Below are 55,316 nucleotides of genomic sequence, written 5' to 3' on the forward strand. Positions count from 1 at the left end.
CCGCCTGGCCCCGCGCCCCGCCACGAACACCGGCCGCCGCGCCTCCCGCAGCAACCGCGCGAACTCCTCCACCCTCGCGCGAAGGTCCCCCTGGCCGGTGGCAGGCCCCTCAAGGGCGGCGCCCCCTGCCACCCCACGGTCCGGGACTCCTTCGACGCGGGAGGACTCCGTACTGGCTGCGGTGTCGGCGGTCTGGAGGTCCAGGGGAAGGTTGAGCAGGACGGTGCGGCGGTCGTCGCGGGCCAGGCGGAACGCCTCCAGGGCCTCGGCGACGGCCGTGGCCGGGGAGGTGACGCGCAGGGCGACGGCGCCCACGGAGCGGGCCAGGGCGTCCTGGTCGATGTGGAAGTTGGAGCGCGCGTCGGTGGCCTCGCCGGCCAGCACGACGAGCGGGGTGCGGCTCTTGGCGGCCTCGGCGATGCCGGTGACCGCGTTGGTGAGCCCGGGCCCCTGATGGACGGTGACGACGCCGACGTGGCCGCTCGTGCGGGCATAGGCGTCGGCCATGGTGGCGGCGCCGCCTTCGTGGCGGGCCGCGACGAAACGCGCGCCGTGCCGTACGAGGGCGTTGGTGACGTGGAAGTTGCCGCTGCCGACCACCCCGAACGCGACGCGGGCCCCGGCGGCGGCCAGAGCCCGCCCGACGGCCTCGGCGACGGTCACCGCGCCTGCCCGGCCTCGCCGCCGCCGCGCTCGACGAGGGCGAGCACGCGTACGGGGCTGCCGGAGCCGCCGAGGATGGGCAGCGGCGGCGCGACGACGACGGCGCCGGTCACCGGGAGCCGGTCGAGGTTGCGGAGCTGGGTGAGGCCGTACTTGCCGGCTCCGAGCAGGTAGGAGTGGCACGGGAAGGCGGGGTCGAAGGAGTGGGCGGCGCCCGCGTCGGTGCCGACGGTCTCGACGCCGAGCCCGAGCACGGGCGTCTCCTCGGCCAGCCAGCGGGCGCACTCGACGGAGATGCCGGGCGTGTGCGGGCCGGTCTCGTCGGCGTTGAGGAACGCGGCCTGGTCGCCGGAGCGGGAGTCCCAGCCGGTGCGGTAGAGGAGCCAGCCGCCGTCGGGGAGCGGGCCGTTGGCGCGTTCCCATTCCTTGACGTGGTCGACCTGGAGGAGGAAGTCCGGGTCCTTGGCGGCCTCGGCGGCGAAGTCGAGGACGACGGCGGGGGCGAGCAGGCTCGTCACGGGCACCTGGGACACGTCCTGGCCGTCGCGGGCGGTGACCCAGTGGACGGGGGCGTCGAAGTGGGTGCCGGTGTGCTCACCCGTGTGGATGTCGTTCCAGTACCAGGCGGGGCCGCGGTCGTCGTAGCGGCTGATCTCCTCCAGGCGGAACGGGATCGTGTTGCCGAACGGCTCGGGGAGCTGGAGGATCGGCGTGTCCGAGGAGAGGGGCGCGGTCAGGTCGATCACCTCGATCGAGCCGTTCCGTACGCTGTCCACGAAGCTCCGCAACACCGACATGTCATCCTCCTAGGTGGGCTGAGGGAATCCTCCTACGTGCGGTGTGGCCTCCGCAAACACCTGCTTCACGCCTTGGTCCACTCGGCGCAGCCGCCGGTCTGGAACGACTTGTCCGTAGCGAGGACGGTGACGGTGGCGGGGCCGGTCGGCATGCCGGCGTCGATCACGTCGGCGATCGAGGCGGTGGTGCCCTTCATCCGGGCCCAGTAGCAGCTCTGGGAGGCGGTGACGGGGCCGGTGGTGCGGTAGGTGCCGGGCTGGATGTCGACGCCCACGACCAGGGTGCGGAGCGTGGCGTTGCCGCCGCCGGGCCCGGCGGTCACGGGCGGCGTGCCGGTGCCCGGGGGCTGCGCGCCGGTGTCGGGCGTGCCGATGTCGGGCGTCCCGGTGTCGGGCGCGCCCGTGCCGGGAGCCTCGGTGCCCGGCGGCTGGCCGGTGGCCGTCGGGGCGGGAACCGGCTCGGCCGTCGGCCCCTCGACCGTCACCGTGACCCGGGGCGCGGGCGGGGCGGCCGTCTCCCCCGAGCCGAGCCCGGCGAAGAAGCCGATCAGGAACCCCAGCACACCGGTCATCCCCGACACCAGCAGGATGATCGTCGGGCTGCTGGACGCGCGAGGGTATTCGGGAGGCCCGTACATCACCCGACCAGGGTCCCACCCCGGTCAGCGGTGAAGATAGTCCACCAGCGACGCCTTCTCGGTCTCCAGCTCCTCGATCGCGCTCTTGACCACGTCGCCGATGCTGACGATGCCGACCAGGCGGCCGTCCTCGACCACGGGCATGTGCCGCACCCGGTGCGTGGTCATGATCTTGCGCAGCTCGTCGACCCGGTCGCCGGGCGCGACGGTGCGCACCTCGGCCGTCATGATCGACGACACCGGCTCGGCGAGGATGGCGGCGCCCCGGTCGTGCAGGCGGCGCACCACGTCGCGTTCGGACACGATGCCGTCGATGGTCACGCCGTCGGCGGAGACCACGACGGCGCCGATGTTGTGCTCGGCGAGCTTGTCCAGCAGGTCGCGGACGGTGGCCTCCGGCGCCACCGTCGTGACGCCGCTTCCCTTGCCGCGCAGGATCGTCCCGATGAGCATCTGCACCACCTCGGCTCTGAGTTACCCCGGCGGGCACCCGGTTAAGCGCTTGTCGTCCCAGGCAAGCAACCGGGTGGGAGCCCGTCAAGGAGTCACGTAAGCTGCCGTACCGAAAGTCCGGGATAATCACGATCCACCTGCGGAGAGACACCTGATGAACGAGCCGCTCAACACCGGGAGCCACGACCTGCCGATCACCGGGGAGCTGGCCGCGTTCATGCGGACCGGGTGGGCCGACACCCGGCGCACGGACGTCACGGCGCTGCCGGTCGCGCCGTGGGCGGCCAAGCGGCGGGCGGCGCTGGCGAGCCGGTTCCCCGGGGAGCGGCTGGTGGTGCCATCGGGGCGGCTCAAGGTCCGCAGCAACGACAGCGACTACCGCTTCCGCCCGCACAGCGCGTACGCGTACCTGACGGGCGCGGGCGAGCCCGACGACGTGCTCGTGATCGAGCCGTCCGGCGAGGCGCGGCTGTACGTCAGGCCGCGCTCGCCCCGCGAGGAGGGCGAGGAGTTCTACCGCGACCGCCGCTACGGCGAGTTCTGGGTGGGCCGCAGGCCGGACCTGGCCGAGGCGTCGGAGCTGTACCAGGTGGACTGCGCGCACATCCGCGAGCTGGACCTGAAGGGCTCGGCGCGGGTGCTGCGCGGCGTGGACGCGGCGGTGGACGCGATGGTGGCGCCCGGCGACGGCGACGCCGAGTTCGAGAGCTTCCTGTCGGAGATGCGGCTGATCAAGGACGAGTGGGAGGTCGGCGAGCTGCAGGGGGCGGTCGACGCCACCGCGCGCGGCTTCGAGGACGTGGTGCGCGCCCTGCCCGCGGCGCTCGGCCACCCGCGCGGCGAGCGCTATCTGGAGGGCGTGTTCGGGCTGCGCTCGCGGCTGGAGGGCAACGCGACCGGCTACGACAGCATCGTGGCCTCGGGGGCGCACGCCTGCGTGCTGCACTGGATCCGCAACGACGGCCCGCTCGACCCGGCGCACCTGCTGCTGCTCGACGCGGGCGTGGAGTCCGACACGCTCTACACCGCCGACGTCACCCGCACGCTGCCGCTGTCGGGCCGGTTCGGGCCGGTGCAGCGGCAGGTGTACGAGCTGGTGTACGAGGCGCAGGCAGCCGCGATCGCCACGCTGCGGCCCGGCGCCCGCTTCCGCGACTTCCAACCAGGCGGCCATGCGCGTCATCTGCGAGGGGCTGAACGAGTGGGGCCTGCTCAAGGAGTCGCCCGACACGCTCATGGAGACGGGCCTGTACCGCCGCTACACGCTGTGCAGCAGCGGCCACATGCTCGGCCTGGACGTGCACGACTGCGCCAGGGCGCGCGCCGAGGTCTATCTCGACGGCGTCCTGGAGGAGGGCCAGGTGCTCACCGTCGAGCCCGGCCTGTACCTGCAGCCGGACGATCTCACCCTGCCGGAGGAGTTCCGCGGCCTGGGCGTGCGGATCGAGGACGACCTGGTCATCACGGCCGACGGCGCCCGCCTGATGTCCGGCGCGCTGCCCCGCCACCCCGACGAGGTGGAGGACTGGATGGCCGGTCTGCTGCGCTGATGTCGGCCTGGAGGATGACATCCGTTTCGTCCTCCAGTCGGATGGTCTTGTCGGAAGATCCGGTCGATGATCGGATCCCCGACGATTGGACGCGCAGTGCGAAGACCTGTCCTGATCCTCTCGCTCCTCCCCGCTCTCGTCCTCACCCTGCTCGCGCCCCTGACGCCGGCCACGGCGAGCGCGGGCGCGGGCGCGATCTCCTGGACTCCGTGCGCCGAGGACCCGTCGGCCGAGTGCGGCACGCTGACCGTGCCCGTCGACTGGCGCAAGCCGCGCGGCGAGACGTTCGAGCTCGCGCTGGCCCGGCGCAAGGCGAGCGATCCGGCGGCCCGGATCGGCTCGCTCGTCATCAACCCGGGCGGCCCCGGCGGCTCCGGCGTGGACGCCGTGGTGGGCGGCTACCTCGGCTTCACCCCGGAGATCACCAGCCGCTTCGACGTGGTGGGCTTCGACCCCCGCGGCGTGGCGCGCAGCCATCCGGTCCTGTGCTCGCTGGAGCTGGCCCTCCAGGCGCCCGACCCGCTGTCGATCAGGGACCAGGCCGGGTTCGACGCGCTGCTGGCGCACAACCGGCGCTACCGTGACGACTGCCGGGCCCGCACCGGGCCGCTGTTCGACCACGTCGACACCGGCAGCGTGGTGCGCGACCTCGACGCCCTGCGCGCCGCGCTCGGCGACGACAAGCTCACCTACTACGGCATCTCCTACGGCACGCTCATCGGCCAGCTCTACGCCGAGCGGTTCCCGCACCGGATCCGCGCGCTGGCGCTCGACAGCAACATGGACCACAGCCTGGGCACGCGGGCGTTCCTCGACACCGAGTCGTGGACCGCGCAGGACTCCTTCGACGAGTTCGTCGCCTGGTGCGAGCGCACCCGGACGTGCGCGCTGCACGGCAGGGACGTGCGGACCGTCTGGGCGGACCTGCTGGCGCGGGCGGAGCGCGGCGAGCTGAGCCTGCCGGGCTCCCCGGAGATCAAGCTGGGCAAGCTCGACCTGATCGGGCAGGCGTTCGGCGCGTTCTACGGCCCGGCGTTCAAGGAGCTGGCCGAGTTCCTGGTGGCGCTGGAGAGCGGCGCGGCGACCGCCCGCCCGATCCTGACCCCGCCCTCCACCGCCTCGTCGGCCTCGTCCGCCGAGCAGGCGATCAACGATCCGACGCGCGTCTTCTGCCAGGACTACCTGCTGCCCATCCGCGACTACCGCGCCTACGAGCAGCACCTGCGCAGGTCCGCGCGCATCGCGCCGGACATGCTGGTCAGCGCGGCGGCGCATCCGATCACCGCGGCGTGCCTGGGCACCGAGGCGCCGATCCCCAACCCGCAGCATCGGCTGCGCGTCGACGGCACACCCCCGCTGCTGCTGGGCAACGCCCTGCACGATCCGGCCACGGGCTACCCGTGGGCGGTGAGCGCGGCGCGGCAGATCGGCCGTGAGGCCCGGCTGATCACCTACGAGGGCTGGGGTCACGGCATCTACGGCCGCGGCGACTGCCCGACGCGGGCGATCGACGCCTACCTGGTCTCCGTCGACCCGCCGGAGCGGGGCCTGCGGTGCCAGGCCGTGCCGCCGGCCGAAATGTCCGCCCTGCGTCACCGGCCGCCGACCGGCCCGATCCCCGGGCTGCCCGGCTACCGCCTCACCCGATGACGGTCACGGCCGGGGCGGTTCCTCCCGCCCCGGCCGGGGCCTGACGTTGGCGTTCAGGTGGAAGACGTTGTCGGGATCGTAGGCGGCCTTGACGGCCGCCAGCCGGTCGTACTTCGCCCCGTACGAGGCGCGCACCCGCTCCTCGTCCCGGTCGGCGATGAAGTTCACGTACGAGCCCGTGCCCCCGGCGTACGGGAGCAGCGCCTCCCAGGCGGAGCGCGCCCACTCCCGCTCGGCGGGCAGCTCGTCCGCCGAGGGCGTGATCGCGGCGATGGACATCGTGTAGTGCGGCGCGCGGCTGCCGCTGAACGCGGTGGCGTCGTCGTCCCTGGCGGCGAAGGCGCCGTCGAGCCGGAAGGTCGGCAGGAACGACAGCGGCGAGGACTTGCCCGCCGCCTGCTCGCAGATCGCCGTCATCGCCTCGGGCGTGAGGCCGGGCAGGTCGAGCGCCTTCTCGTAGGCGGAGATGCCCCACGGCGCGCTCTCGTCGAGCAGCGACTGCAGTTGCGTGTACGGCATCGGCGCGACGAACTCGAACAGCGGCTCCAGCTCCCGCCGGATGGAGGCCAGCACCGCCTCGTGCCGCTCGGCCGTGGAGAACCCCGCGACGATCAGCGCGTGGCCGGGGCGCAGCCGGTGCTCCTCGGGCACGAACGGGGCGGGCGGGGCGCTCATCCCGAAGCCGATCAGCACGGCGGCGTCGTCCGGCAGGCCCGTGGCGGCGGCGTCGATGACCTCGGCGGCCTGCCTGCCGCGTTCGGCCTCCCAGAACAGCACGGCGACGTGCACGGCCGGGCCGACGGGGTGCAGCCGGTAGGTGAACGCGGTGACGACGCCGAAGTTGCCGCCGCCGCCCCGGAGGGCCCAGAACAGGTCCGGGTGGTCCCGGGCGGAGGCGTGCACCTGCTCGCCCCCGGCCAGCACCAGGTCGGCCGCCTCGAGGTTGTCGATCGTCAGGCCGTGCCTGTGGGTCAGCCAGCCGAACCCGCCGCCGAGCGTCAGGCCGCCGATGCCGGTGTGGCTGATCGTGCCGCCCGGCGTGGCCAGCCCGTGGGCCTGGGTGGCGGCGTCGACGTCGGCCCAGGTGGCGCCGCCGCAGCAGACCGCGCTGCGGGTGGCGGGGTCGACGTCGACGAGGCGCAGCGGGCTGAGGTCGAGCATGAGGCCGCCGTCGGTGACGGCCGAGCCGCCGAAGCCGTGGCCGCCGCCGCGTACGGAGATCTCCAGCCCTTCCTCGCGGGCGAAGCGCACGCCCGCCGAGACGTCCTCGGGGCCGCTGCACCGGACGATCACGGCGGGGCGGCGGTCGACGGCGCCGTTCCAGATCGAGCGCAGCACGTCGTACTCGGTGTCGTGGCGGGTGACGACCCGCCCGGCGCAGCGGTCGCGGAGCCTGTCGAGCTCCGGCTTGATGAGCTGGACCATGCCGCCACCCCCAGTGCGCGACTTATCCCGAAATATCACTTAATCCTAGGATTTATCCGTATTTGGAGGGGTTGGCGGGCGGTGAAATCCCCCTCAAATTCCCTGCGCGGGAGGTACGATCCACCCAGTGACGATCACTCCTGCGACGGCCCTGGCGGCGGCGATGGGCTGCCCGCCCGACGAGGTGCGCGCACCCCTGGAGTGGCTGACGGACGTCGAGCGCGATCGCGCCGCGCGCTTCCGCTTCGCCCCCGACCGGATCGCGTTCGTCGCCGCCCACCTGCTGGTACGGCTCTGCGCCGGCCGGGTGCTGGGCGCCGATCCCGGCGAGCTGACGCTGGCGCAGCACTGCGACGTGCACGGGCCGGGGCACGGCAGGCCGTACCTGGTCGAAGCCCCCGAACTGGGCGTGAGCCTCAGCCACACGCGCGGCTACGTGTGCGCGGCGGCCGGCCCCGGCCGCGTCGGCGTGGACGCCGAGCGGGTGCCGCCAGGCCCGCTCGACCGCACGCTGGCCCCGATCGCGCTCACCCCCGCCGAGCTGGCCGGGGCGCGCGGCAACGAGGACCTGATCCGCCACTGGGTGCGCAAGGAGGCGCTGATCAAGCGGGGCGAGCTGACCCTCGCCGAGATGGCCACGGCCGAACCGGACTGGACGGGCCGCCACCTGCTGGAATGGCGCGCGGAGCCGGACGTCCTGGTGGCCGTGATCACCGACTCGCCCGCCACCCGCCTGCCGATGTCCGGATAATGTGGGCGCATGTTCTACAAGAAGCCCCTGGAGGAGCGCATCGCGGACCGGATGGCCCAGCGGCGCCCCCTCGAAGAGGGCCGGACGTTCGAGCACGGGCCGGCCAAGTTCGTGTTCGTGTCGCTGCTCGTCGCCGTGGTCGTCATGCACGTCGTCGGCGTGGCGATCGTCATGGCGTTCGACTAGCGGCGGCGGGGCGGGGTGGGGTCGAGGAACACCTGGTCGATGCCGGGGAAGCGCTCGCGCAGCCTGCGGTCCACCTCCTCACAGGCGCGCTCCACACCTCCGGCGCGCACCTCGTCCCGAAAGTCGATCTTCGCCGCGACCAGGAACCGGCCCGGCCCGATGACCATGGTGAGCAGCTCCACCACGTCCTCCACCTCCGGCTGGACGAGGAGCACCGCGCGCACCCCCGTCTCGATCGGGCGCGGCGCCGCCTGGCCGATGAGCAGCGACAGGTTCGCCTGGATGAGCGTGAGCGCGACCACCAGCAGCAGCACGCCGATGAGGACCGACGCCAGGCCGTCCCACAGCGACGACCCGGTGAGCTGCGAGCCGAGCAGCCCCAGCGCCGCGATGACCAGCCCGGCCAGCGCCGCCCCGTCCTCCAGCAGCACCGCCTTGAGCGCCGTGTCGGACGTCTTCCTGGCCAGCCGCAGCGGGCTGACCCGCCACCGGCCCGCCTCGCCGCGCAGCTGCCCGTACGCCTTGAGGAACGACACCCCCTCGATGACGAACGAGACCGCCAGCACCACGTACGCCGGGGTGAGCGCCGACAGCTCCTCCCCGCGGACGATCTCGTGCACGCCGTGGGTGATCGAGAACCCGGCGCCGCCCGCCAGCGTCGCGAACGCCGCCATCATCGCCCAGAAGAACCCCGCCTTGCCGTATCCGAACGGATGGCGCCGGTCGGCCGGCTTGCCCGAACGCCGGACCGCGACCAGCAGCAGCACCTCCGTCACCGTGTCGGCCGCCGAGTGCGCCGCCTCCGACAGCATCGCCGCCGACCCGCTGACGATCCCCGCCAGCAGCTTGGCCACCGCGATGGCGAGGTTCGCCGCCCCGGCCACCAGCACGGTGCCCAGGCTCTCTCCCGACTTCTCCCCCACCTTCGTCACTCTACGTGCGCTAGATTGGAGATCATGAGCGCGCCTCGCTGGCTTTCCCCCGCTGAGCAGCGTGCCTGGCGAACCCACCTGGCCCTGCACAAGCTGCTCATGCACCGCCTGGACCGGGAGCTTCAGGAACACGCCCTGTCACTCAACGACTACGAGATCCTGGTCAACCTGTCCGAGAGCCCCGCGCGGCGCATGCGGATGAGCGACCTGGCCGACGCGACCATCCAGTCCCGCAGCCGGCTCTCCCACCAGATCTCCCGGATGGAGGCCAAGGGCCTGGTCACCCGCGAAGACTGCCGCGACGACCGGCGGGGCACGTTCGCCGTGCTGACCGACGAGGGCTGGGAGACGATCCAGCGGGTGGCGCCCGACCACGTGGCCGGGGTGCGCGAGCACTTCGTCGACCGGCTCACCGACGACCAGCTCAAGGAGCTGGAGGCCGCCTACGGGCCCATCGTGGAGCATCTGAAGAAACTGCGCTGACACGCAGTCGATACCGCAGGGGCCGCCCGGGTGTCCGTCCCGCTCGCTACGATCCGCTCATGTTGAGAAAGCTGCTCGTGGTGGCCCTGGCCGTCGTGGCCCTGGCGGCCTGCTCCTCCGCAGGCGAGGGCGCGGCGCTGCCCGCCGGGCCCGACCTGATGCGCCAGGCCGCCGAGGCGATGAAGACGGTCAAATCCGCCGCGTTCTCCATCGCCACCGAGGGCAAGCCGAACGTGCCCGTCAAGAAGGCCGACGGGCGGCTCACCGCCGAGGGCGACGCCGACGGGACCATCACGCTGGAGGTGTTCGGCAACCTCCAGGAGGTGTCGTTCATGCTCATCGGCGACAAGGTCCACTTCAAGGGGCCGACCGGCGGCTACCAGGAGATGACCCGGCAACAGCTCGCCCAGCTCTACGACCCGTCGCTCATCCTCGACCCCGCCAAGGGCATCCCGGGGCTGCTCGCCACCGCCGCCGACCCGCTCGTCCGGGCCGAGGAGGACGGCGCCTACCGGGTCGACGTCGCCTTCACCGGGCAGGCGCTGAGCACGCTGGTGCCCGGCGTCACCGAGGGCGTCAACGGCACCGTCTGGGTCGACCGGGCCAGCAGCAGGCTCACCAAGGTGCTGCTGCAACTGCGCGAGGGCACGGTGACGGTCTCGTTCGCCGACTACGACGCGCCGGTGACGATCACGCCCCCGCCGTCGTCATCGTCGTCGTCGGCGCCGTCTTCGCCGGCGTCGTCTTCGCCAGCGTCGTCCGCGGGATGAGGAGCGCCCGCCGGGTCGTCCTCGGCGTGGGCGGGGCGGTGGTGCTGCTCGCCGCCCTCGACGCGTACGTGGTCGTGACCGTCCTCATCGACATCGCCACCGACATCGGCATCCCGCTCAACCGGCTCGAACGGGTCACGCCCGTGGTCACCGGGTTCCTGCTCGGGTACGTGGCGGCGATGCCGCTGCTGGGGCGGCTGTCCGACCGGTTCGGGCGGCGGCCGCTCATCCACGCCTGCCTGGCGGCCTTCGCGGCCGGCTCCGTGCTGACGGCGCTGGCGTCCGGTGAGGTGATGGTGGTGGCCGGCCGCACCGTCCAGGGCGTCGCCGGGGGCGCGCTGCTGCCGATCACGATGGCGCTCATCGGCGACCTGTGGGGCGAGCGGGAGCGCCCCCTGGCCCTCGGCGCCGTCGGGGCCGCCCAGGAGCTCGGCAGCGCCCTCGGGCCCGTGTACGGCGGCCTCCTCGCCGGCGTCCCCGCCGCCTCGCTGCTGGGCGTCGAAGTGGGCGGATGGCACGCCATCTTCTGGATCAACGTCCCCCTCACCCTCGCCGCCGCCCTGGCCGTCCACCACGCCCTCCCCTCCCCCACCAAACCCCCACCCCCCTCCCCCGAAGCCCCCACCCTCACCCCCACGGAGGGGCTCCCCGAGCCCGCACAAGCCGTCCCATCGGGAGGGCACGCCGCCGCAGAGGGCGCCCACCCTTCCGACGTGCCCATCCCCGCCGAGGGCACCCGTGCCCTGGAGGGGCGGGGCTCCATCGAGCAGGCCGGGAGCAAGGGTTCTCAGGCGGAGGCGGTGGATCTGGTCGGGGGCGGGTTGCTGGCGTTGGCGCTGGCGTTGCTCGTGGTGGGTCTGTACAACCCGGATCCCGCCCATGCCGTCCTGCCGCCGTGGGGCCTGCCGGTGATCGGGGCGGGCCTGGTGGCGGGGGCGGCGTTCGTGTGGTGGGAGATCCGCTCCCCGGTGCGCCTGCTGGATCTGTCGCGGGTGCGCAAGGGCCCGCTGCTGGCGACGCTGGCGGTGAGCTTCCTGACGGGCGCGGCGCTCCTGGTGACGATGGTGTTCGTGCAGTTCACGGCGCAGACGCTGCTGGGGCTGGACGCGCTGGACGGGGCGCTGGTGCTGGGCCGGTTCCTGATCGCGCTGCCGGTGGGCGCACTGCTGGGCGGGCTGCTGGCGCGCCGGTTGGGCGATCGGCTGGTGACCGTGGGCGGGCTGCTGGTGGCGGCGGCCGGTTATGCGCTGATGAGCCGGTGGCCGCTGGAGCTGGCGGAGGCGCGGGCGATGGTGGACGGCACGCTGGTGGTGGCGGGGCTGGGAGTGGGCCTGGTGATCGCGCCGGTGTCGGCGGCGGTGCTGCGGCTGACGCCGCCGCGCCAGCACGGGGTGGCCTCGTCGGCGGTCGTGGTGGCGCGGATGATGGGCATGCTCATCGGCATCGCCGCCGTGTCCGCGTGGGGTTTCTACCGGTTCCAGTCGCTCACGGCGCATCTGGACACGCCGCTGCCGTTCGGCGTCGACGCGGCGGTCTACGCCGAGCGGCTGGAGGCGTACACGGCGCGGGTGGAGGCGGCGCTGCATGTCGAGTACACGGAGATGTTCCTGGTGACGGCGTTCATCTGCCTGGCGGGCGCGGCGGCGGCGCTGCTCATGCCCAGGAAGGGGTGACCCGCCCCCAGCAGGGGCGGGCCACCGCGGAGTCACCCCGGAGTCACGGCGTGAGGCGGTGCAGGTCGCGCGGGAACGCGGTGACCTGCCGGATGTTGGCGGCGCCGGTGAGCCGGGCGGTCCAGCGTTCCAGCCCGATCGCGAACCCGCCGTGCGGCGGCATCCCGTACGCGAACGCCTGGAGGTAGCCCTCGTACGGGGCGGTGTCCTCGCCCCGGGCGGCGAGGGCGTCCAGGTAGTCCTGGTGCCGGTGCAGCCGCTGTCCTCCGGTCACCAGTTCCAGCCCTCTGAAGAGCAGGTCGAAGCCGTTGGAGTAGCCGGGCCGGTCAGGGTCGGGATGGGTGTAGAAGGGCCGTTTGGCCATCGGGTAGCCGGTCACGTACAGGAATTCGGACCCGTGCTCGGCGAGCGCCCATTCCGACAGCCACCGTTCCTGGGCGGGTGACAGGTCGGGTTCGTCCTCGCCGGTCATGCGCTGCGCCTCGGTGAAGTGGATGGCGGGGATCTCCTGGGGCACGTCGGGCAGCCGGGCGCCGAGCGTGGCGACGGCGGCGGGGGCGCGGTCCTGTACGGAGTCGAGCATGCCCGCCAGGGCTTCGCGCAGGACCGCCATCACCTCGCGGTGGTCGCGCACGAAGCCGAGCTCGGCGTCCAGGCTGGTGTACTGGGCGAGGTGGCGGACGGTGTCGTGCGGTTCGGCGCGGAACACCGGCCCCACCTCGTAGACCCGCTCGAACACGCCGACCATCGCCTGCTTGTAGAACTGGGGCGACTGGGCGAGGTAGGCGGGCCGGCCGAAGTAGCCGATGCCGAAGACGTTCGCGCCGGACTCGGTGGCCGAGGCGACGATCTTGGGCGTGTGGATCTCGGTGAAGCCGAGCCGGTCGAGCGTGCCGCGGAACCCGGCGACGGACGCGGCGGAGATCTCCAGGGGCGCGCGCAGCGCCGGGTGGCGCAGCGCGGCGGGGGCGTGGTCGAGCACCGTCGGCAGCGCGGCGGGGATCGACGGCCGGTAGAGGTCGAACGGCGGCGCCTGGACCGGCTCGGTCAGCACGCGCACCTGGGCCTCGGTGAGTTCGACGCCGCCGGGCGCCTGCTCGCTGGCCGTCACGGTCCCGGTGACCTCGACGACGCTCTCCTCGCCGGGCAGGGCGGCGTCGTGGAAGACCGCCTGGGCGAGCCCGGCGCGGTCCCTGACGATGAGGAAGGACACGGATTTCAGTTGCCGGCGGCGATGGACCCAGCCGGCGATCGTCACTCGTCGTCCGGCGAACTCGGCGAGCTCGGCGGACAGGACACGAGAGATCATCACAACTCCTTGCGGATATGCGTGACCCCTTGGGAGTGCGGGGGAGAAGGGAGCTCCCGGTGCCACCGCACTTTCACCGCCCGCGAGGGGCGGCCTCCAGGACCCGATGACGGGGGTCAGGCCGGCGAGGCATTTCCTCCTCGCACTCGGGAGTGTCTTCACCGGGGGCGCGGGGCCGCCTTCACAGCGACCGGCGGCTCTCTCGGCCCGCGCGGGCCCCGGTTACTCGTCTCCGTCTACGCGTTGTCCCGCATCGTATCAGCGGTCCTTCTTCTGGCGCTTCTCGCGGATCTTCATAGTGACCTCGATGGGCGATCCGGCGAAGCCGAACTCCTCGCGGATGCGCCGCTCGATGAAGCGGCGGTAGGTGTCCTCCAGCCAGCCCGAGGTGAACAGCACGAACTTGGGCGGCTCGATGGACGCCTGGGTGGCGAACAGGATCTTCGGCTGCTTGCCGCCGCGCACGGGGGGCGGCGTCTGCTGGATCAGCTCGGTGAGGAACGCGTTCAGCCTGGACGTGGGCACCCGGGTGGACCAGGAGTCGAGCGCCTTCTCCAGGGCCGGGACGAGCCGGTCCATGTGGCGGCCGGTCTTGGCGGAGATGTTGACGCGCAGCGCCCACGGGGTGCGGACGAGCTGGCGGTCGATCTCCTTCTCCAGGTAGTAGCGGCGGTCCTCGTCGACCAGGTCCCACTTGTTGAAGGCGACGACCATGGCGCGGCCGGACTCGATGACCAGGGTGATGATGCGCAGGTCCTGCTCGGTGAGCGGCTCGCTGGCGTCGATGAGCACGATCGCCACCTCCGAGCGCTCCAGCGCCGCCCTGGTGCGCATGGCGGCGTAGAAGTCGGCGCCCTGCAGCTCGCGGTCGCGCCGCCGGATGCCGGCGGTGTCGACGAAGCGCCAGGTGCGCCCGCCGAGCTCGATCAGCTCGTCGACCGGGTCGCGGGTGGTGCCGGCCATCGGGTCGACGAGCACCCGCTCCTCGCCCGCGAGCTTGTTGAGCAGCGAGGACTTACCGACGTTGGGCTTGCCGAGCAGCGCCACCCGGTAGGGGCCGCGCTGCTCGCCGAACGTGACGGCGGGCGTCTCGGGGAGCGCGTCGAGCACGACGTCGAGCAGGTCACCGCTGGAGCGGCCGTGCAGGGCGGAGACCGGGTAGGGCTCGCCCAGGCCGAGCGACCACAGGGCCGCGGCCTCCAGCTCGAGCTGCTGGTTGTCGACCTTGTTGGCGGCCAGGATGACCGGTTTGCCGGACTGCCGCAGCACCGAGCCGACGATCTCGTCGGCGTCGGTGGCGCCCACGCTCGCGTCGACCACGAACACGATGACGTCGGCCAGCTCGACGGCGACCTGCGCCTGCTCGGCGATGCGCAGGTTCATGCCGGTGGCGTCGGGGTCCCAGCCGCCGGTGTCGACGACGGTGAAGCGGCGGCCACGCCAGTTGGCCTCGTAGGTGACGCGGTCACGGGTCACGCCCGGCACGTCTTCGACGACCGCCTCACGGCGGCCGATGACCCGGTTGACCAGCGTCGACTTGCCCACGTTGGGGCGGCCGACGATGGCCACGACCGGGAGCGGGCCACTGTCGGCCTGCTCGTCGGATACTTCGAGATCGTCGAGGTCTGCCTCGACCCAATCCCCCGTTGACACAGTGTTCGTCCTTTATGAGTCCCGCACCCTCAGGTGCGCTCCTTGACCAGTCTCAGCACCTCCGCGATGACCTCCTCGAGGTTCAGCGCGGTGGTGTCGAGCTCGACGGCGCCAGCCGCCATCGAGAGTGGATCGGTCTTGCGTGTCGAGTCCAGGGTGTCACGCCTGGCCATGGCCGCGACCTGCGCCTCGGCCGTGGTGCCGGCCAGCTCCGCGGAGCGCCGCAGGGCGCGGGCCTCGGCGCTGGCCGTCAGGAAGATCTTGACGGGGGCGGTGGGGGCGACGACGGTGCCGATGTCGCGGCCCTCGACCACGATGCCCCCGGCGCCGATGATCTCCCGCTGGAGCGCGACCAGCCGGGCGCGCACCTCGGGGACCGCCGCCACGGCGGACACCGCGCCGGTCACCTCGTCCTCGCGGATCGGCCCGGACACGTCCGTGCCGCCGACGTGGATGGACGGGGCGTCGGGGTCGGTGCCGGAGACGATCTCGGCCTCGCCGCAGCGCGCCGCGACGGCCTCCGGGTCGGTGAGGTCGACGCCCTGCTTGAGCATCCACCAGGTCATGGCCCGGTATTGGGCGCCGGTGTCCAGGTAGCGCAGACCCAGCGCGCGGGCGACTCCGCGCGACGCGCTCGACTTGCCCGACCCCGAAGGGCCGTCCATGGCGACGACCAGACCGGTCACGACTCTCCCTCTTCAGCTTCTTTACCCAACCTGAAGAGGCTACCGCCTCCCGTCAGTCGGCGACCCAGCTCCCATGGAAGCCGAGCGGCACCCGGGCGGGCAGGTGGACGACGGCGACGGGTTCGCCGGTGAAGTCCTGCGCCGGGAGGATGACCAGGTCGGCGGCGCCCCGGTCGGGGTTGTTGACGTAGGAGAGCACGTACCCGTCGTCCTCGGCCTCGCCGGCGGCGACGAACACCGGCTCGCCCACGTACGCGCCGCGGCCGAACTGCCGCCGCTCCTGGGTGCCGCTCCTGAGGTCGTGCTTGACGAGCGTGTTGTCGAACGCCTCGTCGGGCAGGTCCTCCATCTCGGCGTCGCCGGGGTAGAGGACGTCCGTCAGGTCGTGGGTGGCGGCGGTGTAGCCGTAGCGGTAGGGCAGGCCGGTGCGCCGCTCGTCCATGCGGGGGAACTCCTGGGCCCGCTCGTCCAGCCGGGTCCGGCTCACCCGGCCGGACGCCGGGTCGATCCGCCACCGGTCGAGCGTCGGCTCGCCGCCGCGGTCGAGGCGGGCGTCGACGAACCGCTTGGGGTAGCTGACCACGTCGACGACGACCTGGTCGCCGTCGTCGTAGGCGTTGAGGGTGTGGAAGACCCAGCACGGCTCGATCTCCACCCAGCGGATCTCGCCGGTCGCGCGCGACATCAGGCCGACGCGGGAGGGGTGGTCGTCGTTCCACGCGTACGGCATCGGCGCGCCCTGCTCGGCGTGGGCCATGCTGAACGTCACCGGCAGGTCGTACAGGACGACGTAGCGCGCGGTGAGCGCGAAGTCGTGCATCATCGGCTTGTCGGCGAGCTGGATGTCGCGCGTGTGGATCACCGTGCCCTTGGCGTCGAGCACGATGTGCTGGTTGTGGTCCCAGTTGACGGAGTACGCCACCGCGTGCAGCTCGCCGGTGACCGGGTCGAGGTGGGTGTGGGCGGCGTAACCGCCGGGCAGGCCGCCGTCGAAGTCGACCGGGCCGAGCGTCTCGAGCTCGTAGTCCAGCTCGTACGGCAGCGTGCCGGCCTCCATCGTCGCGTACGTGCGCCCGGCCACGCCGATCACGTGGGTGTTGGGCGAGAAGTCCAGGCCGGCGTGCGACAGCGCGGACCTGGGCTGTTCGCCGAGCCGCCCGGCGACGTCGACGCTGCGGACCCACCGGTTGCGGTACCACTCGGCGCGGCCGTCGCGCAGCCGCACGCCGTGCACCATGCCCGCGCCGAGGAACAGGTGGGAGGCGCCGGGGTCGTCGAGGCCGAGCGGGTTGGGCCCGTTGCGCAGGTAGCGGCCGTTGAGCTCGGCCGGGATCCGGCCGGTGACCGGCAGGTCGTAGGCGGTGATCTCCTCGGTCGCGGGCGTGAATCCGCCCCGGTACGGGGTGTCCATCAGGTGGTCCTCTCGTCGTGGGTCAGGAAGGGGTGGAGCACCGAGGCGCAGAGGAGCCGGTAGCGCGCCTCGGCCTCCTCCGGCTCGAAGTAACCGGAGATCTCCAGGCTCACGGCGCCGTGCATGGCCATCCAGAGCACGTCGGAGATCTCCACGGCGGCGGGGCCGCGCAGCAGGCCGGTGTCGAGGCACTGCTGGACCCAGGTCACGAGCAGGTCGAAGGTCCGGCGCGCCGCGTGTGCCGCGTCGGCGCCGGGCTCGAACCGGGACAGCGCGCCCATGAACATGGCCCGGTAGTAGTCGGGCTGGTCCAGCGCGTACGCCCGGTAGGCGGTGATCCCGGCCTGCAGGCGCTCCAGAGGGCCGTCGCCGGGAACCGAGAGCAGCCGCTGCTCGAACCGGGCGAATCCCTCCAGCCAGAGCGCCTCGGCCAGGCCGTCCTTGCCGCCGAAGAGCGTGTAGATCACTTTCGTGGAGCAGCCCGCCTCGCCGGAGATCCGGCGCACGGTCAGCGCGGCGGGGCCCTCGGTCACCAGGAGGTGGGTCGCGGTGTCGAGGATGGCGGCCCGGACGACGTCCTGGCCTTCGCGCTGGGCCTGCTGGTACACGGTCACTGGTAACACCGTTTCTGCGCGGTAACACTGTTACCGCCTTTCTATCGCACCCGCCGCCCGGCGTCAACGCGAGTAAGCCGGTCCTCACCGGAAAGGTGAGGCCGTGTGACGGACAACTCCAGCCGGGTGACGGTCGTCGTGGCCACGATGAACCGGCTGCGCGCGCTGCAACGCTCGCTCCCCCGCCATCCGGGGCCGGTGATCCTCGTCGACAACGGCTCCACCGACGGCACTCCCGGCTTCGTCCGGCGCCACTTCCCGCACGTGCGCGTGGTCGAGGCCGGCCGCAACCTCGGCGCGCCCGCCAGGAACATCGGCGTCAAGCTGGCCGAGACGCCGTACGTGGCCTTCGCCGACGACGACTCCTGGTGGGCCGGAGGCGCGCTGGAACGGGCCGCCGACCTGTTCGACGCCCATCCGCGGCTGGCCCTGCTCGGCGCGCGGGTGCTGGTGGGCCCCGAGGAACGGCTCGACCCGGTCAGCGAGCTGATGCGCGACTCCCCGCTCGGCGTCGACGCCGACCTGCCGGGGCCGAGCGTGCTGGGCTTCCTGGCCTGCGGGGCGGTGGTGCGCAGGGAGGCGTTCCTGGAGGCGGGCGGGTTCGACGACGTCGTCTTCTTCTTCGGCGAGGAGGAGCGCCTGGCGGTGGACCTGGCCGCGCGCGGCTGGGGGCTGGCCTACGCCGACGACGTGGTGGCCCACCACCACCCCGCGCCGCCCCGCGACCCGGCCGGCCGCCAGTCGCTGGCCGTGCGCAACGCCGTCCTCACCGCCGTCCTGCGCCGCCCCTGGCGCGTGGTGGCGCTGCTCTCGCTCGACGCCGTACGCCGCGGCCCGCGCGGCTGGCACGGCCTGCGTACGGCGCTCCCCCGGCTGCGGCGGGCCCTGGCGCAGCGCCGGGAACTGCCGCCCGAGGTGGAACGCGCCCGCCGCCTTCTGGACAATGGTTACAAATCGTGACAGTCGGGTAACACAGAGTCATGACTACTGCATCGAATCCGATCCAGCTCCAGAAGCACCTCAAGGGCGTCGACTACCCGGCCACCAAGGCCGACCTGATCGCCGCCGCCCGCCGCCAGGGGGCCGACCAGGCCACGCTGAAGGCGCTGGAAGCCATGCCCGACCGCCAGTACGACGGCCCCAACGCCGTGAGCCAGGCGGTCACCCAGCGCTGACCCGTCGGCGCTTCGGAGGGTCCCGGTGGACGTCCACCGGGGCCCTTCGGCGATCTAGGGCACCTGCCAGCCGCGCTCGACCAGCGCCTGGCTCAGCCGGGCCGCCGAGTCGGGCTGCACCGACAGCTCGGCCACACCCAGCGGCAGGCCGGGCGCGTGCTCCAGGCGGACGTCCTCGACGTTGACGCCGACCTCGTCGCACACCTGGAAGAGCCGGGCCAGCTGGCCCGGACGGTCGCCGATGACGACCTGGACCACCACGTACGCCGGCGCCGGGCCGCCGTGCTTGCCCGGGATGCGGCCGTGACCGGCCACGCCGCGCTTGAGCAGCTGGGTCACCTCGCCGCCCGCCGTGCCGTCACCCTCGGCCAGCGCGCGCAGCGCCGACGCGGCGTCGGCCAGGTCACGCGAGACCGCCTCCAGCACCTCGGCCACCGGGGCCGCGTTGCCCGACAGGATGCCCAGCCACAGCCCGGGATCGCCGCCCGCGATCCGCGTCACGTCACGCACGCCCTGCCCCGCCAGCCCGAGCGCCACGTCGGAGGCGTCGGCCAGCCGGGCGGCCACCGCCGAGGCGGCCACGTGCGGCGCGTGCGAGACGACCGCCACCGCCCGGTCATGGTCGGCGGCGTCCACCTCGACCGGGTTGGCGCCGCACAGCTCGATCAGCCGCAGCACCGCCGCGACCGCCTCGCCCGACGCCTCGCCGGTGGGACAGTAGGCCCACGGGCGGCCCAGGAACAGGTCGGCGCGCGCCGCCCCCGGCCCCGACCGCTCGCGCCCGGCCAGCGGGTGCGAGGCCACGTAGGCCGCCAGGTCGCAGCCCAGCCGCGCCGCCTGCTCGATCGGCTCCGCCTTGACGCTGGCCACGTCGGTGTAGAAGCGGGCCACGCCGCGCTTCTGCAGCTCCAGCAGCTCGGTCGCCACCTGGCCCGGCGGCACCGCGATCACCGCGAGATCCGCCGCCGGCCCGTCATCCTGGCCCCCGGGCTGCCACTCCTCGCCCGCGCCCAGCTCCCGGGCCAGCCGCACGGCGCCCGGATCGCGGTCGGCGAGCAGCACCCGCACGTCCTTGCGCCGCAGCGCCAGCGCCAGCGAGGTGCCGATGAGACCGGTGCCCACAACCAGCACGGTGCGCAGTTCGGTGGCCATGTCGTCGTCCCGGGATCCTATTGAGCGATGTCCTGCCGGAGCGCGACCGCGCCCCGCAGGTAGACGTGCTGGACGGCCGAACGCGGCCGGTCGGTCTCGACGTGCGCCATCAGCCGCACCACCCGCGGCAGCGCGCCCGGCACGTCGATCTCCGTGGTGCAGATCAGCGGCACCTCGTGGAAGCCCAGCTTGCGCGCCGCCAGCGCGGGGAACTCCGCGGTCAGGTCGGGCGTCGCCGTGAACAGCACGCTGATCACGTCATCCGTGGTGAGCTCGTTACGCTCCATGATCTGGGTGACCAACTCGGTCGTGGCCTCGATGATCGAGCCACGGTCGTTGGCATCCACCTGGATCGCCCCGCGGATCGCCCGCACCATGCGCTTCGCCCCTTCGATAAGCGGGAGAGCCCGTGCGGAGGGTCGCACGGGCTCCTGCGTCGCGGCCAGATTACAGCTTCACGGCCGCGTAAAGCTCGCCGACCTCCTTCAGGGACAGCGCCCTGACGGTGCCCGGCTTCGTACGCCCCAGCTTGACCGGCCCGAACTCGATCCGCGCCAGATCGATCACCCGGTGGCCCGCCTCCTCCAGCATGCGGCGCACCACGTGCTTGCGGCCCTCGTGCAGCACCACCTCGACCAGCGCCTGCTGGCCGTGCTCCTGCACGATCGCGAAACTGTCGGCCCTGGCCAGGCCGTCCTCCAGCTCGATCCCCTGCTTGAGCCTGCGGCCCAGGTCACGCGGGATCGGCCCGGGCACCTTCGCCCAGTACTTCTTCTGCACCCCGTAGCTGGGATGCGTCAGCCGGTTGGCCAGCTCGCCGTCGTTCGTGAGCAGCAGCAGGCCCTCGGTCTCGGTGTCGAGCCTGCCCACGTGGAACAGCCTCGGCGCCAGCTCCTCCACGAAGTCGGCCAGGCACGGCCGGCCCTGCGGGTCGTCCATCGTCGACACGACGCCGATCGGCTTGTTCAGCGCGTAGTAGACCAGGTCGGGGGCCGTCGGGATGCGCTTGCCGTCGACGTGGATCACCTGTGTGGCCGGGTCCACCTTGGCCCCGAACCTGCGCACCACCTGGCCGTTCACGGTGACCCGGCCGTCGCCGATCATCTCCTCGCAGGCCCTGCGGCTGGCCACGCCCGCCTGGGCGAGCACCTTCTGCAGCCGCACGCCGTCCGGCACTTCGGTGGTGTCACGCTCGTCGGTGTAGCCGTCGGGGAAGAAGTCACGGTCGCGCATAGGCTGCCGCGCCGTCTTGAACCGGTCGCGCGCCGGCCCGCCCTCGCCCCGGCCACCGCCTGAGCCGCCGGGACCGCCTGGGCCGCCGAACCCGCCGTCGCGCCTCCCGCCGTCGCGGCGCGCGCCGCCGATGGTCTGCACGCCGTCACGCCCGGAGGTACGCCCGCCGCGCCCGGAGTCGTCACGCCGGCCGAACCGGCCCCGCGATCCGCCGCGCGCCGCGTCGTCCCTTCGCCCGCTCCGATCGGCCCGGAACCCGCCACGCTCCTCGCGCGGCCCACGGGTCTCCCCGGAGCCCCGCCCGGCGCCCTCACGCCCTTCGTACCGGTCACGCCCGGCATACCGGTCGCCGCCCTGGTGGCGGTCGCCACCCTGGTAGCGGTCACGGCCCTCGGCACGGTCACGGCTCTCGAACCTGTCACGGCCCTCGGCACGGTCACGGCTCTCGAACCTGTCACGGCCCTCAGAGCGGTCACGGCTCTCGAAGCGGTCGCGGCCTTCGTTCCGGTCGCCGCCGCCGAAGCCCGTACGCTCGCGGGCGTCTCGGGTGGCGGGGCGGCCGTAGCGGGCGCGGGAGCCGCCGCGGTCGGCGCGCAGCCCGTCACGGGCGCTCTCGTCCCTGAACCCGCGCTCAGCCGTGCCCCGGCCCTCCGAACGGAACCCGCCCCGATCATCACGGAACCCGCCGCGCTCGTCACGGGACCCGCCACGCTCGTCGCGGGACCCGCGCCGGTCGCCGCGGAAACCCTCACCGTCGCGGAACCTGTCACGGTCACCGCGCCCGCTCGGGGCCCCGGCGCGCTGGTCCCCCTGGTAGCCGGCCCGGTCGTCACGGCCCCGGGAGTCCCCGCCACGGGAACCGTCCCGGAACCCACCACCGCGCGAACCCGCGCGGTCCTGGAACCCGCCGCCGCGCGAACCCGCGCGGTCCTGATAGCCGCCGCCGCTCCGCGAACCGGAGCGGTCCTGGAAGCCGCCGCCGCGCGAACCGGCGCGGTCGTCACGGCCGCCGCGGTCGTCGCGGAAGCCGCCGCGCTCGCCTCGGCGGGAGGCGCGGAAGTCGTCGCGGCGCGCGTCGCCGCGGGTGTCGTCGCGGCGGGGGCCGCCGCGTTCACCATCTCGATGGGAACCGCCACGGAAGTCGTCGCGGCGTCCGCCGCGGCTGTCGTCCGAGCGGAAGGCGGGACGCCCGCCGCGGCCGGAGCCGCCCGCGCGTCCTCGACCGCGTCCCTCACCGGACGGGGTGCTTCGCCTGTTGATCACTTTGTCGTCTCCTCGAGGTTTTCCACGTCGTCGGGGAGGAAGGGCGCGAGCTCGGGGAGCTCGCTGATGTCCCGCAGTCCCAGACGTTCAAGGAAGTATGAGCTTGTCCGGTAGAGCACCGCTTGGCTCTCCGGGTCGGTGCCGGCCTCTTCGACCAGCCCTCTCGCGACGAGCGTCCGCATGACGCCGTCGCTGTTGACGCCGCGTACGGCGGCGACACGGGCGCGGCTCACCGGTTGCCGGTAGGCCACGACCGCGAGAGTCTCCAGCGCGGCCTGGGTCAGCCGCGTCTGCTGGCCGTCGCGTACGAACCGCTCGACCAGCCCGGCGCAGTCGGCGCGCGTGTAGTAACGCCAGCCGCCCGCGACCTCTCTCAGATCGAAACCCCGCCCGGCGGCAGTGTATTCCTCGGCCAGCTCCCGCAGCGCCGCCGCCACCTCGTGCGTGGGCCTCTCCAGCACCTGCGCCAGCGTCACCTCGGCCACCGGCTCGTCGACGACGAGCAGGATGGCCTCCAGCGCCGCCTTGAGCCCAGGCCCTTCCCCGGACCCCTGAGCCGCCTCCCCCACCGTACGCGTCGCGCCGGGCTCCGCCGTCCCGCTGCCCGCCGCACCGGCGCCGGGAAGGGGCGGCACGCCGTCCGCCGCCGGAAGAAGGTCGGCCACCTCGTCCGGGGAGACCGCCGCGCCCGGCTCCGCCGTCTCGTTGCTCGCCGTGCCGGCGTCTGGAGGCTCCGGTTGGGGGTCGGTCAGGGCGCCGGGGAGGGTCATCCAGGCGGGGATGCGGTCGGCGCCGCGGGGGGCCTGGGGGTGGTCAGTCATCTGCTGCTTTCTCCGCGCTCTCCTCGTAGTCGTCCCCCACCGAGACGTCGCCGTCGTCGGCGCCCGTCCAGGTGACGTGCAGGTCGCCGAGCGGTTCGAGCTGGTCGAAGGTGACCGCCGACTCCCGGAAGAGCTCCAGGACGGCGAGGAAGCGGGCGATGACCTCGAAGGTGCCCTCGCAGTCGGCGACCAGGGCCCTGAAGGTGGCTCTGCGCATGCGGCGCAGCCGCTCGACCAGGATAGCGGCTTGTTCGCGGACGCTGGCGAGTGGTTGGTAGATGTGGCCGACGCTGACGGTGGGCGGCAGCTTCGGGGTGAAAGCCTTGGCGGCGATGCGGGCGAGCTGTTCGGGCCCGATGCCGAGGATGAGCTCGGGCAGCAGGTTGGCGAACTGGGGCTCCAGGGGGACGGTGCGGGGGAAGCGGAGCGCCTCGTCGGCCATGCGCCCGGCGAAGACCTTGGCCACCTCCTTGTACGCCTTGTACTGCAGGAGGCGGGCGAACAGCAGGTCGCGGGCCTCCAGCAGGGCGAGGTCCTCCTCGTCCTCGACCTCGCCGGAGGGCAGCAGCCGGGCGGCTTTCAGGTCGAGCAGCGTGGCGGCGACGAGCAGGAAGTGGCTGGTCTGGTCGAGGTCCCATTCGGGGCCGCGGGACCGGATGTAGGCGATGAACTCGTCGGTCACCTGGGACAGCGAGACCTCGGTGATGTCGAGCTTGTGCTTGGCGATCAGGCCGAGGAGCAGATCGAAGGGGCCTTCGAAGACGTCCAGGTGGACCTGGAATCCCTGCTGCTGCTCGGTCACCTGGCCATTGTCGCAGCCGCGGGCCAGCGCGAGAGCACCTCGCGCGCCAGCTCACGGTAGGCGTTGGCGCCCAGGGACGAGGGGTCGAAGGTGGTGATGGGCTCGCCGGCGACGGTGGCGTCGGGGAAGCGCACCGTACGGTTGATCACGGTGTGGAACACCTTGTCGCCGAACGCCTCGACGACGCGGGCGAGCACCTCACGGCCGTGGAGGGTACGGGCGTCGTACATGGTGGCGAGCAGGCCCTCGATCTCGAGGTCCTCGTTGAGCCGCTCCTGGACCTTGGTGATGGTGTCCATGAGCAGGGCGACGCCGCGCAGCGCGAAGAACTCGCACTCCAGCGGCACCATGACGCCCTGGGCGCAGGTGAGCGCGTTGATGGTGAGCAGGCCGAGCGACGGCTGGCAGTCGATGAGGCAGACGTCGTAGTGCGGCAGCAGCGGCTTGATGACGCGGCCGAGCACCTGCTCGCGGGCGACCTCGGTGACGAGCTGGACCTCGGCCGCGGACAGGTCGATGTTGCTGGGCAGCAGGTCGAGGCCCTCGACGCCGGTCTCCAGCAGCACGTCCTCGGCGGTGACGTTGCGCTCCATCAGCAGGTTGTAGACCGTGAGGTCGAGCTGGAGCGGGTTGATGCCGAGGCCGACGGACAGGGCGCCCTGCGGGTCGAAGTCGACGAGCAGCACCTTGAGGCCGTATTCGACGAGGGCGGCGCCGAGGTTGATGGTGGTGGTGGTCTTGCCGACCCCGCCCTTCTGGTTGACCATGGCGACCACGCGGGCCGGGCCGTGGACGTCGCGCGGCGCGGGCTCGGGGAACACCGGCCGGGGGCGCTGGGTCGGGCCCAGGTTGACGCCCGTGGAGGGCGCGTTGGTCTTCGTGTCTCCCCAGGGGTTGTCGGGGGTCCCCGGGGCCGAACCGTTGGTCTTCACAGTCACCAGCTCGAACCTCCCTGACGATCCCGAACCGGACCGTCCGGACGGACACTATGGCGTCACCACTTAACGCGGCAAGGCGGCACGCCGATGTGCCGCACGACCCAAAAGACTATAGATCACTGGCGGGCCCGTGGATGCGCCGCCGCGTAGACCTCGCGAAGTTTGTCGACGGTGACGAGTGTGTAGACCTGGGTGGTGGTGACGGAGGCGTGGCCGAGCAGTTCCTGGACGACCCGGACGTCGGCGCCGCCGTCGAGCAGGTGGGTGGCGAAGGAGTGGCGCAGCACGTGGGGCGAGATCCCGGCGAGGCCGGCGCGCACGGCGGCGGCCTGGAGCACCTCCCAGGCGCCCTGGCGGGTCAGCCGGCCGCCTCTGGCGTTGAGGAACACGGCGGGGGTGCCGCGGCCGTGGGCGAGCAGGCCGGGTCTGGCGCGCACGACGTAGGCGTCGAGGGCGGCGCGGGCGTAGCGGCCGAGGGGGACGATCCGGGTGCGGCCGCCCTTGCCGCGCAACCGTACCTGGTCGTCCTCCAGGTCGTCGACGGCCAGGCCGACGGCTTCGGAGATGCGGGCGCCGGTGCCGTACAGGACTTCGAGCAGGGCGCGGTTGCGCAGGGTGAGGGGGGCGCCGTCGGGGCCTGAGGCGGCGATGAGGCGTTCGACCTCGTCGACGGCGATGGCCTTGGGCAGGCGGCGGAGCTGGCGCGGCGGCCGTACCTGGTCGGCAGGGTCGTGGGCGGTGACGCCTTCGCGCAGGGCGAAGCGGTGCAGGCCGCGCACGGCGGAGACGGCGCGCGCGGCCGAGCTGGCCACGAGCGCCGGGTGGTCGCCGTCGCCCTCGCGCAGGGCGGCGAGGAAGGCGCGCACGTCGGCCTCCCCCACCTCGTCGAGGCGGAGGAGGCCGCGGGCGCGCAGGTGTTCCAGGTAGCGGCGCAGGTCGCGACGGTAGGAGGCGAGCGTGTTGGCAGCCAGGCCCCGCTCCACCGCCAAATGGGCGAGGTAGCTGGAGAGCACCGCCTCCACGATGGTCCTTCCGGTCGTCAGGCCTCGGGCGCGTCGGCGGGGCGCAACAGGCCGAACCCCTCGACCGAAGCCGTGTATGCGGCGAGGATACCGGCCACGGCCGGGGAATTGTGGATCATTCCCATCAGGGCCTTCTCGACGGCGTCGGCGAGGGGCACCCATTCGACCGGCATGCCGATCTCCTCGTGACGGTGCACGAACCCGTTCTCCTCGTCCGGGATCTTGGTGAGGTCGCGGGCGAGGAAGACGCGGATGCGCTCGTCGGACATGCCGGGCGAGGAGTAGAGGTCGACGAGCGTGTGCCAGGTGGCGGCCCGGTAGCCGGCCTCCTCGGCGAGCTCGCGGGCGGCCCCTTCGACCAGGGGTTCGCCGGGCACGTCGCGGATCCCGGCGGGCAGCTCCCAGAGCAGGTGGCGGGTCGGGTGGCGGTACTGGCGCAGGAGCAGGACGCGGTTCTGCTCGTCCAGGGCGAGGACCGCGACGGAGCCCGGGTGGACGACGTAGTCGCGGTCGGCGTGGTCGTCGCCGGGCATCCGGACGGTGTCGGTGACGACCTCGATGACGTGTCCCGAGAAGCGCTTCCTGGTTTCGAGAACGTCCCAGCGCTCGGGCGTGTCCTGGATCCTCACTTGGCCGCCTTCGCGCTCACGCGGCTGTCGGCGTAGGCGAGCGCCGCGTTGACGAGGCCCTTGAACATCGGGTTGGCGCGGGTGGGCCGGGAGCGGAACTCGGGGTGAGCCTGGGTGCCGATGAAGAACGGGTGCGTGTCGGCGGGCAGCTCGGTGTACTCGACCAGGCGGCCGTCGGGCGACAGGCCGGAGAAGACCAGGCCGACGCTCTCCAGCTTGTCGCGGTAGGCGTTGTTGACCTCGTACCTGTGGCGGTGGCGCTCGTCGGCCTTGGCCCGGCCGCCGTAGAGCTGGCGGGCCAGCGTGCCCTCGCCGAGCTTGGCGGTGTAGCTGCCCAGGCGCATGGTGCCGCCCATGTCGCGCTCGCCGGCGACGACGTCCTCCTGGTCGGCCATGGTGGAGATGACCGGGTGCTTGGTGTCGGGGTCGAACTCGGCGGAGTTGGCGTCGGTGATGCCGGCCATGTTGCGGGCGGCCTCGATGACCATGCCCTGCATGCCGAGGCAGATGCCGAGCAGCGGGACCTTGTTCTCGCGGGCGTGGCGGATGGCGCCGATCTTTCCTTCGATGCCGCGCACGCCGAACCCGCCGGGGATCAGCACGCCGTCGGCGCCGTCGAGCTCGCGCTCGGCGCCTTCGGGGGTCTCGCAGTCGTCGCTCTTGACCCAGCGGATGTTGACGCGGGCGTCGCAGGCGAAACCGCCGGCGCGCAGCGCCTCGGTGACCGACAGGTAGGCGTCGGGCAGGTCGATGTACTTGCCGACGAGCGCGATCGTGACCTCCTTGGCCGGGCGGTGCACGCGGCGCAGGAGCTGCTCCCACTCCTTCCAGTCGACGTCGCGGAAGGGCAGGCCGAGGCGGCGCACCACGTACGCGTCGAGGCCCTCGGAGTGCAGCACCTTGGGGATGTCGTAGATGGAGGCGGCGTCGACGGCGCTGACGACGGCGTCCTCGTCGACGTCGCACATGAGGCTGATCTTGCGCTTGATGGCGGTCTGCACGGGCCGGTCGGAGCGCAGCACGATCGCGTCGGGCTGGATGCCGATGCTGCGCAGCGCGGCGACGCTGTGCTGGGTCGGCTTGGTCTTGAGCTCGCCGGACGGGCCGATGTAGGGCAGCAGCGACACGTGCAGGAAGAACACGTTGTCGCGGCCGACCTCGTGGCGGATCTGGCGGACGGCCTCCAGAAACGGCAGCGACTCGATGTCGCCGACGGTGCCGCCCACCTCGGTGATGACCACGTCGACGTCGGGGCCGGCCATGCCCCGGATGCGGTCCTTGATCTCGTTGGTGATGTGCGGGATGACCTGGACGGTGTCGCCGAGGTATTCGCCGCGCCGCTCCTTGGCGATGACGTTGGAGTAGACCTGGCCGGTGGTGACGTTGGCCGAGCCGTGCAGGTCGGTGTCGAGGAAGCGCTCGTAGTGGCCGACGTCGAGGTCGGTCTCGGCGCCGTCGTCGGTGACGAAGACCTCGCCGTGCTGGAACGGGTTCATGGTGCCGGGGTCGACGTTGAGGTACGGGTCGAGCTTCTGCATGGTGACCCGGAGCCCGCGGCCCTTGAGCAGACGGCCCAGGCTGGAGGCGGTGAGGCCCTTGCCGAGACTGGAGGCGACACCGCCGGTGACGAACAGATGCTTGGTTTGCGATGCGCTGCGCAAGGAGGCTCCCGTGGCTCGAGGTGTGGCCGATGTGTCCACGGGCTCTCAGGATATCAAACAACGCCCCCGACATGCCCGAACAGGATGACCTAGCGGTAACTTTGGTCCCTATGTCACTTGTACGGCGGGCGTTCGGCACGCTGATCCACCGGGCCTACGCCGCGATCCGCGACGCGGGTGCCATCACTCCCGAGACGCCCGCGGGTCACGGGTTCCGCCGTCTGGGCGACGGCGCGAAGATCGCCTTCCCGCCGGGCGCGATCTTCGGGGAGCGCTGGATCGAGATCGGCGACCACACGCTGATCGGCGAGCGGGTGTCGATCTCGTGCGGCATGTGGCCGGGCGTGGATCTGGGGCCCGGCTCGATCCTGCGGATCGGCGGGTCCTGCTCGATCGGGCGGGGCACGCACATCGTGGCCCACCAGTCGATCGACATCGGCGACGACGTCTTCACCGGCCCGTACGTGTACGTCACGGACCAGAACCACGTCTACGACGACCCGGACGTGCCGATCGGCAGGCAGTGGCCGCGCAACAGCCCGGTGTCGATCGGCTCGGGCTCGTGGCTGGGCGCGGGGGCGATCATCCTGCCGGGCACCCGGCTGGGCCGCCAGTGCGTGGTGGCGGGCGGTGCGGTGGTGCGCGGCGAGTTCCCCGACCACAGCGTGGTGGCGGGGGTGCCGGCGCGGCTGGTGCGGCGTTACGACCCGGAGCACGGTTGGCACGATCCAGCGGTGGCGCTGGCGGTCGACTGACCCTGGACCGAACCTCCGCCATCACCCGGCTTCTGGGCATCGGGTTCCCGCTGTTCGCCTTCAGCCACTGCCGTGACGTGGTGGCCGCGGTCACCAACGCGGGCGGGTTCGGCGTGCTGGGCGCGATCGCGTACACCCCCGAGCGGCTCGACGCCGAGCCGGCCTGGATCGACCGGCAGGTGCGCGGCCGGCCGTACGCGGTGGACGTGCTCGTGCCCGGCTGGATCGGCCCGGCCGCGCCGGGCGGCGTGGCGCGGGCGCGGGAGGCGGGCGTGCCGGTGGCGGCCCTGGTCGGCACCGTGGAGCACGGCGGGATCGGAGCCGGCCGCCTCCTTCGTCGGCCGGCTCGACCGGGTGCGGCCGGCCCGCGAGGTGGTCTACGCGATGGTGTACGAGTTCGCGGAGGCGGTGGAGCGGTTGGCCGGGCTGTCCCGGTGACCGGCTACGATGCCCGAATGGTCGGGAATCCTCCCGAGTTGGAACGCGGCACCGGGGTTCCCGCGCACGTGCAGATCGAGCGCTGGCTGCTCGACTCGATCGCCGGCGGCGACATGGCGCCGGGCGACAGGCTGCCCGGCGAGCGCGAGCTGGCGGGCCGGCTCGGCGTGAGCCGGATGACGCTGCGCCAGGCGCTGGCCACGCTGGAGCGCGACGGGGTGCTGGTCAGGGTGCCGGGCCGGACCGGCGGCGCGTTCGTCGCCGAGCCGCGCATCGAACGCGACCTGACCGGCCTGGCCGGGTTCACCGAGCAGGTGCGGCGCGCGCACCTGCGGGCCGAGGCGCGCATCCTGACGGCCGCCACCGTGCCCGCTCCCGCCGCCGTGGCCGCCGCGCTGCGCGTCGAGCCCGGCTCGCCGGTGCACGAGGTGGCGCGGGTGCGCTCGGCCGGGCGCTCGCCTCTGGCGCTCGAACGCTCCTTCTTCCCCGCCCTGCCCGGCTTCCTCGCTCAGGACCTGACCGGGTCGCTGTACGCGCTGCTGGCCGACGGGTACGGCCTGGCGCCCCGCACCGCGCTGGAGCACCTGGACCCGGTCATCGCCGGACCCGCCGAGGCGGCCGAGCTGGGCATCGAGCCGGGGGCGCCGCTGATGCGCGTCGAGCGGACCGCCTACGCGGCCGACGGCGCCCCGGTCGAGCACGCCCGTGACCTGTTCAGGCCCGACCGGGTGCGGATCTCGGTGCGCAGCGGCGTCACGTGACGACGGTCGCGGGCACCCAGGCGCCCTCCACCTCGACCTCCACCCCGGAGGCGTCGTCCGCGTCCTTCTCCAGGTAGGCGTAGGCGATCGACTGCCCGGCGGTGTGGCCGTAGCCGCCGGAGGTCACCCGGGCCACGACGCGGCCGTCGAGGCGGACCGGCTCGTTGCCGAGCGCCACGGCGCGCGGGTCGGCGAGCGCCAGGCGGCGCAGCCGGCGCGGCGGGTCGGGGTCGAGCGCGTCGCGGCCGAGGAACTCCTTGTCGAGCTTGACGCAGAAGCCCAGCCCGGCCTCGTACGGCGTGGTCTCGGGCCCGATGTCGGCGCCCCACACCCGGTAGCCCTTCTCCAGGCGCAGGCTGTCGATGGCCCGGTAGCCGCCCGCCACCAGCCCGTACGGCTCGCCCGCCCGCCACAGCGTCCGCCACAGCCCGAGCCCGTACTCGGTGGAGCAGTAGAGCTCCCAGCCGAACTCGCCGACGAACGTCACCCGCAGCGCCAGCACCGGCACGTCGCCCACGGTCAGCTCGCGCGCGGTCATGAACGGGAAGTCCAGCGGATCGGGCGTGAGCGTGGCGAGGATGTCGCGGGCGCGCGGCCCCCACAGCGCGAAGCAGGCGCGGCTGCCGGTCACGTCGGCGATCCGGACGTCGGCGCCGCGCAGCCGGGCCTGCTTGCGCAGCCAGCCGAGGTCGTGGGAGCCGAACGCGGTGCCGGTGACGACGAGGAACTCCCGCTCGCCGCGCCGGGTGACGGTGAAGTCGCACTCGATGCCGCCGCGCCGGTTGAGCGCCTGGGTGTAGGTGACGTCGCCCACCTGGCGGGCGACGCGGTTGGCGCACACCCATTCGAGCAGCGACGCGGCGCCGGGGCCGGTGACCTCGATCTTGGCGAACGAGCTCTCGTCGAACAGCCCGGCCGTGGTGCGGGTGGCGTGGTGCTCGGCGGCGACGGCGGGCGACCAGTTGCGGCCCGCCCAGCCGTGCGGCCGGACGCCGTCGCCCGCGGGCTCGTTGGACGTGTAGTAGTTGACCCGCTCCCAGCCGGCCTTCTCGCCGAAGACCGCGCCGTGGGCGGCGTGCCAGCCGTAGGCGGGCGAGGTGCGCAGCGGGCGGCCCGCCGCGCGCTCGTCGCCGGGGTAGCGGATGTCGTAGTAGGTCTCGTAGTTCTCCACCGCGCGGGCCAGCGTGTAGGACGGGGAGCGGTAGTGGGCGCCGAAGCGGCGGACGTCCATGTGCCAGACGTCCATGCCGGGCTCGCCGTCGACGATCCACTCGGCCATCACCCTGCCGATGCCGCCCGCGCCGGCGATGCCGTGGGCGCAGAACCCGGCGGCCACGTAGAAGCCGCCGACCTCGGTCTCGCCCAGGCAGAACTCGTTGTCCGGGGTGAACGCCTCCGGGCCGTTGATGAGCTTGCGGATGCCGACGTCGGCCATCGCGGGCACGCGGACGCGGGAGTTCTCCGAGATCTCCTCGAACCTCGGCCAGTCCTCCGCCAGCAGCCGCCCGTTGAAGCCGGCCGGGATCGCGTCGTAGGACGACTCCCCCGCCGTCCACGGCGCGCAGGTGCGCTCGTAGCCGCCCATGACGAGCCCGCCGACCTCCTGCCGGTAGTAGACGAGCAGGTCGGGGTCGCGCAGCGTGGGCAGCCCGGCGTGCTCGTGGAAGCCGTCGGTGACCACGTACTGGTGCGACATCGGCACGATCGGGACCCGCACCCCGGCCATCCGGCCGATCTCGGCGGCGAACATGCCGCCGCAGTTGACGACCACCTCGCAGTCGATGTCGCCCTGGTCGGTGCGCACCCGCGTGACCCGGCCGCGCTCGACGTCCAGGCCGAGGACCCGGACCTTGGTACGGATCCGCGCGCCGCCCTCCCTGGCCCCGGCCGCCAGCGCGTAGCACAGCCGTGACGGGTCGATCTGGCCGTCGGTCGGCAGGTAGGCGGCGCCGACGACGCCCTCGGTGCTCATCAGCGGGAACAGCTCGGCCGCCTCGGCGACGGAGATCTCCTCCAGCGGCAGGCCGAACGTGCGGGCCCAGCCGATCTGGCGGCGGATCTCGGCCATCCGCTCCGGGGTGGAGGCGAGCTTGATGCCGCCGCACTCCGTCCATCCGGCGTCGAGGGTGCGGTAGAGCTCGACGGAGTACTGGTTCATCCGGGTGAGCGTCGGATCGGCGCGGAGCTGGCCGACCAGGCCCGCCGAGTGGAAGGTCGAGCCGCTGGTGAGCTCGTCGCGCTCCAGCAGGACGACGTCCCGCTCGCCGAGCTTGGTGAGGTGGTAGGCGACGGAGGCGCCGCCGACGCCGCCCCCGATGATCACGATGCGCGCCGAGTCGCTCATGCCCGCGAGGCTAACCGGCGGGCCGTAAAAGGTCTAGACCGTTTAGCGGGGCGGAGCTAGCATCGACCATGGCCGTGCTCGAGATCCTCGACCGCATCCCCCTGCTGGCAGGCGTGCCGCGCTCCGTGGAGGAGCTGCCCGGCGGCCTGACCAACCACAACTACAAGGTCACCACCCCCGGCGGGGCGTACGTGGTGCGGGTGTGGGCCAGCGACGGGTCGCTGCTGGCCATCGACCGCGACGCCGAGCACGCCTCCTCGATCGCCGCCGCGCGGGCGGGCGTGGGCGCGCCGGTGCACGCCTACCTGCCGGGCGAGGGGGTGCTGGTGGTGGGGTTCATCCCGGGGCGCACGTTCACACAGGACGACGTGCGCGACTCGGCCAACCTGCCGCGGGTGGCCGAGGCGTGCCAGCGGCTGCACGCGGGGCCCCGGTTCGTGCGCGACTTCGACATGTTCGACGTGCAGCGGCGCTATCTGGCGATCGTGCGGGAGCGGGGCTTCCGGCTGCCGGACCGGTACCTGGAGTTCATGCCCGTTGTGGAGCAACTCCGTAAATGTCTGGAAATAAGGGCAGAAGGCACCGTTCCGTGTAACAACGACCTGTTGCCGGGCAACATCATCGACGACGGCCGGCGGCTGTGGCTCATCGACTACGAGTACGCCGGCAACAACGACGCCTGCTTCGAGCTGGGCAACGTGTGGAGCGAGTCGGACCTGTCGCTCGACCAGCTCGACGAGCTCGTCACCGCCTACTACGGCCGCCGCCTGCGCCACAAGATCGCCCGTGCCCGGCTGCTCGGCCTGATGGCCAAGTACGGCTGGACCCTGTGGGCCTCCATCCAGGACGGCGCCAACGACACGATCGACTTCGACTTCTGGTCGTGGGGCATGGAGAAGTACGAGCGCGCCGTGGCCGAGTTCACCGCCCACGGGCTCGGGCGCCTCATGGACGAGGCCGCCCGGGCAGACTAGGGGCATGCTCGCCGCACTGACCGGGCTCGGCCTGTCCACCGCCGCCGGGCTCAACGCCTACATCCCGCTGCTCGTCGTGGGCGTGCTGGCCAACCTGACCGACCGGGTGCGGCTGCCCGACGGCTACGCGTGGCTGTCCCACTGGGGCGTCCTGGCGATCATCGCCGTGCTGCTGGCGGCGGAGATGGTGCTGGACAAGGTGCCCGCCGTCGACACCGTCAACGACCTGATCCAGACCGTCGTACGACCCGCGTCCGGCGGCGTCGTCTTCAGCGCCACCAGCGCCGCCGCCGAGCTCGACCGCTCCACCTGGATGACCGAGAACCCGTGGGCGTCCTGGCTGCTCGGCATCGTGGTCGCGCTGGCCGTGCACGCCCTCAAGACGGCGGCCAGGCCCGTGGTCAACGCCGGCACCGCCGGGGCCGGGGCGCCGGTGGCGAGCGTGGCCGAGGACACGGGCGCGCTCGGCATGAGCCTGGTCGCGATCTTCCTGCCGCTGCTGGTGATCGTCCTGCTGGCGCTGTTCGCGCTGGCCGCCTGGTGGACGATCGGCAAGGTGCGCCGCTACCGCGCCGGGCGCAGGCGGCAGCCCGGCTAGCGTCCTGCCGGATCATCCCCCGGGCTGACCCGTCATCCCCCTCCGGGCTGATCCGCCCGCGGCCGCCCGTCCCGTACCGTCCGATGACGTGCGGACTCGTCGTGGCCCCCGCCCGCGCCCGCACACGGGCCCGGCGGCGCACCCGCGCCGCCGGGCTCCCCGGCCCGTCACCACAGCGGTACGGGCCTCAGGACCGGGATCGCTCCCGTCGCCGGGCCGCGGCGGCCACGTTGACCGGCATCCGGCCGAAGATCAGGCCGTGGAAGGGCGAGATCGCCCACCAGTAGAGGTGGCCGAGCAGCCCGTGCGGGTGGAAGATCGCCCGCTGGGTGTAGACCGTCCGGCCGCCGGAGCGGGTGACGCCGAGCTCCAGCCAGGCCAGGCCGGGCAGCCGCATCTCGGCCCGCAGCCGCAGCAGCCGGCCGGGAAGGACCTCCTCCACCCGCCAGAAGTCGATCGTGTCGCCCACCCGCAGCCGCGCCGGATCGCGCCGGCCGCGCCGCAGCCCGACGCCGCCGACGAGCCGGTCGGCCAGCCCCCTGAGCTTCCAGGCGACCGGCAGCGAGTACCAGCCGTTGCGGCCGCCGATGCCCTCGATCACCTGCCACAGCGCCTCCGGGCTCGACGGCACGGCCAGGCTGCGGTCGTCGACGAAGAGGCTGCCTCCCGCCCAGTCGGGGTCGGTGGGCAGCGGGTCGCTGGGCGCGCCGGGCGTGGACGCCGAGGACCAGCGCGTGGCGACGTCGGCCTCCCTGATCTTCATCAGCGCCAGCGACACCGCCCGGCGGAAGCCGACCAGCCCGCCCTCGGGGTCGGGCACGTGGCGGGCGATGTCGCGCTCGCCGCACACGGCCTCGTTGCGCAGCGACTCCACCAGCGGGCGGGCGATGCTCGCCGGGACCGGCGTGACGAGCCCCACCCAGAGGCTCGACAGCCGGGGGCTGAGCAGCGGCACCGGGAGGATCAGCCGGGGCGGCAGCCCGGCCACGGCGGCGTACTCCTGCATCATGTCGGCATAAGTCAGGACATCGGGCCCGCCTATGTCGAACCCTCGGTTGACCGTCCCCGGCACCTCCGCCCACGCGACCAGATACCGCAGCACGTCCCGTACCGCGATCGGCTGGGTGCGGCTCCGCACCCAGCGCGGTGTGGTCATCACCGGCAGCCGCTCGGTCAGGTAGCGCAGCATCTCGAACGACGCCGACCCCGACCCGATGATCATCGCGGCGCGCAGGACCACCGCCGGCACCACGCCCCCCAGGAAGATCTCCCCCACCTCGGCCCGCGACCGCAGATGCGGCGAGAGCGCCTCGCCGGCGGCCGGACCGCCCAGGTAGACGATCCGCCGCACCCCTGCCTCGGCCGCCGCCGCCGCGAACGTCCGCGCCGCCAGGCGGTCCCGCTCGGCGAACCGGCCGCTCGCCCCCATCGTGTGGATCAGGTAGTACGCGACCTCCACCCCGTCCAGCGCCCGCCGCGTCCGCCCGGCGTCCGTGGCGTCGGCCTCGACCACCTCCGTACGCGCCGCCCACGGCAGGTCGCGCAGCCGCCCGGCCGAACGCACCATGCACCGCACGTCATGACCGGCGGCCAGCAGCTCGGGGGCCAGCCGCCCGCCGATATAGCCGGTCGCCCCTGTGACCAGGCACAACGGCATGCCACGCATGTTCCCCCGGCACCGTCCGTCATGCGTGGGGGCGCGGATCGCGGGCAGCCGTGGGGCATGTCCGGGGAGCGCGCGTGGGGCCGGCCACGGGTGGCGGTGCCGAGCCGCCTGCTCGGCGAGCCCGTACGGCGCGACGACGGCCACGGCCGCGCCCGCTTCCTCCACGACCTGGGGCCGTACGTCGACTGGCTGCCGATCCGCTCCGGGACCGGGATCGGCCCGGCCGCCGACGGGTACGTCCTCACCGGGTCCAGCGCCCGCCGCCCGGCCGCCGACGCGGTGATCGAGGACGAGGCCGAGCTCGACGACGCCGTCCTGCGCGAGGCGTTCACCGAGCGGATCTTCGCGCACGCCCGTCTGCGCGAGCTGCTGCGGGGCGACTGGCAGCCTCGCGACCTGGTGGCCTTCCAGTCGCGGCACAAGATGCAGCTGCTCGCCCACTCGCCCACGGGCTACCGCGAGACCGGCCGCCTGGTGGCCGAGGCGGGCACCAGGCCGCGTGCGGAGCTCGCCGCCGCGTACGGCGCCGCCTTCCGCACCGCGATGGCGGCCAGGACGTCGGCCGGGCGCAACGTCAACGTCCTGCAGCACTGCCTGGGCATGCTCGGCGACGACCTCGACCCGGCCGACCGCGCCGGCCTGGCCGAGGCCATCGCCTCCTACCAGGAGGGCAGAGTGGCGCTCGGCGTGCCGCTGGCCCTGCTGCGCCACCTCGCCCAGGGCGAGGCCGCCGGCTACGTACGGGACCAGACGTTCCTCTCCCCGTATCCGGACGAGCTCGGCCTGAGGTGATCAACGGCGGCGGGAACCCGGAGTGGCCGCCCGCGCGTTGGTCCGTGCGTTGGTGCGTGCCCTCGGCACGGCTATTCTCAAGGCGAGAACTCAACAGGAGGTGGCCACGATCAGCGAAATCGTCCTCATCGTGCTGGTGATCCTGGCGTTCCTCCTGCTGCTGGCCGGGGTCGGCGTCTACCTCCTGGTCAAGCTCGGCAGGAAGGCCGCCACCAAGGCCAAGCAGGCCACGACCCGGCTGACCACGCACGTCAACGCGATGGGCACCGGCGACGCCGCCGAGGTCGAGCGCCTCCGCCTCGACCTGCGCCGCGAGGTGTCGCTCACCCGCCAGGCCGTCGAGCAGGCGCAGGCCCAGGGCTGGGGCCTGGGCGACCTGCCCCGCCTGCTGGCCGACCTGACCGCCCAGGCCGACGTGCACGACGGCCAGCTCGGCATGTACGCCCAGCAGCGCCGCCTCTCCCCGTACGTCGACCACGCCACGCTCGACCGGTTGCGCCAGCACCAGGCCAGGCTGACGGCCATGTGCGCCCGCATCCGCGCCGACCTGCTCAGCGACCAGGTCCACCACTCGGCCACGGGCATCGACGACCTCGACACGCGCACCAACCTGGAGATCGAGTCCCGCCGCCCCGCCCCCGACCCCCTCGACGAGATCGACGACCTCTACCGCAAGACCATGCAGGAACGCCGCGACCCCTCCTGACGACTACGGATCGTGGCATAATTGCATCAGAGGGTCACCGTTCAGGAGGCGCATCGATGAGCACGGCCTTGCCGGAATGGTTCTATCCCGGCCCTCCCGGCGGCTGGACCGCCGACATGCTCGACCGTCTCCCTCCCGACGCGCCCAGGCACGTCGAGCTGATCGATGGATCCCTCATCATGATGTCCCCCCAGACGTTGTTCCACATGCTCGCGCTCAGGTTGTTCGAACGGGAGCTCACGCCTCCCGAGCATCTGGTCGTCGTCCGCGAGATGACCGTCACCCTGGGGCTGCGGCAGCGTCCCGAGCCGGACATCCTCCTGGTGAAGGACACCGCGGCCCAGCGGGTCGGCCTGACCAGCTTCAAGCCTGAGGACGTCCACCTCATCGTCGAGGTGGTGTCGGAGGAGTCCCGCGACAGGGATCGAACGACCAAGCCCAGCAAGTATTCGAGCGCGGGGATCACGTACTTCTGGCGTGTCGAGCTGGAGGACGAACGGCCCGTCGTCTACACGTTCGAGCTGGAGCCCGCCGTCAAGGCGTACGTCCCCACCGGCATCCACCGCGGCCGCCTGCGCACCGACATCGGCTTCCCGGTGGACATCGACCTCGATCTGGACAAAGTCAGACGCTGAGCCCGCTGGGGCGTGGGTTCTTCCCGTGCGGGGCGCCGGGCGCGAGACTGTGAGGGTGATTCGCGGACTGCATCTGCTGTTCCACAGCCGGGATCCGGAGGCGGACCGGGCGTTCCTGCGTGACGTGCTCGAATGGCCGCACGTGGAGGACGCGGCGTCCGGGGACGGGTGGCTGATCTTCAGGACGCCGCCGGCCGAGCTGGGCGTCCATCCGACCGACGCCGATCCGGTGGTGACGCTGCACCTGATGTGCGACGACGTCGCCGGGACCGTCGCCGGTCTCGCCGCGCGGGGCGTGGCCGCCGGTCCCGTCACCGACGAGGGGTACGGCATGGCGACGACGCTGACGCTGCCCAGCGGCGCCACGATCGGCCTGTACGAGCCGCGTCACGCCAGCCCGCTCGGCTGAGCGAGCGTCATGCGCGGGCCGGGAACCGTACAACAGTCCTTGACCGGGTGATATACCAGCACATTCCGGGCAGTCGTCCCCGCATGAACGGGGAGACCAAGCGCAACAAGATCATCGGCGCCACGCTGGCGAGCGCCGCACTGCTGACCGGCGCGGGCTGCGGCCCGGCCGCGCCGGGCGAGACCGGGACCGCTCAGGCGGCCGGGTCGCCGGCCCCCGCGCCGACCGGCACGGAGGACATGCCCGTCGACCCGGGGAGCCCGCCCGTGGACCCGGAGGACTCGCCGACGGACCCCGAGGCCTCGCCCACGGGCACGGACGCGACGCCCTCCCCCACCGACGGCAGCCCCTCGCCGGGCGCCACCACGGCAGGCGTCGCCGATCTCAAGAAGGCCGCCGAGGCCGCACTCGCCGCGGTCCCGAACTCCACGCTCATCTCCATCGAGAGCGAGGAGGGCGGCAAGCTCTGGGAGGTCCAGGTCGTCGACAACACCGGCGCCGAGCAGCAGATGGACGTCGACGGCGCCAGCGGCCAGGTGGTGAACGGCCCCACCGCCGAGGAGTCGGACGCCGAGGACAAGCAGAAGCATCTGGAGCGGGTCAAGGCCGCCAAGCTCACCTACGCCCAGGCCGCCGACAAGATCGCCGCCTCGGTCCCGCAGGGGCGCATCACCGAGCTGAACCTGGACAGCAGCAACGGCAAGACCGTCTGGGAGTCGGACGTCGTCACCCCCAACGGCACCAAGCACGAGGTGACGGTCGACGCGGCCACCGGCGACGTCACCAAGAACAGCTCCACCAGCTGACCCCGCCCACCCGTCCGTCAAGGGCCCACGCCACCACGCGGCGCGGGCCCTCCCTCATGCCCGGGGCTCCAGGGCGCCGCCGAAGCTGAGCTCGTTGCCTTCCGGGTCGCGGTAGGTGACCTTGGTGACGCCGCCCTCGTACGTCTCGCGGCGGGCGGGCTCCAGGCCGCGGGCGGCCAGGCCGGCGACCCGGGCGTCCAGGTCGTCGACGAACGCCAGCACCAGCGCGTGACCCGCCCGCTCGGGCGCCTGCACGATGTAGACGTGGCGGCCGGGGGCCACCTCCCACACCGCCTCGATGTCGTTGGGCAGGAACGACGGCGGCCCGCCGAACAGCCGCTCGTACCACGGCAGCGCGGCGGCGTAGTCGGTGACGGGGACGCCTGCGAACAGGTCGAGCGACACGTCGTCCTCCAGAGGGTTAACTGATGCCGGCCTCGCGCATGTCGCGAAGCTCGCGCTTGAGCTCCTTGATCTCGTCTCGGAGCCGGGCGGCGACCTCGAACTGGAGGTCGGCCGCCGCCTGGTGCATCTGCTCGGTGAGCGACTCGATCAGCGACTCCATCTGCGCCCTCGGCATCTCGCCGGCGATGGCCTTGGCGTGCTGGCCGGCCTTGGCGGCGGCGAAGCCGGGGACGGGGGCCTTGCCCCGGGACTGGCTGCGCCCGCCGCCCATGAGCTGCTGGGTGTCGGCGTCCTCGCGCTGCAGCGAGTCGAGGATGTCGGCGATCTTCTTGCGCAGCGGCTGCGGGTCGATGCCGTTGGCCTCGTTGTAGGCGACCTGCTTGGCCCGGCGCCGGTTGGTCTCGTCGATGGCCCGCTCCATGGACGGCGTGACCTTGTCGGCGTACATGTGGACCTGGCCGGAGACGTTTCGGGCGGCGCGGCCGATGGTCTGGATGAGCGACGTCTCGGAGCGCAGGAAGCCCTCCTTGTCGGCGTCGAGGATGGCCACCAGCGACACCTCGGGCAGGTCGAGGCCCTCGCGCAGCAGGTTGATGCCGACGAGCACGTCGTACTCGCCGACGCGCAGCTCGCGCAGCAGCTCGATGCGGCGCAGCGTGTCGACCTCGCTGTGCAGGTAGCGGACCCGGATGCCGAGCTCCAGCAGGTAGTCGGTGAGGTCCTCGGCCATCTTCTTGGTCAGCGTGGTGACCAGGACGCGCTCGTCGCGGTCGGCTCGCTCGCGGATCTCGTGCACCAGGTCGTCGATCTGGCCCTTGGTGGGCTTGACGACGACCTCCGGGTCGACCAGGCCGGTGGGCCGGATGACCTGCTCGACGACGTCGCCCTTGACGCGGCCGAGCTCGTACGGGCCGGGCGTGGCCGACAGGTAGACGGTCTGGCCGATCCGCTCCAGGAACTCCTCCCACTTCAGCGGCCGGTTGTCCATCGCGGACGGCAGCCGGAAGCCGTGGTCGACGAGCGTGCGCTTGCGGGAGGCGTCGCCTTCGTACATGGCGCCGATCTGCGGCACGGTCTGGTGGGACTCGTCGAGCACCAGGACGAAGTCCTCGGGGAAGTAGTCGAGCAGCGTGTTGGGGGCGCTGCCGGCGGGGCGGCCGTCCATGTGGCGGGAGTAGTTCTCGATGCCGGAGCAGGTGCCGATCTGGCGCATCATCTCGATGTCGTAGGTGGTGCGCATGCGCAGCCGCTGGGCCTCCAGCAGCTTGCCCTGGCGCTCCAGCTCGGCCAGCCGGTCGGTCAGCTCGGCCTCGATCCCGGCGACGGCGGCGGCCATGCGCTCCTCGCCGGCGACGTAGTGGGAGGCGGGGAAGATGTAGAGCTCTTCGTCCTCGGTGATGACCTCGCCGGTCAGCGGGTGCATCGTGGACAGCTTCTCGATCTCGTCGCCGAACATCTCGATGCGCACGGCGAGCTCTTCGTACTTGGGGATGATCTCGATCGTGTCGCCGCGCACCCGGAACGTGCCCCGGGTGAAGGCCAGGTCGTTGCGGGTGTACTGCATGTCGACGAGGCGGCGCAGGAGCTGGTCGCGGTCGACGTCCATGCCGACGCGCAGCCGGGCCATGCGGTCGACGTACTCCTGCGGGGTGCCCAGGCCGTAGATGCAGGAGACGGAGGCGACGACGATGGTGTCGCGGCGGGTGAGCAGCGAGTTGGTGGCCGAGTGGCGCAGCCGCTCGACCTCGTCGTTGATCGAGGAGTCCTTCTCGATGTAGGTGTCGCTCTGCGGGACGTACGCCTCGGGCTGGTAGTAGTCGTAGTAGGAGACGAAGTATTCGACCGCGTTGTTGGGCAGCATCTCGCGCAGCTCGTTGGCGAACTGGGCGGCGAGGGTCTTGTTGGGCTGCATGACGAGCGCGGGCCGCTGCAGCCGCTCGATGAGCCACGCGATGGTGGCGGTCTTGCCGGTGCCGGTGGCGCCGAGCAGCACGCTGTCCTTGGCGCCGGCCTTGACGCGGCGCTCCAGCTCGGCGATGGCCGTCGGCTGGTCGCCCGAGGGAGTCATCTCGGTGACGACCTCGAACGGCGCCACCTTCCGCTGCAAATCTGTGACCGGTCGCATGCTGCCCACTTTAGGCGGCCCGACCGACAGAATCGGTCAGGCCGTCCGCTCCCCGATGCGGGGGAAGGGCGCGGTGGAGAAGACGACCTCCACCGGCACCTCGAAGTATTCGGCTATCCGCAGCGCCAGGTAGAGGCTGGGGCTGTATTCGCCCCGCTCCAGGTAGCCGACGGTCTGGTAGTGGACCCCCAGGGCGTCGGCCAGCTGCCTGCGGCTGACGCCCCGCTCGGCGCGGAGCAGGGCGATGCGGTTGTAGACGGTCTCGCTCATCGTCGCCCATCTTCTCAGCCGATGCGCTGCAGTGCCCGATCGCGCCGCGACTGCATGAGGGAGCCCGACTCGCGGCGGGCCATCCGGCGCAGGATCGGCGGCGCGAGCAGGAGCCCGGCCACGGTCCAGGCCAGCAGCACGCCGATCGTGGGCAGGGTGCGCCAGGAGCCGCCCAGCTCGGCGGCGGCCGCCGCGCCGGGCAGCAGGGCCGAGCGCATGCCGAGCCCCAGCCAGTAGATCGGGAACGCCTGGGCCAGGCCCTGCAGCCAGCCGGCGAGCGCGGTGATCGGGTAGAAGATGCCGGAGATGGCGGTGAGCGCGCCGAAGCAGAGCATCGACAGCCCGGCGGCGGTCTGCGGGTTGGCGCTCAGCGAGCCGATGACGGCGCCCCACGGCAGCATGGCGGTCAGCCCGAGCACCGCCACCCAGAGCACGGTGAGCCAGCCGCCCGCTCCGGCGGCGGCGAGCTCGGGCAGCAGGATCAGCCCGGCGACGGACACGAGCAGGAGGCTGCCGAGCGCGGAGAGCGAGACCGACACGACGCGGCCGACCAGGTAGCCGAGCATGCCCTGCGGCAGCGCCTTGGCCCGCAGCAGCGTGCCGTCCTCGCGTTCGACGGACAGGGAGCCGACGGCGCCCATGAGCCCGTTGAAGGCCATGCCGAGGCCGAGGATGCCGGGCATCGTGGCGGCGGCGAGCGACAGGTCGGTGCCGGGCACGGTCGCGCCGCGCTGGAAGTAGAGCACGGTGACGAACGCGGCCGTGGTGACGAGCGTGAAGCCGATGTCCTGGGGGTTGGCGAGGGCGTGCCGGAACTCGATCCACCCTCTGGCCAGGCCGAGCCGGGCGGCGTGCGCGGTGGGGTTCATCCTTCCTCCTTCTTGAGGATGGCCATGTAGGTGTCCTCCAGCGTGGCGCGCCGGACCTCCAGGTCGCCGATCTGGTCGCCGTACTGCTGGAACAGGCCGCGTACGAAGCCGGTGGCGTCCTCGGTGGCGTGCACGAAGTGCTCGCCGTCGCGGCTCCAGCGGACCTGGGCGTCGCGGGAGGCCTCGCGTGACAGCTTGTCGGCGCTGCCGTCGGCGACAATCCGGCCGCCGGCCAGGATGAGGATGCGGTCGGCGAGCTTCTCGGCCTCGTCCAGGTCGTGCGTGGTGAGCAGGATGGTGGTGTCGTCCAGGTCGGACAGCCGGTGCACCAGGTCGTGGAAGTCGCGGCGGGCCTGCGGGTCGAAGCCGGCGGTCGGCTCGTCGAGGAAGAGCACCTCGGGGCGGCCGACGATGCCGATGGCCACGTCGAGGCGGCGGCGCTGGCCGCCGGACAGCCGGCTGACGCGCTGCCCGGCGTGCCCGGTCAGGCCGACGGCCTCGATGAGCTCGGCGGTGGGCGTCGGGCGCCGCCGGCCGGGGGCGGAGTAGGGCGCGTAGTAGCGACCCAGGTGGTCGAGGAGGCCGTGGACGGTCCAGCGGCCGTGGTCGCGCCAGGACTGCAGGACGACGCCGAGGCGGGCCCGCCAGCGTTCGTCGCCCTTGACGGGCTCGGTGCCGAGCACCCGCACGTGGCCGCCCGACGGGGCGCGGAAGCCTTCGAGGATCTCGATCGTGGTGGTCTTGCCCGCGCCGTTGGGGCCGAGCAGCGTGACCACCTCGCCGGGGGCCACCCGGAAGTCGACGCCGCGCAGCACCTCGTGGGTCCCGTAGCTCATGCGCAGGTCGCGGACCTCGATGGCGGAGGCGGCTTTCATCACAGTGATGTCTCCATCCAGTGTCGTAGCAGCGCCCATGACCCCCTCCATATAGTAGGTGTACTACATTGATAGCACATATACTATTGATCGCAATACTCCTATGACATTCGATTGCAAGCGATCTTTAAGTCGCACCCGATACGGTCGAATCCGCCTGTAGCGGAAGAGGAAGGTGCGATGTCACGACCCAGAGAGGCCTTGATCCAGGCAGGCCAGGGCGTAGCCCAAGCGGTCGCCCAAGGAGGAAACGTACGCCAGGCCATGAGCCAGGCGGTCGGGCAGGTCGCCCAGCAGGCGGGCCAGCTCGGCGGGCAGGGTCAGGGCTTCGCCCTCAACCCGCACGACTTCGCCGCCGCCCGTGACGGCGGCGTGTCGATCGGCACGCAGATCGAGGCGCGCACCGCGTCGCTCAACGAGGCCGGCGAGATCGTCAACCGCAGCTTCGCCGAGAACGGCATGCACGTCATCTCCCCGGTGGTGATCCCCAAGGGCAACACCGCCAAGGTGATCGTGCCGCTGGGCATCCTCATCGTTCTCGGCCTGATCGGCGCCCTCGGCAACGTCATCCCCAACACCGAGCTGTTCTTCGGCCCCCACTACTGGGTCGTGCTGGTGCTGGCGGCCGTGTTCCTGTGGTGGCGGCGCAGCGTGGTCATGGTGCCCGAGGGCTGCAAGGCCCTGATCACCAAGTTCGGCAAGCTCGTGCACATCGCCGACCCGGGCCGCGTGACGCTGCTCAACCCCTGGAAGCGGGTCAGCTACATCGTCAACACCACCCGCGAATACCCCTTCAACGCGCCCATCAGCGAGGCGCCCACCCAGCAGGGCGTCAAGGCCAGCGTCGACCTGTTCCTGCAGTTCAGGATCGAGAACCCGGCCGAGTTCATCTTCGTGCTCGGCTCGGTGAGCGGCTTCCAGTCCAAGCTGCAGAACGCCATCAGCGAGGTCACCCGGTCGCTGATCTACGCCCAGCGCGCCGAGGACATCTACGACCTGGTGGGCGAGAGCACGGTCGGCATGCTCGACAACCTCAACCAGCAGTTCCTGCCCGCCGTGCGCCTGACCGACGTGAACATCACGCACGCCGAGCCGTCCAGCCAGGAATACCGCATGGACCTGGCCGCCCCCGAGATGGTCCGCGTGGCCAAGGAGGCGTACACCTACGAGTACGAGCTCCAGCTCCGCAAGGAGCAGAACGAGGGCGACCTGATCAAGGAGCTGGCCGGGCTGCAGGAGACGCTGAGCGCCATCCAGGCCGAGATCGCCGGCTACCAGGCCCGCATGGACACCGCGCTGGAGCGGGCCACCCACCAGGCGACCGCGCAGGCCAGGCAGCGCCTGGTCGAGGCCGAGTCGTCCGCCAAGGCCAACTCGGCGCTGCTGGAGGCGCAGGCGCTCGACATCCGGGCGCTCAGCGCGGCCGAGGCCCCCGAGATCCTCGACTACCGCTTCCAGCAGGACCTGCTGGACAAGCTGGAGACGGTCTCCGGCCGGCTGCCCCAGGTCGTGCACGTCGGCGAGAACAGCGACATCGACTTCCTGGAGCTGGCCCAGCAGCTCGTCGGCAGCAAGGCCGCGGTGCTGTTCACGCCCGAGGACATGGCCGCCATCCGCTCCCGCCTGGCCGAGATCGGCAGGCGCGTCTCCGGCCGCGAGGCCGAGATCGGCGCCCTGCTCAAGAAGGTCGAGGACGAGGTCACCGAGGCGCCCGACCCGGACCTCGCCGTCCTGGGCTCCCCCGAGGGCCGCCATCAGGCCGCCCCCGAAGGCGCCGTCCCCCAGAGCATCGAGGGTGAGGTCCGATGAGCCGCGAGTTCTCGAAGATCAAGGAGTCGCTGGCGTCCTGGTCGGAGATCCGCCAGCTGCTGCGCGGCGGCGAGCAGGGCCAGCTCGTCCCCGTCGTGATCCCCAAGGACCGGCGCGGCTTCTCCTGGATGGCGCTGGTGTTCATCGCGGTCTACTTCGCCGGGATGGCGGTGCTGACCGACTGGACCGTCATGGCCGCGCTGGCCGCGCTGTTCTTCCTGCTCGTGGCGCTGCTGACGGTGTGGCGCCGGGCCATCATCGAGATCGAGGAGGGCACCACCGGGGTGCGCAGCCACTGGGGCGCCATCACCGGCACGCTGCCCCCTGGCCGCCACTACCTGTGGCTGCCGTGGGACCGGGTCGACGCGGTCGTCGACACCTCCACCGAGATCCCGTACTCGGCGCCGATCGTGGCCTGCCCGACCGCCGAGAACGTGCCGCTGAAGTCGATCGAGTTCTTCCTGAAGTTCCGCATCGTCGACCCGGTGGCGTTCGTCCGCACGATCGGCGCCGGCAACTTCGACCTGGTGCTGTCCAGCGCCGTCCAGGACGCCATCCGGCAGCGCAGCCGCAGGGTCAACACCGAGCGGGCCTACGACCTGCGCGGCTCCGACGTCGGCGACATGCAGGACGCGCTCAACCGCCAGCTCGGCCGCTACGGGGTGCGCGTCACCGGCGCCAACATCCCCGACGTGCAGCTGCCCGACCAGTACCAGCAGCACCTGTCCACCCGCGAGAAGGTCGCCAAGGAGCTGTCGGCCTACGAGCGCGAATGGGAGCTGACCCGCAAGCGCCGCATCGACACGCTGCTGATGGAGATCGAGCGGTCCAAGAAGACCCGCGACGCCCGCGTGGTCGAGGTCAAGGCCGCCCACAACAAGGCGCGCAAGGACGTGGCGCGCATGCTGGAGGAGCAGGAGACCGAGGCGCAGCGGGTGCGCTGGGAGATCGAGGCGCGCGGCCGGGCCGAGCTGACCGCCGCCGAGAACGAGGCCAAGGCGCTGCGCCGGCTGGCCGAGTCCTACCGCGACAACCGGGCCGTGCTGCAGTACGAGCTGGCCCGCAAGCGCCTCGACGTGGGCGCCAAACTGGCGGAGAACGCCCCGCAGCCGCTGGTGGTCCGCACCCAGCAGGGCGGCGGCGACTCCGCGCTGTCCACCCTGCTGCTGGCCCAGCTTCTCCCCCGCTTCTCGGCCAACGGCAAGGACCAGGCGCCGACCCCCTAAGGAGGACTCATGGTGTTCCGCAAGCTGATGGCCGCGTTCGGCGCGGGCGTCGAAGTAGACACGGTGCTGACCAACGCCACCGTGCGCCCCGGCGAGCCGCTGCGCGGGGTGGTCAACTTCCGCGGCGGCGGCTCCGACTACAAGGTGGAGGGCATCTACCTGGACCTGACCGCCGTGGTCGAGGTCGAGTCGGGCGACAACGAGTACAAGACGACCTACAGCTTCCTGCGCCAGGCGGTCGCCGGGCCGTTCCAGCTCGCCGCCAGGGCCGAGCACGGGCAGCCGTTCGAGATCCCGGTGCCGTGGGAGACGCCGATCAGCGCGATCGGCGGCCACGCGCTGCCCGGCATGCGGCTGGGCGTGCGCACCGAGCTCGCGCTGGCCGGAGCCCTGGACAAGGGCGACCTCGACCCGCTGTTCGTCACCCCGCTGCCGGCGCAGGAGCACGTCATCCGCGCCCTGGACCGGCTCGGCTTCCAGTTCAAGAAGGCCGACCTGGAGCGGGGCACGCTGCACGGCTCGACGATGCCGTTCTTCCAGGAGATCGAGTACTACGCGGGCGGCCAGTGGCGGCGTCACTTCAACGAGCTGGAGCTGACGTTCATCGCCGGGCCGAGGCAGATGGAGGTCATCCTGGAGGCCGACCAGCGCGGCGGCTTCCTGACCTCCGGTCACGACTCCTACAACCGCTTCACCGTCCGCTACGGCGACGCCCCGGAGGCCGTCGACCAGGCGCTCCAGCACGGGCTGGAGCAGATGGCGCGCCGGCGCGGCTGGTTCTAGCCGGCCCGGCGACGGGAGGGCGGCGTCCGCGCCGCCCTCCCGTCCTTCATGGAGAGGTACGCCTTCCGCGCCTGGCAGGGACCTGACGCGCTCGTTACCATGACCCCGGGACTGACTGATCGTCGGGATGCGGGGCGAGCGATGGCACGGTTCGTGGGGGCGTTGCGGCGGATCGCCCCTTGGGCGGCCCAGAACGCGGACGTGGCGATCGCCTTGGCGCTGGCCATCGTGGTCGGCGTGCTGGGCATCATGCCCGACGACATCGTCCCGCCCAGCGTCCAGGCGCAGCTCGTCAGCGCCGCGACGCTGGTGATCCTGGCCCTGGTGGCGACCGCGCTGCTGCGCGACCGGGCGCGGCAGGCCCCCGTCGAGGAGACCATCACCTCCGGCGCGCTCGCCCAGCTCCCCGTCCGGCTGGAGCGGCTGGAGCAGATCGAGAACCTGGTGCAGGGCACCCGCAAGGCGCTCGACGCCCTCCAGCTCGTCCGGGTGCTCGGCAGCTCCCAGGAGATCGCCCAGGCGCACGCCGACGCCCGCCGCGACACCTCCCGGTGGAGCTTCAAGGGCGGCACCGGCACCTACCTGCGCGCCGTCACGCTGCCCGTGTGCGTGGCCGCCGCCCGCCGCGACAAGCGCCACCTCACCGTACGGATCGAGATCATCGACCCGACCGACGCCGAGGTGTGCGAGACGTACGCCCACTACCGCCGCTCGCTGTCGGACCTGCCCGACGGCACCGGCGAGACGTGGACCACCGACCGGGCCAGGAAGGAGTCGTACGCGACGATCCTGGCCGCGTTCTGGCACCGGCAGCGCTACGGGCTGCTCGACATCGGCGTGGGCCTGTCGGCCACGATGACGACGTTCCGCTGGGACCTGTCCAGCAGCCGCCTCATCATGACCGTCGAGGACCCGAACATGGCGATGACGGCGCTGGCCGACACCTTCTACTACGAGAACGGCGACACCGAGCTGCGCCTGAGCTTCGAGCAGGCGCGCCGGGTGCCGCTGGAGATGTACAAGCGGGTGCCGCTCAGCGACGAGCCCACGATCGAGGAGGTGCAGGACCTGTTCGAGCGCATCGGGATGCCGCTCCCCAAGTCCTACGACGGGCGCGACGTGGTCGACATCGCGCGCAAGGCGCTGCGCGCCGTCGACCCGTACGGCGAGCCGGCGCGCGGGCACGGGTCATGAGCTACGCGGGCGTCTACGAGCAGGTCGTTCAGGGCCGGGCCAGGGCGTGGGCGCTGGAGGCGGTCTCCGGCGAGGTCCGGGCCGTGCGGCACCCCCTGGGATTCGTCTGCCTCCCGCTGGAGCGGGACGGCGGCGAGGGGGTATGCATCCATCTGTGGTCCGATTCGCTCGCGCCGGCGACCAGCACCACCTCGCAGATCCACTGCCACAGCTGGGACCTGGTCAGCCACGTGCTCTACGGCCAGGTGCGCAACGTGCACGCGGTGCTCGACGACGCGGGCCCGAACGCGACGCACCGGGTGTTCGAGGTGGTCAGCGCCGCAGACGGCGACCGCATCTCACCCACCCCGCGCACGGTCCGGCACCGCACCGGCCTGGTGGAGTCGTTCGGGCCGGGCGACACCTACACGCTGCCGGCCGGCCGCTTCCACAGCAGCGTCGTGCCGGAGGGCGGCGAGGCCGCCACGGTCGCGCTCGGGCGGGGCCGCCCGGGCAGCCGCGACCTGTCGCTTGGCCCGCTCGGGGCGGGCGACCACCACGTGTCGAGGCAGCCGCTCGACGCCCGGGAGACGGCGCTCGCCGTACGCCTGATCACCGCCCGCCTGAGCTGAGGGGTGCCGATGGACCTGGACCGCGCGCGAACGCTGGCCGTCGAGGCGGCCGAGGCCGCCGGGCGGCTGCTGGTGGACGGCGCCGCGGGCGCGGTGGGGGTGCGGGCCAAGGGCGGCTCCGGCGACGTGGTGACCGATCTGGACCTGGCGTCGGAGAAGCTGCTGCTGGAGCGGATCCTCACCGCCTACCCGTCGCACGCGGTCATCGCCGAGGAGTCGGGGCTGCTGGGCGTCTCGGGCAGTGAGTGGACGTGGCTGGTGGACCCGCTCGACGGGACCAACAACGTGGCGATCGGGCTGCCCGCGTACGTGGTCGGGCTGGCGCTGTGCCACGGCGGGCGACCGGTGCTCGGGGTGGTGCACGACCCGGTGACGTCCCGTACGTGGTCGGCGGTGCGCGACGGCGGCACGCTGGACTCCTCGGGCGCCCGGATGTCCCTTCCGCACCGGTCCGCACCACATGGGCCGCTACTGGCTTGGACCCAGGGGTATGCTGTGACCAGGCACGACGCTGCGGCGCGAGCGCTGCGCACGAGGCTGGAGCTGGCTGCCAGGCGGGTGCTGCAGTTGTGGGCCCCGCTGCTGACGTGGGCGATGCTGGCGCGCGGCGACATCGACGCGATCATCGGCTACCGCGCGGAGCTGATCGACCTGCCGGCGGGCGTGCTGATCGCACGGGAGGCGGGCGCCGAGATCCGGGCGCTCGACGGCGGGCCGTTCGACGAGAGCATCGAGGGCACGGCCGACCGCAGCTTCGTGGCGGCCCACCCGAAGGCCATGCCGGGGCTGCTGTCGCTCCTGGCGTGACGATCTTGAATTCGTAAAAATCTTGAAGGTCCGGCGCGGAATGTCGATAACTTTCCGCGCCTTTCGACGTCTCACTAACAGGTGCGCGTTCCGGCGGCACCGGTGGAGAGGAGAACCCCATGGCGACCATGCTGACCCGGCTGAGCGTGACGGAGCTCGCGCAGGTGCTCTTCGCCTCCGCCGTGCAGCCGTCCGACACCGCGTCCGGCGCCGTGTCCGCGAGGGAGATCCGGGCGGCGATCGACCGGAGGCTGTGCGCGTGCGGCGGCCACGCCGGATGCGCCGCCTACGTGGCGCAGGAGGCGGGCGACCACCCGGACGCCTTCGTCACCCGCATGCGCTGGGCGCTGGAGGCCGTGGCGGGCGCCTATCCCGGTCCACGGGCGGCGGCATGAGCGGCGACGAGCGCAGGGAGTGGGCGCATCCGTGGTTCGCGGCCGTGGTCGGGCCGCGGCCGTCGGAGGAGAGGCCGGACAGGCCGGCCGAGGAGGACGAGCGCCGCGTCAGGCGCCGCGCTCGCCGCGTCGCGACGGTGCGCCGCCGCACTACTTGAGGAGATACTTGCACAGGCCCTTGGCGGTGACGACTCGCTCGCCGTCGACGGTGATGCGGCAGGGCGCGGGCCTGAACTGGCCGTTCTTGTCACGCACGGAGCCGGCCACGATGGAGACCAGCCGGCCGACCTCCTGCTCGGCGCCGGTCAGCTCGATGTCGGCCGTCCTCGACCAGGGCAGGGTGGCCGCGGTCTCGGTGCCGCTCTCGTCGGCGTTGTAGGCGATCGGCTGGACGGCCTCGCCCTTGCCGAGCACCTCCAGCTTGACCTTGCGCACCACCTTCTGCGGGGTTCCGGAGCTCGCCGGGCTCTGGGAGGGCGTGGACGCCGAGCTGGAGGGGGTGGGCACCGAGGCGGCGGAGCCGGACGTGCCGCAGCCGGTCAACGCTGCCGCCGCCACCAGGGCAAGACCGAAACATCTGATCAGAGGTGATTTGGCCATGGCGACCATTGTCCCCGACTTCCCCCGCCCCCGGTCCCTCAGCCGAAGGCCACCAGCGCCCACGTGGTCGCCAGCACCCCGGTGACGGCCAGCCCGGCGCCGGTCAGCAGGAAGCGGCGCATGGGCACCCGGACGTCGTGGCGGCGGCACGACTCGAACCACAGCAGCGTGGCCAGCGACGCCCACGGGGTGACGACGGTGCCCACGTTGGTGCCGACGAGCAGCGCGAACAGCTGTCCCCGGTCGCCTGCCGGGATGACGCCTTCGAGCGCCTTGTAGGCGGGCAGGTTGTTGACCACGTTGGCCAGGCCCGCGCCGACGGCCGCCGTCCGGTACGGGTCGCGCTCGTCGCCGAGCATCCAGTGCATGAGGTCGTCCAGGCCGTAGCGGCTGAGCGTGGGCACGACCAGGAACAGCCCGGTGACGAAGATCAGCAGTTGCCAGGGCACGAGCCGCCAGGTCAGCCGCTTGCGGTCGCGCACCGCGAACGCCACCACGACGACGAGCCCCGCCGCCGTGGCCGCGGCCCACACCTCGACCCTGGCCAGCAGCGCGACGATGAACAGCACGCAGGCCGCCGACGCGGCGGTGAACAGCGCCCGGTCGGCGATCGGCTCCAGCAGCGGCGGGGTGTAGCGCAGGTCGCGCCGCCGCCCGCGCCGCCAGAAGTACGCCCACAGGAACGCCATCGTGACCGCGATCGCGACCGCCTGCGGCGCCCACATGAAGGAGGCGAACTCCAGCGGGCTCAGCTCGATGCGGTGCATGGCCAGCAGGTTCGTCAGGTTGGAGACCGGGAACAGCAGGCTGGCAGTGTTGGCGAACCAGATCGTGGTCATGGCCAGCGGCAGCGCCGCGATGCGGGCCTTGGGGGCCAGGGCCAGCATCACCGGCGTGAGCAACACCGCAGTCGTATCAAGATTGAGAAATATCGTAATAAATGACGCAAAGACCGTACAAAGCAAGAAAAGGGCGAAATAGTTGCCGCGCCCGAGAACCGCCATTCTTGCCGCGATCGCGTCGAAGACCTGAGCCTCCTTGGTGAGCTCGGCCAGCACGATGACGCCCACCAGGAACACCAGCAGCGGCCCGATCTCGGTCAGGCTCGCCGTGGCCTCGGCCAGCGGCAGCAGCCCGGTCGCCACGAAGAGCAGGCCGAGCGCGAGCAACCCGACCCGGATCCAGTCGAGCACGCCAAGACGCCGCAACACCCGACGATGATCGCACACGTGCTGGGAAACTCCGATCCTCCGGGCGATACTGGGGGGATGGCACGTGACGGCAGGCCGACCCAGATCTTCGTCAGCTATTCCCCCGCCGACACGGCCTGGGCGACCTGGATCGCCTGGGAACTTGAGGCGGCCGGATATCGCACGATGATCCAGGCGTGGGACTTCGTGCCCGGCACCAACTTCATCGACTTCATGGACCGCGGCGTCAGCGAGGCGCAGCTCGTCGTGGCGGTGCTGTCGCGCAACTACCTGAGCTCGCGCTACGGCCGCCTGGAGTGGCAGGCCGCGCTGCGCGCCGACCCCGACAACCCCTCCAACAAGCTCGTCACGATCCGGCTGGAGGACGTGCAGCTCGAAGGGCTGCTGTCCACGATCACCTGGGTCGACCTGCTGGGCGTCACCGACCCGGGGCAGGCCAGGGCGGCGCTGCTGGGCCGGGTCGGCGAGGCGCTGGCCGGCCGGGCCAAGCCGCAGGCCGCGCCCGCGTTCCCGACCGCCGGGGCGCCGCCCGCCGCGGTGCCGACGCTGCCGCCGCCCGCCGACCCGGCCCGCGCCCGGCGCACGCCGGTCTCCGCGCCGAAGTTCCCGCCCGCCACCGGGCCGAGGGAGCGCCGCGAGTCGCTCGCCGTGCTGCACATCGCCGGGCCGCGCTTCGGCCGGGCGCTGCCCGAGCCGGGCGAGCCGTTCACGCCCGAGGACCTCCAGGCGCGGATCTGGGCCGACCTGACCGCCATGTACGACCGGGGCATGCCGCGGCCCGACCTGATGGTGGTCAGCGGCGACCTGACCGAGTCGGGCAGCCTCGGCCAGTTCGGCCAGGCGACCCAGTTCGTCACCGACTTACGGCTGCTCATCGGGCTGGAGCCGCACCGGCTGGTGATCGTGCCGGGTCCGCGCGACGTCACCAAGGCCGCCGCGAGCGCCTACTTCCTGACGTGCGAGGCCGACGACGTCACCCCGCAGCCCCCCTACTGGCCCAAGTGGCGGCACTTCGCGGGCCTGTTCGGCGAGGTCTACCAGGGGCTGGACGACCGGGTGTTCGACGGCGGACAGCCGTGGACGCTGTTCGAGGTGCCCGACCTCCAGGTGGTCGTGGCCGGGCTCAACTCCACGATGGCGATGAGCCACCTGGAGCGCGACGCCTACCCGCTGATCGGCGAGGCGCAGGCCGCCTGGTTCGCCGAGCGGCTGCGGCCCTACGAGGAGCGAGCGTGGCTGCGGCTGGGCGTGATGGGCCACCCGCCGGCCGCGCTGCACGACGCGCCCGCCTTCGACCGGCTGCTGGCCCACCGGCTCAACCTGCTGTTCCACGGCCCCGGCCAGGCCGGTGAGGCGGCGATCGCCGCGCCGCGCGCCGGCCGCCACCACGTCGTCGAGCTCACCCCCGCCGAGACGCGCGTGTGGCTGCCCGACGGCGGCGCGCCGGAACGTTCCCGGCGCACCTGGCGGGCCGCCCGCGCCACCTTCACCGGCGAGACCCCCGGCACGCCGCCTCCCGCGCTGGCCGCGAGCTCGGGCGAGCGCGAGCCGAGCCCCGTCGATCTGCTGCTCGACCGCATCACCGAGGTGTGCGAGGCCCGCCACGAGCGGGCCCGCATCCGCCGCCTGCCCGGCCACCTGGTGGTCACCCACCCAGAGGACGGGTTCGTCCGCCAGCTCATGATCGGCGCGCACGTGGGCGAGCTCACGCCCGCCGACGCGGCCGACTTCGTCCGGCGCGCGCACGCGGCGGAGCTGGCCGCCGAGCTCGTCTACCAGGGGCCGCCCCCGGCCCGCGCGCTGCGCGAGGACCTCATGCGGCGCGGCGTGCGGCTGCGCAGCTTCACCGAGTTCCAGGGGCTGCTCGACCTGTCGGGCTACGTCGGCGAGCAGACCGCCAGGCTCGCCGCCGACCACCGCTACCCGCCCGAGCTGTACGTGCCGCAGCGCTACCGCGAGCTCGACCGGCCCGGCCAGCACGTCAAGGACGGCCTGACCGACGAGCTGATGCGGCTGCTGTCGGCCGACCACGGCCGGTTCCTGCTGCTGCTCGGCGACTTCGGCCACGGCAAGACGTTCGCGCTGCGCGAGCTGGCCCGGCGCATCCCGGTCGAGCTGCCGCACCTGACGCCGATCTTCATCGAGCTGCGCGCCCTGGACAAGGCCCACTCCGTCGACGGGCTGGTGGCCGCCCACCTGGCCAACCACGGTGAGGAGTTCATCGACCTCAAGGCGTTCCGCTACCTGCTGCGCCAGGGCCGGATCGTGCTGCTGTTCGACGGGTTCGACGAGCTCGTCACCCGGCTCACCTACGACAGGGCAGCCGACCACCTGGCGACGCTGCTGGCCGCCGCCGAGGACAAGGCCAAGATCGTGGTCGCCAGCCGCACCCAGCACTTCAAGTCGCACAGCCAGGTGCTGACGTCGCTGGGCGAGATGGTGGGCGTGCTGCCGCAGCGGCGGGTGCTCGGCGTCGAGGACTTCACCCACGACCAGATCCGCTCCTACCTGGCCAACCGGTTCGACGACGGCGACGAGGCCGGCGCCCGCATGTCGCTCATGGAGGGCATCAAGGACCTGCTGGCGCTGGCGCAGAACCCGCGGATGCTGAGCTTCATCGCCGACCTCGACACCGACCGGCTGCGCATGGTGGCCGGCGCCCGCCACACGATCAGCCCGGCGCTGCTGTACGAGGAGATCCTGCAGTCGTGGCTGGCCTTCGAGGAGCGCCGGGCCAAGGTGCCCGGCTCGCCCGCCTCGCTGACCAGGGACGAGCTGCTGCGGGCGGTGACGGCGCTGGCGCTGCGGCTGTGGGACTCCGGCGAGTCGCTGCTGGGCCTGGACGAGCTGACGGAGATCGCCGAGACGCTGGTCGACCTGGCCAGCGGCCAGCTCACGGTAGCTCACACCGC

The 55,316-nt window shown here is 72.4% G+C and carries 57 protein-coding genes and 1 pseudogene (2 of these 58 only partly in view); 28 read left to right on the forward strand and 30 right to left on the reverse strand.

What is annotated here, in order from left to right:
* From AB0G11_RS34480 to AB0G11_RS34500, 5 genes are all read right to left on the reverse strand, one after another.
* On the reverse strand, positions 1 to 663 hold the 5' portion of the coding sequence (locus tag AB0G11_RS34480) for a thiamine pyrophosphate-binding protein (RefSeq protein WP_357590906.1). The gene continues 1,017 nt to the left of window position 1, outside the view; 663 of the gene's 1,680 nt are visible here — the first part of the coding sequence; it begins with the start codon at positions 661 to 663; its stop codon lies off the left edge, out of view.
* Positions 660 to 1,460, reverse strand: a complete 801-nt coding sequence (locus AB0G11_RS34485; protein WP_219513361.1) for a cyclase family protein — start codon at positions 1,458 to 1,460, stop codon at positions 660 to 662. The genes AB0G11_RS34480 and AB0G11_RS34485 overlap by 4 nt, the downstream gene beginning before the upstream one ends.
* 65 nt (positions 1,461 to 1,525) lie before the next feature.
* Entirely contained in the window at positions 1,526 to 2,101 is a 576-nt protein-coding gene (locus AB0G11_RS34490; RefSeq protein ID WP_357590908.1) for a hypothetical protein, read from the reverse strand.
* A 21-nt stretch (positions 2,102 to 2,122) separates the two neighbouring features.
* On the reverse strand, positions 2,123 to 2,551 hold the full coding sequence (locus AB0G11_RS34495) for a CBS domain-containing protein (protein WP_219513364.1): 429 nt from the start codon (positions 2,549 to 2,551) through the stop codon (positions 2,123 to 2,125).
* A gap of 126 nt (positions 2,552 to 2,677) precedes the next feature.
* Positions 2,678 to 2,905 (reverse strand): hypothetical protein, encoded by a 228-nt coding sequence (locus AB0G11_RS34500; RefSeq protein WP_357590910.1) that lies wholly within the window; start codon positions 2,903 to 2,905, stop codon positions 2,678 to 2,680.
* Here AB0G11_RS34500 and AB0G11_RS34505 point away from each other — a divergent pair.
* From AB0G11_RS34505 to AB0G11_RS34515, 3 genes and pseudogenes are all read left to right on the forward strand, one after another.
* Positions 2,886 to 3,602: pseudogene (locus tag AB0G11_RS34505) on the forward strand (aminopeptidase P family protein); the annotation flags it as partial. The gene AB0G11_RS34500 and the pseudogene AB0G11_RS34505 sit on opposite strands and share 20 nt — an antisense overlap.
* A gap of 121 nt (positions 3,603 to 3,723) precedes the next feature.
* Entirely contained in the window at positions 3,724 to 4,101 is a 378-nt protein-coding gene (locus AB0G11_RS34510) for a M24 family metallopeptidase (RefSeq protein ID WP_357590911.1), read from the forward strand.
* A 96-nt stretch (positions 4,102 to 4,197) separates the two neighbouring features.
* A complete protein-coding gene (locus tag AB0G11_RS34515; protein ID WP_357590913.1) occupies positions 4,198 to 5,751 on the forward strand; it encodes an alpha/beta fold hydrolase in 1,554 nt (517 codons plus the stop codon).
* A gap of 3 nt (positions 5,752 to 5,754) precedes the next feature.
* Here AB0G11_RS34515 and AB0G11_RS34520 read toward each other — a convergent pair whose 3' ends face one another.
* Positions 5,755 to 7,176: an FAD-binding oxidoreductase gene (locus AB0G11_RS34520; RefSeq protein ID WP_219513370.1), complete on the reverse strand. Its 1,422-nt coding sequence runs from the start codon at positions 7,174 to 7,176 to the stop codon at positions 5,755 to 5,757.
* Positions 7,177 to 7,303: 127 nt separating this feature from the next.
* Here AB0G11_RS34520 and AB0G11_RS34525 point away from each other — a divergent pair, with 127 nt between their 5' ends.
* A complete protein-coding gene (locus AB0G11_RS34525; RefSeq protein ID WP_308126098.1) occupies positions 7,304 to 7,927 on the forward strand; it encodes a phosphopantetheinyl transferase-like protein in 624 nt (207 codons plus the stop codon).
* Positions 7,928 to 7,936: 9 nt separating this feature from the next.
* Positions 7,937 to 8,113, forward strand: a complete 177-nt coding sequence (locus tag AB0G11_RS34530) for a hypothetical protein (protein ID WP_357590915.1) — start codon at positions 7,937 to 7,939, stop codon at positions 8,111 to 8,113.
* Here AB0G11_RS34530 and AB0G11_RS34535 read toward each other — a convergent pair.
* A complete protein-coding gene (locus AB0G11_RS34535) occupies positions 8,110 to 9,036 on the reverse strand; it encodes a cation diffusion facilitator family transporter (RefSeq protein ID WP_308126099.1) in 927 nt (308 codons plus the stop codon). The genes AB0G11_RS34530 and AB0G11_RS34535 overlap by 4 nt on opposite strands.
* A 33-nt stretch (positions 9,037 to 9,069) precedes the next feature.
* Here AB0G11_RS34535 and AB0G11_RS34540 point away from each other — a divergent pair, with 33 nt between their 5' ends.
* Genes AB0G11_RS34540 through AB0G11_RS34550 form a run of 3 tightly spaced genes read left to right on the forward strand, consistent with a single transcriptional unit; the run spans position 9,070 to position 11,971 of the window.
* Entirely contained in the window at positions 9,070 to 9,528 is a 459-nt protein-coding gene (locus AB0G11_RS34540; RefSeq protein ID WP_219513405.1) for a MarR family transcriptional regulator, read from the forward strand.
* Positions 9,529 to 9,587: 59 nt separating this feature from the next.
* Positions 9,588 to 10,298 carry an LppX_LprAFG lipoprotein gene (locus AB0G11_RS34545; RefSeq protein ID WP_357590917.1) on the forward strand — a complete coding sequence of 237 codons (711 nt, stop codon included), beginning with the start codon at positions 9,588 to 9,590 and terminating at the stop codon, positions 10,296 to 10,298.
* Complete coding sequence (locus tag AB0G11_RS34550; protein ID WP_357590918.1) at positions 10,295 to 11,971, forward strand: MFS transporter; 1,677 nt, start codon at positions 10,295 to 10,297, stop codon at positions 11,969 to 11,971. The genes AB0G11_RS34545 and AB0G11_RS34550 overlap by 4 nt, the downstream gene beginning before the upstream one ends.
* 43 nt (positions 11,972 to 12,014) lie before the next feature.
* Here AB0G11_RS34550 and aspS read toward each other — a convergent pair whose 3' ends face one another.
* From aspS to AB0G11_RS34575, 5 genes are all read right to left on the reverse strand, one after another.
* Entirely contained in the window at positions 12,015 to 13,280 is a 1,266-nt protein-coding gene (gene aspS, locus AB0G11_RS34555) for an aspartate--tRNA(Asn) ligase (protein WP_357590920.1), read from the reverse strand.
* Positions 13,281 to 13,538: 258 nt separating this feature from the next.
* A complete protein-coding gene (gene der, locus AB0G11_RS34560) occupies positions 13,539 to 14,933 on the reverse strand; it encodes a ribosome biogenesis GTPase Der (RefSeq protein WP_219502646.1) in 1,395 nt (464 codons plus the stop codon).
* A gap of 29 nt (positions 14,934 to 14,962) precedes the next feature.
* Positions 14,963 to 15,619, reverse strand: a complete 657-nt coding sequence (gene cmk / locus AB0G11_RS34565) for a (d)CMP kinase (protein WP_308125679.1) — start codon at positions 15,617 to 15,619, stop codon at positions 14,963 to 14,965.
* A 52-nt stretch (positions 15,620 to 15,671) separates the two neighbouring features.
* A complete protein-coding gene (locus tag AB0G11_RS34570; RefSeq protein ID WP_219502641.1) occupies positions 15,672 to 17,030 on the reverse strand; it encodes a carotenoid oxygenase family protein in 1,359 nt (452 codons plus the stop codon).
* Positions 17,030 to 17,644, reverse strand: coding sequence for a TetR/AcrR family transcriptional regulator (locus AB0G11_RS34575; protein ID WP_219502637.1), 615 nt, complete (start codon positions 17,642 to 17,644; stop codon positions 17,030 to 17,032). The genes AB0G11_RS34570 and AB0G11_RS34575 overlap by 1 nt, the downstream gene beginning before the upstream one ends.
* A 105-nt stretch (positions 17,645 to 17,749) precedes the next feature.
* Here AB0G11_RS34575 and AB0G11_RS34580 point away from each other — a divergent pair, with 105 nt between their 5' ends.
* Together AB0G11_RS34580 and AB0G11_RS34585 are read left to right on the forward strand one after the other, a co-directional pair.
* A complete protein-coding gene (locus AB0G11_RS34580; RefSeq protein ID WP_219502634.1) occupies positions 17,750 to 18,604 on the forward strand; it encodes a glycosyltransferase in 855 nt (284 codons plus the stop codon).
* Positions 18,605 to 18,624: 20 nt separating this feature from the next.
* Entirely contained in the window at positions 18,625 to 18,819 is a 195-nt protein-coding gene (locus tag AB0G11_RS34585; protein ID WP_219502631.1) for a DUF2795 domain-containing protein, read from the forward strand.
* Positions 18,820 to 18,873: 54 nt separating this feature from the next.
* Here AB0G11_RS34585 and AB0G11_RS34590 read toward each other — a convergent pair whose 3' ends face one another.
* From AB0G11_RS34590 to AB0G11_RS34630, 9 genes are all read right to left on the reverse strand, one after another.
* Positions 18,874 to 19,971 carry a prephenate dehydrogenase gene (locus tag AB0G11_RS34590; protein ID WP_357590922.1) on the reverse strand — a complete coding sequence of 366 codons (1,098 nt, stop codon included), beginning with the start codon at positions 19,969 to 19,971 and terminating at the stop codon, positions 18,874 to 18,876.
* A gap of 17 nt (positions 19,972 to 19,988) precedes the next feature.
* Positions 19,989 to 20,348, reverse strand: a complete 360-nt coding sequence (aroH, locus tag AB0G11_RS34595; protein ID WP_219502624.1) for a chorismate mutase — start codon at positions 20,346 to 20,348, stop codon at positions 19,989 to 19,991.
* Positions 20,349 to 20,418: 70 nt separating this feature from the next.
* On the reverse strand, positions 20,419 to 22,467 hold the full coding sequence (locus AB0G11_RS34600; RefSeq protein ID WP_357590924.1) for a pseudouridine synthase: 2,049 nt from the start codon (positions 22,465 to 22,467) through the stop codon (positions 20,419 to 20,421).
* Positions 22,464 to 23,036, reverse strand: coding sequence for an SMC-Scp complex subunit ScpB (gene scpB / locus AB0G11_RS34605; protein WP_219502713.1), 573 nt, complete (start codon positions 23,034 to 23,036; stop codon positions 22,464 to 22,466). Before scpB ends, AB0G11_RS34600 begins: the two co-directional genes overlap by 4 nt.
* A 244-nt stretch (positions 23,037 to 23,280) precedes the next feature.
* Positions 23,281 to 24,090 carry a segregation/condensation protein A gene (locus tag AB0G11_RS34610; protein ID WP_219502620.1) on the reverse strand — a complete coding sequence of 270 codons (810 nt, stop codon included), beginning with the start codon at positions 24,088 to 24,090 and terminating at the stop codon, positions 23,281 to 23,283.
* Positions 24,087 to 25,028, reverse strand: a complete 942-nt coding sequence (locus tag AB0G11_RS34615) for a ParA family protein (RefSeq protein WP_219502618.1) — start codon at positions 25,026 to 25,028, stop codon at positions 24,087 to 24,089. Before AB0G11_RS34615 ends, AB0G11_RS34610 begins: the two co-directional genes overlap by 4 nt.
* A gap of 116 nt (positions 25,029 to 25,144) precedes the next feature.
* Positions 25,145 to 26,050, reverse strand: coding sequence for a site-specific tyrosine recombinase XerD (locus tag AB0G11_RS34620; protein WP_219502615.1), 906 nt, complete (start codon positions 26,048 to 26,050; stop codon positions 25,145 to 25,147).
* A 17-nt stretch (positions 26,051 to 26,067) separates the two neighbouring features.
* A complete protein-coding gene (locus tag AB0G11_RS34625; RefSeq protein ID WP_219502612.1) occupies positions 26,068 to 26,679 on the reverse strand; it encodes an NUDIX hydrolase in 612 nt (203 codons plus the stop codon).
* Positions 26,676 to 28,340 (reverse strand): CTP synthase, encoded by a 1,665-nt coding sequence (locus tag AB0G11_RS34630; RefSeq protein WP_219502607.1) that lies wholly within the window; start codon positions 28,338 to 28,340, stop codon positions 26,676 to 26,678. The genes AB0G11_RS34625 and AB0G11_RS34630 overlap by 4 nt, the downstream gene beginning before the upstream one ends.
* A gap of 110 nt (positions 28,341 to 28,450) precedes the next feature.
* Between AB0G11_RS34630 and AB0G11_RS34635 the strand changes: the two genes are divergently transcribed.
* Positions 28,451 to 29,095, forward strand: a complete 645-nt coding sequence (locus tag AB0G11_RS34635) for an acyltransferase (RefSeq protein WP_357590926.1) — start codon at positions 28,451 to 28,453, stop codon at positions 29,093 to 29,095.
* Positions 29,059 to 30,294: a UTRA domain-containing protein gene (locus AB0G11_RS34640; RefSeq protein WP_357590927.1), complete on the forward strand. Its 1,236-nt coding sequence runs from the start codon at positions 29,059 to 29,061 to the stop codon at positions 30,292 to 30,294. The genes AB0G11_RS34635 and AB0G11_RS34640 overlap by 37 nt, the downstream gene beginning before the upstream one ends.
* Here AB0G11_RS34640 and AB0G11_RS34645 read toward each other — a convergent pair.
* On the reverse strand, positions 30,287 to 32,638 hold the full coding sequence (locus AB0G11_RS34645) for an FAD-dependent oxidoreductase (protein WP_357590929.1): 2,352 nt from the start codon (positions 32,636 to 32,638) through the stop codon (positions 30,287 to 30,289). The two genes, AB0G11_RS34640 and AB0G11_RS34645, sit on opposite strands and share 8 nt — an antisense overlap.
* A gap of 68 nt (positions 32,639 to 32,706) precedes the next feature.
* Here AB0G11_RS34645 and AB0G11_RS34650 point away from each other — a divergent pair, with 68 nt between their 5' ends.
* Positions 32,707 to 33,612 (forward strand): choline/ethanolamine kinase family protein, encoded by a 906-nt coding sequence (locus tag AB0G11_RS34650; protein WP_357590931.1) that lies wholly within the window; start codon positions 32,707 to 32,709, stop codon positions 33,610 to 33,612.
* A gap of 4 nt (positions 33,613 to 33,616) precedes the next feature.
* Positions 33,617 to 34,210: a DUF4126 domain-containing protein gene (locus AB0G11_RS34655; RefSeq protein ID WP_219502597.1), complete on the forward strand. Its 594-nt coding sequence runs from the start codon at positions 33,617 to 33,619 to the stop codon at positions 34,208 to 34,210.
* A 187-nt stretch (positions 34,211 to 34,397) separates the two neighbouring features.
* Here AB0G11_RS34655 and AB0G11_RS34660 read toward each other — a convergent pair whose 3' ends face one another.
* Positions 34,398 to 35,867, reverse strand: a complete 1,470-nt coding sequence (locus AB0G11_RS34660; protein WP_357590933.1) for an SDR family oxidoreductase — start codon at positions 35,865 to 35,867, stop codon at positions 34,398 to 34,400.
* A 66-nt stretch (positions 35,868 to 35,933) separates the two neighbouring features.
* Here AB0G11_RS34660 and AB0G11_RS34665 point away from each other — a divergent pair, with 66 nt between their 5' ends.
* The 5 genes from AB0G11_RS34665 to AB0G11_RS34685 all read left to right on the forward strand — a co-directional run bounded on the left by AB0G11_RS34665 (position 35,934) and on the right by AB0G11_RS34685 (position 39,224).
* On the forward strand, positions 35,934 to 36,668 hold the full coding sequence (locus AB0G11_RS34665) for a DUF1722 domain-containing protein (protein WP_357590935.1): 735 nt from the start codon (positions 35,934 to 35,936) through the stop codon (positions 36,666 to 36,668).
* Between the two features lie 100 nt (positions 36,669 to 36,768).
* Positions 36,769 to 37,374: a hypothetical protein gene (locus AB0G11_RS34670; protein WP_219502589.1), complete on the forward strand. Its 606-nt coding sequence runs from the start codon at positions 36,769 to 36,771 to the stop codon at positions 37,372 to 37,374.
* 56 nt (positions 37,375 to 37,430) lie between these two features.
* Entirely contained in the window at positions 37,431 to 38,009 is a 579-nt protein-coding gene (locus AB0G11_RS34675; protein WP_219502586.1) for a Uma2 family endonuclease, read from the forward strand.
* Positions 38,010 to 38,064: 55 nt separating this feature from the next.
* Complete coding sequence (locus AB0G11_RS34680) at positions 38,065 to 38,418, forward strand: extradiol dioxygenase (RefSeq protein ID WP_357590937.1); 354 nt, start codon at positions 38,065 to 38,067, stop codon at positions 38,416 to 38,418.
* Between the two features lie 83 nt (positions 38,419 to 38,501).
* Complete coding sequence (locus AB0G11_RS34685; protein WP_219502581.1) at positions 38,502 to 39,224, forward strand: PepSY domain-containing protein; 723 nt, start codon at positions 38,502 to 38,504, stop codon at positions 39,222 to 39,224.
* Between the two features lie 54 nt (positions 39,225 to 39,278).
* On the opposite strand, the gene AB0G11_RS34690 is transcribed toward AB0G11_RS34685, so the two are convergent.
* The 5 genes from AB0G11_RS34690 to AB0G11_RS34710 are packed head-to-tail and all read right to left on the reverse strand — an operon-like array spanning position 39,279 to position 43,768.
* Positions 39,279 to 39,629, reverse strand: coding sequence for a VOC family protein (locus AB0G11_RS34690; RefSeq protein ID WP_357590938.1), 351 nt, complete (start codon positions 39,627 to 39,629; stop codon positions 39,279 to 39,281).
* A gap of 16 nt (positions 39,630 to 39,645) precedes the next feature.
* Complete coding sequence (gene uvrB / locus AB0G11_RS34695; RefSeq protein WP_219502575.1) at positions 39,646 to 41,754, reverse strand: excinuclease ABC subunit UvrB; 2,109 nt, start codon at positions 41,752 to 41,754, stop codon at positions 39,646 to 39,648.
* Between the two features lie 36 nt (positions 41,755 to 41,790).
* Positions 41,791 to 42,024 carry a helix-turn-helix transcriptional regulator gene (locus AB0G11_RS34700; RefSeq protein ID WP_219502572.1) on the reverse strand — a complete coding sequence of 78 codons (234 nt, stop codon included), beginning with the start codon at positions 42,022 to 42,024 and terminating at the stop codon, positions 41,791 to 41,793.
* A gap of 14 nt (positions 42,025 to 42,038) precedes the next feature.
* Positions 42,039 to 42,893, reverse strand: a complete 855-nt coding sequence (locus AB0G11_RS34705; protein WP_219502569.1) for an ABC transporter permease — start codon at positions 42,891 to 42,893, stop codon at positions 42,039 to 42,041.
* Positions 42,890 to 43,768: an ABC transporter ATP-binding protein gene (locus tag AB0G11_RS34710; protein ID WP_246644362.1), complete on the reverse strand. Its 879-nt coding sequence runs from the start codon at positions 43,766 to 43,768 to the stop codon at positions 42,890 to 42,892. The genes AB0G11_RS34705 and AB0G11_RS34710 overlap by 4 nt, the downstream gene beginning before the upstream one ends.
* A 180-nt stretch (positions 43,769 to 43,948) precedes the next feature.
* On the opposite strand from AB0G11_RS34710, the gene AB0G11_RS34715 reads away from it, so the two are divergent.
* The 8 genes from AB0G11_RS34715 to AB0G11_RS34750 all read left to right on the forward strand — a co-directional run bounded on the left by AB0G11_RS34715 (position 43,949) and on the right by AB0G11_RS34750 (position 50,751).
* Positions 43,949 to 45,577, forward strand: coding sequence for an SPFH domain-containing protein (locus tag AB0G11_RS34715; RefSeq protein WP_219502563.1), 1,629 nt, complete (start codon positions 43,949 to 43,951; stop codon positions 45,575 to 45,577).
* Positions 45,574 to 46,803, forward strand: coding sequence for an SPFH domain-containing protein (locus AB0G11_RS34720; protein WP_219502560.1), 1,230 nt, complete (start codon positions 45,574 to 45,576; stop codon positions 46,801 to 46,803). The genes AB0G11_RS34715 and AB0G11_RS34720 overlap by 4 nt, the downstream gene beginning before the upstream one ends.
* A 9-nt stretch (positions 46,804 to 46,812) precedes the next feature.
* The gene (locus AB0G11_RS34725; RefSeq protein ID WP_219502556.1) at positions 46,813 to 47,586 is read left to right on the forward strand and encodes a sporulation protein; all 774 of its coding nucleotides are present in this window, start codon (positions 46,813 to 46,815) and stop codon (positions 47,584 to 47,586) included.
* A 141-nt stretch (positions 47,587 to 47,727) separates the two neighbouring features.
* On the forward strand, positions 47,728 to 48,780 hold the full coding sequence (locus AB0G11_RS34730) for a hypothetical protein (protein WP_246644361.1): 1,053 nt from the start codon (positions 47,728 to 47,730) through the stop codon (positions 48,778 to 48,780).
* On the forward strand, positions 48,777 to 49,391 hold the full coding sequence (locus AB0G11_RS34735; RefSeq protein ID WP_219502553.1) for a hypothetical protein: 615 nt from the start codon (positions 48,777 to 48,779) through the stop codon (positions 49,389 to 49,391). The genes AB0G11_RS34730 and AB0G11_RS34735 overlap by 4 nt, the downstream gene beginning before the upstream one ends.
* 9 nt (positions 49,392 to 49,400) lie before the next feature.
* Positions 49,401 to 50,198, forward strand: a complete 798-nt coding sequence (locus AB0G11_RS34740) for an inositol monophosphatase family protein (protein WP_219502550.1) — start codon at positions 49,401 to 49,403, stop codon at positions 50,196 to 50,198.
* Positions 50,199 to 50,317: 119 nt separating this feature from the next.
* On the forward strand, positions 50,318 to 50,593 hold the full coding sequence (locus AB0G11_RS34745; RefSeq protein WP_219502547.1) for a hypothetical protein: 276 nt from the start codon (positions 50,318 to 50,320) through the stop codon (positions 50,591 to 50,593).
* Positions 50,590 to 50,751 carry a hypothetical protein gene (locus AB0G11_RS34750; RefSeq protein WP_219502537.1) on the forward strand — a complete coding sequence of 54 codons (162 nt, stop codon included), beginning with the start codon at positions 50,590 to 50,592 and terminating at the stop codon, positions 50,749 to 50,751. Before AB0G11_RS34745 ends, AB0G11_RS34750 begins: the two co-directional genes overlap by 4 nt.
* Here AB0G11_RS34750 and AB0G11_RS34755 read toward each other — a convergent pair.
* Together AB0G11_RS34755 and AB0G11_RS34760 are read right to left on the reverse strand one after the other, a co-directional pair.
* Entirely contained in the window at positions 50,744 to 51,193 is a 450-nt protein-coding gene (locus tag AB0G11_RS34755; RefSeq protein ID WP_357590940.1) for a hypothetical protein, read from the reverse strand. The two genes, AB0G11_RS34750 and AB0G11_RS34755, sit on opposite strands and share 8 nt — an antisense overlap.
* Positions 51,194 to 51,231: 38 nt before the next feature.
* Positions 51,232 to 52,404, reverse strand: coding sequence for an SLC13 family permease (locus AB0G11_RS34760; protein WP_357590942.1), 1,173 nt, complete (start codon positions 52,402 to 52,404; stop codon positions 51,232 to 51,234).
* 57 nt (positions 52,405 to 52,461) lie between these two features.
* Here AB0G11_RS34760 and AB0G11_RS34765 point away from each other — a divergent pair, with 57 nt between their 5' ends.
* Positions 52,462 to 55,316: the 5' portion of a TIR domain-containing protein gene (locus tag AB0G11_RS34765; RefSeq protein WP_357590944.1), read on the forward strand. 2,719 nt of this gene lie beyond the right edge of the window; 2,855 of the gene's 5,574 nt are visible here — the first part of the coding sequence; its start codon is at positions 52,462 to 52,464; its stop codon lies off the right edge, out of view.

Origin of the sequence: Nonomuraea sp. NPDC023979 (assembly GCF_040639085.1) — a bacterium.
GTDB classification, from domain to species: Bacteria; Actinomycetota; Actinomycetes; order Streptosporangiales; family Streptosporangiaceae; genus Nonomuraea; species Nonomuraea ceibae.

Coding starts and splice junctions, on each gene's coding strand:
- AB0G11_RS34530 (WP_357590915.1), top strand. CDS start 7,937: ATGTTCTACAAGAAGCCCCTGGAGGAGCGCATCGCGGACCGGATGGCC.
- AB0G11_RS34510 (WP_357590911.1), top strand. CDS start 3,724: ATGCGCGTCATCTGCGAGGGGCTGAACGAGTGGGGCCTGCTCAAGGAG.
- AB0G11_RS34485 (WP_219513361.1), bottom strand. CDS start 1,460: ATGTCGGTGTTGCGGAGCTTCGTGGACAGCGTACGGAACGGCTCGATC.
- AB0G11_RS34720 (WP_219502560.1), top strand. CDS start 45,574: ATGAGCCGCGAGTTCTCGAAGATCAAGGAGTCGCTGGCGTCCTGGTCG.
- AB0G11_RS34540 (WP_219513405.1), top strand. CDS start 9,070: ATGAGCGCGCCTCGCTGGCTTTCCCCCGCTGAGCAGCGTGCCTGGCGA.
- AB0G11_RS34635 (WP_357590926.1), top strand. CDS start 28,451: ATGTCACTTGTACGGCGGGCGTTCGGCACGCTGATCCACCGGGCCTAC.
- AB0G11_RS34700 (WP_219502572.1), bottom strand. CDS start 42,024: ATGAGCGAGACCGTCTACAACCGCATCGCCCTGCTCCGCGCCGAGCGG.
- AB0G11_RS34705 (WP_219502569.1), bottom strand. CDS start 42,893: ATGAACCCCACCGCGCACGCCGCCCGGCTCGGCCTGGCCAGAGGGTGG.
- AB0G11_RS34550 (WP_357590918.1), top strand. CDS start 10,295: ATGAGGAGCGCCCGCCGGGTCGTCCTCGGCGTGGGCGGGGCGGTGGTG.
- AB0G11_RS34655 (WP_219502597.1), top strand. CDS start 33,617: ATGCTCGCCGCACTGACCGGGCTCGGCCTGTCCACCGCCGCCGGGCTC.
- AB0G11_RS34725 (WP_219502556.1), top strand. CDS start 46,813: ATGGTGTTCCGCAAGCTGATGGCCGCGTTCGGCGCGGGCGTCGAAGTA.
- AB0G11_RS34650 (WP_357590931.1), top strand. CDS start 32,707: ATGGCCGTGCTCGAGATCCTCGACCGCATCCCCCTGCTGGCAGGCGTG.
- aspS (WP_357590920.1), bottom strand. CDS start 13,280: ATGATCTCTCGTGTCCTGTCCGCCGAGCTCGCCGAGTTCGCCGGACGA.
- AB0G11_RS34545 (WP_357590917.1), top strand. CDS start 9,588: ATGTTGAGAAAGCTGCTCGTGGTGGCCCTGGCCGTCGTGGCCCTGGCG.
- AB0G11_RS34685 (WP_219502581.1), top strand. CDS start 38,502: ATGAACGGGGAGACCAAGCGCAACAAGATCATCGGCGCCACGCTGGCG.
- AB0G11_RS34645 (WP_357590929.1), bottom strand. CDS start 32,638: ATGAGCGACTCGGCGCGCATCGTGATCATCGGGGGCGGCGTCGGCGGC.
- AB0G11_RS34495 (WP_219513364.1), bottom strand. CDS start 2,551: ATGCTCATCGGGACGATCCTGCGCGGCAAGGGAAGCGGCGTCACGACG.
- aroH (WP_219502624.1), bottom strand. CDS start 20,348: ATGGTGCGGGCGATCCGCGGGGCGATCCAGGTGGATGCCAACGACCGT.
- AB0G11_RS34715 (WP_219502563.1), top strand. CDS start 43,949: ATGTCACGACCCAGAGAGGCCTTGATCCAGGCAGGCCAGGGCGTAGCC.
- AB0G11_RS34755 (WP_357590940.1), bottom strand. CDS start 51,193: ATGGCCAAATCACCTCTGATCAGATGTTTCGGTCTTGCCCTGGTGGCG.
- AB0G11_RS34710 (WP_246644362.1), bottom strand. CDS start 43,768: ATGAAAGCCGCCTCCGCCATCGAGGTCCGCGACCTGCGCATGAGCTAC.
- AB0G11_RS34590 (WP_357590922.1), bottom strand. CDS start 19,971: ATGGCCACCGAACTGCGCACCGTGCTGGTTGTGGGCACCGGTCTCATC.
- AB0G11_RS34585 (WP_219502631.1), top strand. CDS start 18,625: ATGACTACTGCATCGAATCCGATCCAGCTCCAGAAGCACCTCAAGGGC.
- AB0G11_RS34750 (WP_219502537.1), top strand. CDS start 50,590: ATGAGCGGCGACGAGCGCAGGGAGTGGGCGCATCCGTGGTTCGCGGCC.
- AB0G11_RS34730 (WP_246644361.1), top strand. CDS start 47,728: ATGGCACGGTTCGTGGGGGCGTTGCGGCGGATCGCCCCTTGGGCGGCC.
- uvrB (WP_219502575.1), bottom strand. CDS start 41,754: ATGCGACCGGTCACAGATTTGCAGCGGAAGGTGGCGCCGTTCGAGGTC.
- AB0G11_RS34735 (WP_219502553.1), top strand. CDS start 48,777: ATGAGCTACGCGGGCGTCTACGAGCAGGTCGTTCAGGGCCGGGCCAGG.
- AB0G11_RS34745 (WP_219502547.1), top strand. CDS start 50,318: ATGGCGACCATGCTGACCCGGCTGAGCGTGACGGAGCTCGCGCAGGTG.
- AB0G11_RS34740 (WP_219502550.1), top strand. CDS start 49,401: ATGGACCTGGACCGCGCGCGAACGCTGGCCGTCGAGGCGGCCGAGGCC.
- AB0G11_RS34570 (WP_219502641.1), bottom strand. CDS start 17,030: ATGGACACCCCGTACCGGGGCGGATTCACGCCCGCGACCGAGGAGATC.
- AB0G11_RS34520 (WP_219513370.1), bottom strand. CDS start 7,176: ATGGTCCAGCTCATCAAGCCGGAGCTCGACAGGCTCCGCGACCGCTGC.
- AB0G11_RS34665 (WP_357590935.1), top strand. CDS start 35,934: ATGTCCGGGGAGCGCGCGTGGGGCCGGCCACGGGTGGCGGTGCCGAGC.
- AB0G11_RS34660 (WP_357590933.1), bottom strand. CDS start 35,867: ATGCCGTTGTGCCTGGTCACAGGGGCGACCGGCTATATCGGCGGGCGG.
- AB0G11_RS34675 (WP_219502586.1), top strand. CDS start 37,431: ATGAGCACGGCCTTGCCGGAATGGTTCTATCCCGGCCCTCCCGGCGGC.